Annotated in this window: 45 protein-coding genes and 1 tRNA gene (1 of these 46 cut by a window edge); 26 read left to right on the plus strand and 20 right to left on the minus strand. The window is 67.2% G+C overall.

Annotated features, from left to right (window positions below; genetic code table 11):
• On the plus strand, window positions 1–534 hold the 3' portion of the coding sequence (gene queG / locus B4K74_RS02415) for a tRNA epoxyqueuosine(34) reductase QueG (protein WP_286691606.1). Its footprint begins 510 nt before the window's first position; the window shows 534 of its 1,044 coding nt (coding positions 511–1,044); its start codon lies beyond the left edge, outside the window; the stop codon is at window positions 532–534.
• Between the two features lie 6 nt (window positions 535–540).
• Here queG and B4K74_RS02420 read toward each other — a convergent pair whose 3' ends face one another.
• On the minus strand, window positions 541–1,077 hold the full coding sequence (locus B4K74_RS02420; protein ID WP_123288226.1) for an FKBP-type peptidyl-prolyl cis-trans isomerase: 537 nt from the start codon (window positions 1,075–1,077) through the stop codon (window positions 541–543).
• Window positions 1,058–2,260, minus strand: coding sequence for a threonine ammonia-lyase (locus tag B4K74_RS02425; RefSeq protein ID WP_286691607.1), 1,203 nt, complete (start codon window positions 2,258–2,260; stop codon window positions 1,058–1,060). The genes B4K74_RS02420 and B4K74_RS02425 overlap by 20 nt, the downstream gene beginning before the upstream one ends.
• 178 nt (window positions 2,261–2,438) lie before the next feature.
• Between B4K74_RS02425 and B4K74_RS02430 the strand changes: the two genes are divergently transcribed.
• The 3 genes from B4K74_RS02430 (at window position 2,439) to B4K74_RS02440 (ending at window position 3,885) form a co-directional block, all read left to right on the plus strand.
• The gene (locus tag B4K74_RS02430) at window positions 2,439–2,963 is read left to right on the plus strand and encodes a hypothetical protein (protein WP_123288228.1); all 525 of its coding nucleotides are present in this window, start codon (window positions 2,439–2,441) and stop codon (window positions 2,961–2,963) included.
• Window positions 2,964–2,978: 15 nt separating this feature from the next.
• Entirely contained in the window at window positions 2,979–3,593 is a 615-nt protein-coding gene (locus B4K74_RS02435) for a BA14K family protein (protein ID WP_286691608.1), read from the plus strand.
• Window positions 3,594–3,693: 100 nt separating this feature from the next.
• Window positions 3,694–3,885, plus strand: a complete 192-nt coding sequence (locus B4K74_RS02440; RefSeq protein ID WP_123288230.1) for a hypothetical protein — start codon at window positions 3,694–3,696, stop codon at window positions 3,883–3,885.
• A gap of 22 nt (window positions 3,886–3,907) precedes the next feature.
• Here B4K74_RS02440 and B4K74_RS02445 read toward each other — a convergent pair whose 3' ends face one another.
• The 3 genes from B4K74_RS02445 to rplU all read right to left on the minus strand — a co-directional run bounded on the left by B4K74_RS02445 (window position 3,908) and on the right by rplU (window position 5,603).
• Window positions 3,908–4,441, minus strand: coding sequence for a GNAT family N-acetyltransferase (locus B4K74_RS02445; protein ID WP_123288231.1), 534 nt, complete (start codon window positions 4,439–4,441; stop codon window positions 3,908–3,910).
• A 159-nt stretch (window positions 4,442–4,600) separates the two neighbouring features.
• Window positions 4,601–4,891, minus strand: coding sequence for a 50S ribosomal protein L27 (gene rpmA, locus B4K74_RS02450; protein WP_286691609.1), 291 nt, complete (start codon window positions 4,889–4,891; stop codon window positions 4,601–4,603).
• A 109-nt stretch (window positions 4,892–5,000) separates the two neighbouring features.
• Window positions 5,001–5,603: a 50S ribosomal protein L21 gene (gene rplU / locus B4K74_RS02455; protein ID WP_123288233.1), complete on the minus strand. Its 603-nt coding sequence runs from the start codon at window positions 5,601–5,603 to the stop codon at window positions 5,001–5,003.
• Between the two features lie 205 nt (window positions 5,604–5,808).
• Between rplU and B4K74_RS02460 the strand changes: the two genes are divergently transcribed.
• From B4K74_RS02460 to B4K74_RS02500, 9 genes are all read left to right on the plus strand, one after another.
• Entirely contained in the window at window positions 5,809–7,179 is a 1,371-nt protein-coding gene (locus tag B4K74_RS02460; RefSeq protein WP_286691610.1) for an SAM-dependent methyltransferase, read from the plus strand.
• Window positions 7,180–7,197: 18 nt separating this feature from the next.
• Entirely contained in the window at window positions 7,198–7,857 is a 660-nt protein-coding gene (locus tag B4K74_RS02465; protein ID WP_286691611.1) for a hypothetical protein, read from the plus strand.
• A gap of 9 nt (window positions 7,858–7,866) precedes the next feature.
• Window positions 7,867–8,844 (plus strand): cation diffusion facilitator family transporter, encoded by a 978-nt coding sequence (locus B4K74_RS02470; protein WP_286691612.1) that lies wholly within the window; start codon window positions 7,867–7,869, stop codon window positions 8,842–8,844.
• Between the two features lie 40 nt (window positions 8,845–8,884).
• The gene (locus B4K74_RS02475; protein WP_286691613.1) at window positions 8,885–9,964 is read left to right on the plus strand and encodes a CobW family GTP-binding protein; all 1,080 of its coding nucleotides are present in this window, start codon (window positions 8,885–8,887) and stop codon (window positions 9,962–9,964) included.
• Window positions 9,961–10,377 carry a DUF1330 domain-containing protein gene (locus tag B4K74_RS02480; protein WP_286691614.1) on the plus strand — a complete coding sequence of 139 codons (417 nt, stop codon included), beginning with the start codon at window positions 9,961–9,963 and terminating at the stop codon, window positions 10,375–10,377. Before B4K74_RS02475 ends, B4K74_RS02480 begins: the two co-directional genes overlap by 4 nt.
• Entirely contained in the window at window positions 10,374–11,339 is a 966-nt protein-coding gene (locus B4K74_RS02485) for a WD40 repeat domain-containing protein (protein WP_286691615.1), read from the plus strand. Before B4K74_RS02480 ends, B4K74_RS02485 begins: the two co-directional genes overlap by 4 nt.
• Before the next feature lie 133 nt (window positions 11,340–11,472).
• Complete coding sequence (mtgA, locus tag B4K74_RS02490; RefSeq protein ID WP_375782303.1) at window positions 11,473–12,144, plus strand: monofunctional biosynthetic peptidoglycan transglycosylase; 672 nt, start codon at window positions 11,473–11,475, stop codon at window positions 12,142–12,144.
• Between the two features lie 80 nt (window positions 12,145–12,224).
• On the plus strand, window positions 12,225–14,135 hold the full coding sequence (locus tag B4K74_RS02495; protein WP_286691616.1) for a M2 family metallopeptidase: 1,911 nt from the start codon (window positions 12,225–12,227) through the stop codon (window positions 14,133–14,135).
• Between the two features lie 106 nt (window positions 14,136–14,241).
• A complete protein-coding gene (locus B4K74_RS02500; protein WP_286691617.1) occupies window positions 14,242–16,116 on the plus strand; it encodes a TadE/TadG family type IV pilus assembly protein in 1,875 nt (624 codons plus the stop codon).
• Window positions 16,117–16,211: 95 nt separating this feature from the next.
• Here the strand turns inward: B4K74_RS02500 and B4K74_RS02505 are convergent, their stop codons facing one another.
• Entirely contained in the window at window positions 16,212–17,123 is a 912-nt protein-coding gene (locus tag B4K74_RS02505; RefSeq protein WP_286691642.1) for an isopenicillin N synthase family dioxygenase, read from the minus strand.
• A gap of 231 nt (window positions 17,124–17,354) precedes the next feature.
• Between B4K74_RS02505 and B4K74_RS02510 the strand changes: the two genes are divergently transcribed.
• Together B4K74_RS02510 and B4K74_RS02515 are read left to right on the plus strand one after the other, a co-directional pair.
• Complete coding sequence (locus B4K74_RS02510; protein ID WP_123288241.1) at window positions 17,355–18,029, plus strand: OmpA family protein; 675 nt, start codon at window positions 17,355–17,357, stop codon at window positions 18,027–18,029.
• A gap of 136 nt (window positions 18,030–18,165) precedes the next feature.
• The gene (locus B4K74_RS02515) at window positions 18,166–18,339 is read left to right on the plus strand and encodes a hypothetical protein (RefSeq protein ID WP_164462017.1); all 174 of its coding nucleotides are present in this window, start codon (window positions 18,166–18,168) and stop codon (window positions 18,337–18,339) included.
• Window positions 18,340–18,364: 25 nt separating this feature from the next.
• Here B4K74_RS02515 and B4K74_RS02520 read toward each other — a convergent pair whose 3' ends face one another.
• The 5 genes from B4K74_RS02520 to B4K74_RS02540 form a co-directional block, all read right to left on the minus strand.
• On the minus strand, window positions 18,365–19,669 hold the full coding sequence (locus B4K74_RS02520; RefSeq protein ID WP_286691618.1) for a UDP-glucose dehydrogenase family protein: 1,305 nt from the start codon (window positions 19,667–19,669) through the stop codon (window positions 18,365–18,367).
• Between the two features lie 154 nt (window positions 19,670–19,823).
• Window positions 19,824–20,252 carry a hypothetical protein gene (locus B4K74_RS02525; RefSeq protein ID WP_286691619.1) on the minus strand — a complete coding sequence of 143 codons (429 nt, stop codon included), beginning with the start codon at window positions 20,250–20,252 and terminating at the stop codon, window positions 19,824–19,826.
• Window positions 20,252–22,426, minus strand: coding sequence for a 3-hydroxyacyl-CoA dehydrogenase NAD-binding domain-containing protein (locus tag B4K74_RS02530; protein WP_286691620.1), 2,175 nt, complete (start codon window positions 22,424–22,426; stop codon window positions 20,252–20,254). The genes B4K74_RS02525 and B4K74_RS02530 overlap by 1 nt, the downstream gene beginning before the upstream one ends.
• Window positions 22,427–22,443: 17 nt before the next feature.
• Window positions 22,444–23,649, minus strand: coding sequence for an acetyl-CoA C-acetyltransferase (locus B4K74_RS02535; protein WP_123288245.1), 1,206 nt, complete (start codon window positions 23,647–23,649; stop codon window positions 22,444–22,446).
• 187 nt (window positions 23,650–23,836) lie between these two features.
• On the minus strand, window positions 23,837–25,102 hold the full coding sequence (locus tag B4K74_RS02540; RefSeq protein WP_286691621.1) for a PQQ-dependent sugar dehydrogenase: 1,266 nt from the start codon (window positions 25,100–25,102) through the stop codon (window positions 23,837–23,839).
• A 159-nt stretch (window positions 25,103–25,261) separates the two neighbouring features.
• Between B4K74_RS02540 and B4K74_RS02545 the strand changes: the two genes are divergently transcribed.
• Window positions 25,262–25,338, plus strand: a tRNA-Met gene (locus B4K74_RS02545).
• 23 nt (window positions 25,339–25,361) lie between these two features.
• Here the strand turns inward: B4K74_RS02545 and B4K74_RS02550 are convergent.
• Window positions 25,362–25,748 (minus strand): hypothetical protein, encoded by a 387-nt coding sequence (locus B4K74_RS02550; protein WP_123288247.1) that lies wholly within the window; start codon window positions 25,746–25,748, stop codon window positions 25,362–25,364.
• A 111-nt stretch (window positions 25,749–25,859) separates the two neighbouring features.
• Between B4K74_RS02550 and B4K74_RS02555 the strand changes: the two genes are divergently transcribed.
• Complete coding sequence (locus B4K74_RS02555) at window positions 25,860–26,159, plus strand: hypothetical protein (protein ID WP_286691622.1); 300 nt, start codon at window positions 25,860–25,862, stop codon at window positions 26,157–26,159.
• A gap of 3 nt (window positions 26,160–26,162) precedes the next feature.
• On the opposite strand, the gene B4K74_RS02560 is transcribed toward B4K74_RS02555, so the two are convergent.
• Window positions 26,163–26,810: a TlpA family protein disulfide reductase gene (locus B4K74_RS02560; RefSeq protein ID WP_286691623.1), complete on the minus strand. Its 648-nt coding sequence runs from the start codon at window positions 26,808–26,810 to the stop codon at window positions 26,163–26,165.
• Here B4K74_RS02560 and argH point away from each other — a divergent pair.
• The 3 genes from argH to lysA are packed head-to-tail and all read left to right on the plus strand — an operon-like array spanning window position 26,809 to window position 29,791.
• On the plus strand, window positions 26,809–28,239 hold the full coding sequence (gene argH, locus B4K74_RS02565) for an argininosuccinate lyase (protein WP_286691624.1): 1,431 nt from the start codon (window positions 26,809–26,811) through the stop codon (window positions 28,237–28,239). The two genes, B4K74_RS02560 and argH, sit on opposite strands and share 2 nt — an antisense overlap.
• Entirely contained in the window at window positions 28,236–28,478 is a 243-nt protein-coding gene (locus B4K74_RS02570; RefSeq protein ID WP_123288251.1) for a hypothetical protein, read from the plus strand. The genes argH and B4K74_RS02570 overlap by 4 nt, the downstream gene beginning before the upstream one ends.
• Before the next feature lie 32 nt (window positions 28,479–28,510).
• Entirely contained in the window at window positions 28,511–29,791 is a 1,281-nt protein-coding gene (gene lysA / locus B4K74_RS02575) for a diaminopimelate decarboxylase (protein WP_286691625.1), read from the plus strand.
• Between the two features lie 4 nt (window positions 29,792–29,795).
• Here the strand turns inward: lysA and B4K74_RS02580 are convergent, their stop codons facing one another.
• Together B4K74_RS02580 and B4K74_RS02585 are read right to left on the minus strand one after the other, a co-directional pair.
• Complete coding sequence (locus B4K74_RS02580) at window positions 29,796–30,338, minus strand: phosphoribosyltransferase (protein WP_286691626.1); 543 nt, start codon at window positions 30,336–30,338, stop codon at window positions 29,796–29,798.
• Window positions 30,339–30,354: 16 nt separating this feature from the next.
• A complete protein-coding gene (locus B4K74_RS02585; protein ID WP_286691627.1) occupies window positions 30,355–31,302 on the minus strand; it encodes an MJ0042-type zinc finger domain-containing protein in 948 nt (315 codons plus the stop codon).
• A gap of 93 nt (window positions 31,303–31,395) precedes the next feature.
• Between B4K74_RS02585 and B4K74_RS02590 the strand changes: the two genes are divergently transcribed.
• The 4 genes from B4K74_RS02590 to B4K74_RS02605 are packed head-to-tail and all read left to right on the plus strand — an operon-like array spanning window position 31,396 to window position 34,381.
• A complete protein-coding gene (locus B4K74_RS02590; RefSeq protein WP_286691628.1) occupies window positions 31,396–32,139 on the plus strand; it encodes a cell division ATP-binding protein FtsE in 744 nt (247 codons plus the stop codon).
• Window positions 32,136–33,026, plus strand: coding sequence for an ABC transporter permease (locus B4K74_RS02595; protein WP_286691629.1), 891 nt, complete (start codon window positions 32,136–32,138; stop codon window positions 33,024–33,026). Before B4K74_RS02590 ends, B4K74_RS02595 begins: the two co-directional genes overlap by 4 nt.
• A 9-nt stretch (window positions 33,027–33,035) precedes the next feature.
• Window positions 33,036–33,680: a YdcF family protein gene (locus B4K74_RS02600; protein WP_286691643.1), complete on the plus strand. Its 645-nt coding sequence runs from the start codon at window positions 33,036–33,038 to the stop codon at window positions 33,678–33,680.
• Complete coding sequence (locus B4K74_RS02605; RefSeq protein WP_286691630.1) at window positions 33,677–34,381, plus strand: lysophospholipid acyltransferase family protein; 705 nt, start codon at window positions 33,677–33,679, stop codon at window positions 34,379–34,381. Before B4K74_RS02600 ends, B4K74_RS02605 begins: the two co-directional genes overlap by 4 nt.
• A gap of 2 nt (window positions 34,382–34,383) precedes the next feature.
• On the opposite strand, the gene B4K74_RS02610 is transcribed toward B4K74_RS02605, so the two are convergent.
• Both B4K74_RS02610 and B4K74_RS02615 read right to left on the minus strand, forming a co-directional pair.
• The gene (locus B4K74_RS02610) at window positions 34,384–34,842 is read right to left on the minus strand and encodes a YaiI/YqxD family protein (protein ID WP_286691631.1); all 459 of its coding nucleotides are present in this window, start codon (window positions 34,840–34,842) and stop codon (window positions 34,384–34,386) included.
• A gap of 431 nt (window positions 34,843–35,273) precedes the next feature.
• Window positions 35,274–35,615 (minus strand): GIY-YIG nuclease family protein, encoded by a 342-nt coding sequence (locus B4K74_RS02615; RefSeq protein WP_286691632.1) that lies wholly within the window; start codon window positions 35,613–35,615, stop codon window positions 35,274–35,276.
• A gap of 279 nt (window positions 35,616–35,894) precedes the next feature.
• Here B4K74_RS02615 and B4K74_RS02620 point away from each other — a divergent pair, with 279 nt between their 5' ends.
• The gene (locus B4K74_RS02620; RefSeq protein WP_286691633.1) at window positions 35,895–36,422 is read left to right on the plus strand and encodes a GrpB family protein; all 528 of its coding nucleotides are present in this window, start codon (window positions 35,895–35,897) and stop codon (window positions 36,420–36,422) included.
• Here the strand turns inward: B4K74_RS02620 and B4K74_RS02625 are convergent.
• The 3 genes from B4K74_RS02625 to clpB form a co-directional block, all read right to left on the minus strand.
• A complete protein-coding gene (locus B4K74_RS02625) occupies window positions 36,419–36,760 on the minus strand; it encodes a GIY-YIG nuclease family protein (RefSeq protein ID WP_286691634.1) in 342 nt (113 codons plus the stop codon). The genes B4K74_RS02620 and B4K74_RS02625 overlap by 4 nt on opposite strands.
• A 270-nt stretch (window positions 36,761–37,030) precedes the next feature.
• Entirely contained in the window at window positions 37,031–38,428 is a 1,398-nt protein-coding gene (locus B4K74_RS02630; protein ID WP_286691635.1) for a hypothetical protein, read from the minus strand.
• Between the two features lie 52 nt (window positions 38,429–38,480).
• Window positions 38,481–41,072, minus strand: a complete 2,592-nt coding sequence (gene clpB, locus B4K74_RS02635) for an ATP-dependent chaperone ClpB (protein ID WP_286691636.1) — start codon at window positions 41,070–41,072, stop codon at window positions 38,481–38,483.
• A gap of 160 nt (window positions 41,073–41,232) precedes the next feature.
• Between clpB and B4K74_RS02640 the strand changes: the two genes are divergently transcribed.
• Complete coding sequence (locus B4K74_RS02640) at window positions 41,233–41,865, plus strand: LysE family translocator (RefSeq protein WP_286691637.1); 633 nt, start codon at window positions 41,233–41,235, stop codon at window positions 41,863–41,865.
• The last annotated feature ends 16 nt before the right edge of the window (window positions 41,866–41,881 follow it).

The following is a 41,881-nucleotide window of genomic DNA, read 5'->3' on the forward strand; positions in this document are numbered from 1 at the left end:
CTGGGGGTCATCCTGTCAGCGGCGGAGCTGCCGGTCGATGAGGCCGAGGAAGAGCACTGCGGCAGCTGCACCGCCTGTCTGGACGCCTGCCCGACGCAGGCCTTCCCGGCGCCGTTCCAGCTGGATGCGCGGCGCTGCCTGTCCTATCTGACCATCGAGTTCGCGGGGCCCTGGCCGGAGGAGTTCCGGACGGCGGCGGGCAGCCGCATCTATGGCTGTGACGATTGTCTGGCGGTCTGTCCGTGGAACAAGTTCGCCGAGACATCGCGCGAGGCGCGGCTGGCGGCCCGGGATGAAGCGGTCGCCCCGCCTCTGGCCGAGCTGGCGGCGCTGGACGATGCGGCGTTCCGCGCGCGCTTCCGCAAGAGCCCGATCAAGCGGATCGGTCGCGACCGCTTCGTCCGCAATGTGCTGTACGCCATCGGCAACAGCGGCGATCCGGCGCTGCGGGACTCGGCCGAGAGGCTTGTCACAGACCCCGCGCCGGTCGTGGCGGACGCGGCACGATGGGCCGTGGCAAAGCTTGAAGCGTGACCCGGATCAGCCCGTGGCCTGGCCCACGCCGCGATGGCCGCCGGGCGCCGGAGCGACGGCCAGCAGCTTGATGCGGAACACCAGCACCGAATTGCCGGGGATGGCCGGGGGACGCCCCTCCTCGCCATAGCCGAGGGCGGGCGGGACATAGAGCATCCATTCGTCGCCGGGGCGCATCATCTGCAGGGCTTCGGTCCAGCCGGGGACGAGACCCTGAGGCGACATTACCGCCGGCGCGCCGCGCTGATACGAGCTGTCAAAGACGGTGCCGTTGGTCAGGCTGCCCTCATATTCGACGCGCACGAGGTCGTTGGAATCTGGCTGGACGCCATCGGCGGGGCCCGAGGCTATCACCTTGTACTGAAGGCCGCTTTCGGTGGTCTGGATGCCTTCCGCGCGGGCGTTGGACGTCAGGAAATACGCGGCGGCCTCGGCCCGGGCTGCGCTGTCGGCGGACGGGTCCGCGTCGCTGCCCCCGCAGGCGGACAGCAGCAGAAGGCCTGCACATGCCGCGCCTGCGGCCCTACCCCATGCGAAGTTCATAACCCTTGTCCCCCAGAGCCTTGCCGATCTCGTCGGCATGCGCCGAGTCGCGGGTTTCCACCATGATGTCGAACTCGGCCCCCTTGGCCGGCACGTCAAGCGCCAGACGGTTGTGGACCACGTCGATGATATTGCCGCCCAGCCCGCCGATTACCGCCGCCATGGCCGACAGCATGCCCGGGCGGTCGTCGCCCAGGATGCGATAGACGATCAGGCGCCGCTCGCGCACCATTTCGCGGTTCAGCACCACGGCCAGCATGCGCGCGTCGATATTGCCGCCGCACAGCACCAGCCCGACCTTTCGGCCCCTGAAGCGGTCCGGATGGGCCAGCAGGGCGGCGAGCCCCCCCGCACCCGCGCCCTCGGCGACGGTCTTTTCCAGAGTGGCGTAGAAGGCGACGGCCTTTTCGAAATCGGCCTCCTCGCAGACGAAGATTTCTTTCACCAGCGGATCGGCGAGGGCGAAGGGGATGTCGCCGACGGCCTTGATGGCGATGCCCTCGGCGATGGTTGCCCCGCCGCATCTGGGCGTTTCGCCCCGGCGGCGGGCGCTGAAGGACGGATACATGGCCGCCTCGACGCCATGAACATTCAGCTCGGGCTTGGTGGCCTTGGCGGCGATGGAACAGCCGGCGATCAGGCCGCCACCGCCGATCGGGATCAGCATGTCCTCGATCTCGGGCGCGTCCTCGAGGAACTCCATGGCGCAGACGCCCTGCCCCGCGACGATGCCTTTGTCGTCAAAGGCCGAGATGAAGACGAAGCCCTCCTCGTCCCGCAGGCGGTGGGCCTCGGCGGTCGAGCCGGTGAAGTCCGCGCCCTCGATCACGACCGTCGCACCATGGCGGCGGGTGCCGTCGATTTTCACAAAGGGCGTGCCCTCGGGCATGACAATGGTGACCGGCACGCCGAGCCGTCCACCGTGATAGGCCAGCGCCTGGGCGTGGTTGCCGGCCGAGGCGGCGACGACGCCGCGCTTGCGCTCGTCCGCATCCAGCAGCAGCAGCCGGTTGAGGGCGCCGCGCTCCTTGAAGCTGCCGGTGAAGTGCAGATTGTCGAACTTGACCCAGACCTCGGCCCCGGTCAGTTCCGACAGACGACGTGAGTGGCGTGTGGGGGTGTGGTCGACCTGGCCATGGATGCGCTCACGCGCGGCCTGGATATCGGAAAAGGTGACGGTCATCCGGGGTACGGGTCCCAAAGCGTTCCTGCCGCGTAGATCACGGTCTTCAGCCGCCGCTTGTGGACCAGAGGCGTATTGCTCGCAACCTTGACCTTATGGCTTGCGTTAGGCGTCATGGCGGTGACGTCGATCCGGGCCTATGATCGGCGACACGCGTTCCGGAGGAAGAAACCTGACCATGCCCATTTCACTGCGAACCCTGACCCTGACGTCCCTGACGGCCGCTGCTCTGGCGGCCACTGCCGCCTGCGCGCCCACCACCGGACCGGCACCGAGACCGATGGTCGAATCGACTGCGTTCAACGCCGCTGACTTTGCCTGGTCAGGCGTGAACGGAACCGGAAGCGTCAACGGCCGGATCGATTATTCGCGGAATGGCAACCGCTACACCTGCACCGGCTCGGTCGCCCTGACGCCGGTGACACCCTATACCCGCGCCCGGTTCCGCAACCTGTACGGCTCGACCGAGAAGGCCGCCTTGCCCGAATCGGTGGTGCGCGCCCGCACCGTGCCCGACCCCAATGCCGACTACCGGTCGTATGTGCGATCCTCGACCTGTGCGGACAACCGGTTCCTGTTCAGCGGCCTGCCCGCCGGGGAATGGTTCGTCATCGCGCCGGTCAGCGCCGGTGGCGAAGAGCGGGTGGTCATGATGCAACGGATCCGGACCCGCGACGGCGCGCGCGTGGACGTCACCCTCTAGAGAATGGAGTTCACCATGGCCGACCTGTCGAAGCGTGTCGTAACGATGATCGCCGCGGGGGCCGTGCTGGGCCTTGGCGCCACCGCCGCCGAGGCCCAGAGCCGCTATGACGGTCGCTACAGCTATGGCTACGAAAGCCAGACCCGTTATGAGGGCGGCTATCGCTCCGAGCACCGCAGCAGCGGATATTCCGACTGGAGTGTCGCGGCTCAGCGCGACCGGCCCGGCGACTATCGGTGCGACGCTTTCTGGGACGCCAACCGCTCCGACTGCGACGCGCGCTGGCGCGACCAGCGACACCGGACGTCCTACGGCTCGGGCGGCTATGGCTATGACCAGGGCTATCGCGACCACGACCGGCGCTATGACCGGGGCGGCTATGGTTACGGCGGGCCCCAGCCCTACTATGGCTCGAGCTATCGGCACCCGCCCGCCTATGGTCAGGGCGGCGCCACCCCCTATTACGGCGCCCATGGGCGACCCGATCTGGTCTATCCGGGGTCAGGTTCGGCCTATGGCGGCGGGCGCGATGCGCGCCGCGTTGAATGGTGCCGCCGCACCTACCGATCCTATGATCCGCGTACGGGATATTACCGCGCCTATAGCGGTCGCCTGATATATTGCGGCTGATCCCGAGATAAACCGCCGTTCGCCATGCTTTGGCCCCAGCCGGAGGGGCACAGAGGGCGCGCGTCCATCAGGATGCGGGGTTCGGTAAGGGAGCGCGTCCATGTCCCGACACAATATCACCGGTTCGGAAGCGTTTGATCGTCGTCCGTTCGTCTATATCCGCTCGGTATCGAGCGGGGGCTTGCGGCGCAGGCGCGCGCGGCTGGCGCTGGGCTTCGTGCTGGGCGTGATCGTCGCCCTGGCCATCGTCACCGTCGGCCTGCTGATGATCTTCATGCCGCCGCCGGCCTGATATCGGTCGGCCTGACACACGGTCAGGCCAGCCAGACCATCCGCCGGGTTTCGACAGGACCACCCCGCGCGCGGCTGAGCCCGGGCCGGACCTCGCCCGTGTACAGAAAGCCCGCCTTTTCCAGCACCCGGCCGGAGGCCGGATTGTCGATAAAGTGGCCCGCGACCAGCGCCCGCTTGCGCCAGCGGCTGCGCGCCCAGCTGAGCGCACCCTGCAGGGCTTCAGTGGCATAGCCCCGTCCCCAATAGGGCCGGCCGATCCAGTAGCCGGTTTCCGGAACGGGATCGGCGTCGTTGAACAGGCCGATGACGCCGACCGGACCCTGGTCCTCATGCTCGATCATGAAGGTGCTGCCGCTGCGCGGATCCTGGGCCGCGACGTTCGCCAGGAATTCCTCGGCGTGAGCTACCGAATAGGGCGAGGGCATCCGCAGGGTCATGCGGGCGATATCGGGATCATTGGCCAGGGCGACGAGGCGCGGGGCATCCTCGGGACGAGGCGCCCGCAGCGCCAGACGCCGCGTCTCTATGACAGGCAAGGGTTCAATTCCGCACATGGCCGGGCCTCGGTCTTCCTGCCGCCGCCTTTTGAGGGCTCGGGCGGCTCGAGGCGGGGAACGAAAACGGGGAGCCTGGTGATCCAGACTCCCCGCGGAATATTTCCCTTGGTCCGGATCGGCTGCTGGTTGAGCAACACGATCCGGTCAGGCTTCGTGCTACTCGGCGGCGGCGGCGGTGGCTGCCTGGTCGTCGTTGGCCGCAAGAATCGAGACGTAACAGCGGCCACCGGTCTTGGTGGTGAACTTCACCGAGCCCGGGGTAAGGGCGAACAGGGTGTGGTCGCGGCCCATACCGACGTTGTCGCCGGGGTGCCACTTGGTCCCGCGTTGACGAATGATGATGTTGCCGGCCAGCACGCGCTCGCCGCCATATTTCTTCACGCCGAGGCGTTTGGATTCGGAGTCGCGACCGTTACGCGACGAACCACCGGATTTCTTGTGAGCCATAGGTCTGCTCCGTTACTTCCTCGATGCGCTATCGCTCGGCTCGCGGAGCCTCACTGCTTGAGCGCGTGATTGTCATTCTAGCACACCGCCAGGCGGTGCGCCTAAAGCGTTATTCCTTGTCGGCCTTGGGCGCGGCCTTCTTGGCGGGGGCCTTCTTGGCCGGAGCCTTGGCCTCGGCCTTTTCAGCCTTGGGGGCCGCAGCTGCCTTGGCAGGGGCCTTTTTGGCGGGCGCCTTCTTGGCCGGAGCCGCCTTTGCTTCGGTCTTGGGGGCTTCAGCCTTGGCAACCTTGGCGGGCTTGGCTTCGACTTCGGCATCGCGCGAGGCCAGGCCACGGGCGCGCAGGTTCATCTCGGCCTTGGTCATCAGCGAGGTTTCGCCGTCCCATTTGGCCTTTTCGCCGGCACCTTCGATGCCGGTGATGCGCAGCACCGATTCCATCTGGCGATGGCCGCGCGTCCGGCGATAGCCCTGACGACGGATCTTCTTGAAGATCTTGACCTTCTCGCCCTTGCGGGTCTCGATCAGGGTCGCAGCGACAGTAGCGCCGTCGATCAGCGGCGCGCCGACCGTGATGCCCTTGTCGCCGCCCAGCATCAGGACTTCGCCGAAGCTGACGTCCGAACCGGCGTCGCCGTCCAGCTTTTCGACGACCAGCACGTCGCCCGGTTGAACCCGGTATTGCTTACCGCCGGTCTTGATTACCGCGTACATATCGAAAGCCTCAAAGCCTGAACGCATAAAGATTAGCGCCCGCGGAGGACCCCCGCAGGCGAAGAGCGGCGACATATACGGAAGGGCAGCGCCGAGTCAACGGACAAGCGCGCATTGATCCGCGCCCTGCCGGACTTTCCACACCCCCGTGCGGGCGATAAGTCAGGACAGGCGGGCGGACGGGCCCGGTCGCTTCGGGATGTTCATGACACACACCCCCACCCCGACCAGGGACCGCGCACTGGATGCGGCAACTCGGCTGGCCGGACAGATCGCAGAGGCGCTGCAGGCGGACCTGTCGCTGCGGCTCTGGGACGGATCGGTCGTCGGACTCGGCGATCCGGCGCGCGGCGACATCCAGCTGGTTATTGCGGGGCCGCAGACGTTGAGGGCGCTCATCCTGAGGCCCGGGCTTGCGACGCTGTTTCGCCTGTTCGCCTCGGGGGCGCTTGCGGTCGAGGGGGGATCGCCGCTGGAGGCGCTGGACCGGATCGACCACGGGCGGCTGATGCATCTGCGCAAGCGGCTGAACCTGTGGGCGGTGGCGCGGACCGCCCTGCCCCTGCTGCTGGCCTCCGGCGACAGGGAGGCGAACGTGCCGGACTGGCATGATGCGCGCGATGGCGAGGGACAGGGCCATGACCGGCGGCGCGACGCCGACTTCATCCGCTTCCACTATGATGTCGGCAACCAATTCTACGGCCTCTTCCTCGACCCGGCCATGATCTATTCCAGCGCCGTCTTTCCGCATGAGGGGGCGGGTCTGGACGAGGCCCAGCAGCACAAGCTGGACCTGATCTGTCGCAAGCTGAACCTGAGGCCCGGGCAGCGCCTGCTGGACATCGGCTGCGGCTGGGGTGGGCTGGCCTGTCATGCGGCGCGGCATTACGGCGTTGAGGTGCACGGGGTGACCCTGTCCCCGGCCCAGCTGGCATACGGACAGGCCGAGGTGGCGCGGCAGGGTCTGGGCGACCGGGTGACGCTTGAATTGGTCGACTATCGCGATATCGACGTAGAGGGTGTCTATGACGCCGTTTCCCAGGTCGAGATGTTCGAACACCTCGGCTTTCGCAATCACGACGCCCATTTCGCGCGGGTCCACCGGCTGCTGAAACCCGGCGGGCTGTATTTCCATCAGGCGTCTGTCAGACGCGGCCATGGCCCTGCAGACCGGAACGGCGCGCCCCGACCCACGGCGACCACCCGCACCATCACCCGCTTCATCTTCCCCGGCGGAGAGCTGGACACCCTCGGCATGACCACGACCGCCCTGGGTCGGCACGGCTTCGAGGTGCTGGATGTGCAAACCCTCCGCGAGCACTTTGAGCGGACCCTGCGGATCTGGTCGCAGCGGCTCTACGACAAGCGGGAGCGGGCCGCAGAACTGGCCGGGGCGCCCCGAACCCGGCTGTGGCTGGTCTATTTCGCCCTGTTTGCGCGGGGCTTTCAGCGCGGGGCGGTCAATGTGCACCAGACAGTGGCACGGCGGCACCGGGCGGGAGCGTCCGGACTGCCGATGGATCGGGCACATCTTTATGCAGAATCCGCAGCGCCCCTCTCGACCGTTATAAAGTAACACGCTATGGACGTCGCGATGTCGCCGTCCGACCTTCAACCTTCTCTGCTGGTGTCGCTGCTGCTCGGCGGCTTTGTCACCGCATTCCTGCATGCGGCCCTGCCGACCCACTGGTTGCCGTTCGTTCTGGTCGGGCGGGCGCAGCGGTGGAGCCTGGCCAGCACCCTGTGGTCCGTGCTGGCGGCAGGACTGGCCCATATTGCAGTGACCGCCGTCGTCGGAGGCCTGATCGTCGCCGCAGGGCTGGCGCTGGACCAGTGGGTCGCGGGGGTGCTGCCCTATGTATCGGCCGGACTGCTGTTCGTGCTGGGCCTGTTCTATCTGACGCGCGCAACCCTGATGAAGCCGGTGCCGGCCTCGGGCCCCGAGCTGGAGACGCCGGAGGCGACCGTGTCGCAGGCCGCGGCCTTCTGGGGCCTGGTGGCGGTGATGGCGGCTTCGCCTGGAGAGGTGCTGCTGCCGCTCTATCTGTCGTCGGCCGAGGAAGGCCTGATGGTGCTGGCATTGCTGACGGTTGTTCTGGCCGTCGGCACGGTGCTGGGTATGGCGGTGTTCACCACCCTCGCCCGAGCCGGTGCCTCGATCCTGCGGCTGGAGCGCTGGGCGCGCTACGAGGGTGCGATCCTCGGCCTCGCCCTGATCGCGCTCGGGCTTCTCGTCGTCATGCACCAGCACTAGGGTCCGGGGATGGCCCACGACGCGCACGACTCCACCGAAAAACCCCAGCACGAGCACGGCCACAATCACAGGCACGGGCACGGGCACGGGCACGGGCACAGCCATGGTCATGGCCATGACCACGGGCCGGTCGACACCGGCGACTGGCGCTATCTGGTCGGGCTGAGCGTCAATCTGCTGTTCGTCATCATCGAGTTCGGCGCGGGGGTCATCAGCGGCTCGACCGCCCTGATGGCCGACGCGGGGCACAATCTGTCGGATGTGCTGGGGCTGGCGATGGCCGGCGGCGCGGCATGGCTGTCGCGGCGACAGGCGCGCGGCTCGCTGACCTATGGCTATCGCAAGGGGACAGTGCTGGCCGCGCTGGCCAATGCCCTGCTGTTGATCCTGGCCTGTGGCTGGATCGGCTGGGAGGCCGTGCAGCGGTTTCTGGATCCTCAGCCGGTCGCATCCGGCATCATCATGGTCGTGGCCGGCATCGGCTTTGTCATCAACCTGGGCACCGCCCTGCTGTTCCTGAAGGACCAGCACAAGGACCTGAATGTGCGCGGCGCCTATCTGCACATGATGGCGGATGCGGCGGTGTCTATCGGGGTGGTGCTGGCCGGGGCGGTCATCTGGATGACCGGCTGGTCGATGATCGACCCGATCTTCAGCCTGGTGATTGTGGCCGTGATCCTGTGGTCGACCTGGGGATTGCTGAAGGACTCGGTCAATCTGGCGCTGGACGGGGCGCCCGCCGGGATCGCCGTCGATCAGGTGCGCGCCGGTCTGCTGGCGGTGCCGGGCGTGGTGGCCGTGCACGACCTGCACATCTGGGGCCTGTCGACCACAGACGCCGCCCTGACGGCGCATCTGGTGCATGAGCGGGCCGATGCCGCCGCCCTGTTGGCCGAGGTTCAGGCGCTGGCCCGCCACACCTTCCACATCGACCACGTCACCATCCAGCTGGAAACCGAGCCCCTGCACGACTGTCCGCAGTGCTGAGGCCCTTTTCTTTCCGGCCCGGACGCTCCATCTAGCGCCCATGGAAAAGACACCCGTGACTGTGCTGACCGGCTATCTCGGCGCCGGCAAGACCACCCTGCTGAACCGCATCCTGACCGGGGACCACGGCAAGCGCTATGCCGTGATCGTCAATGAGTTCGGCGAGATCGGCATCGACAACGATCTGGTTGTGGGCGCCGACGAAGACGTGTTCGAGATGAACAACGGCTGCGTTTGTTGCACCGTGCGCGGCGATCTGATCCGCGTGGTGCAGGGGCTGATGAAGCGCCAGCGTCCCGGCAAGCCGGCGTTCGACGCCATCATCGTCGAGACCACGGGTCTGGCCGATCCCGGCCCGGTGGCCCAGACCTTCTTCGTCGATGACGATGTGCGCGAAAAGACCGTTCTGGACAGCGTCACCACCCTGGTCGACGCCAAACACGTCATGGCGCGTCTGGATGACTCGAAAGAGGCGCGTGAACAGGTGGCCTTTGCCGACCAGATCATCCTGAACAAGACCGATCTGGTGAGCGCCGACGAGCTGGCGACGGTCGAGGCGCGGCTCCGGGCGCTGAACCCGCTGGCGCCGATCATCCGGGCCGAGCGCGCCGATGTGCCGCTGGACCAGATTCTGAACCGTCACGGGTTTGATCTGGGCCGGATCAATGAGGTGCGGCCCGACTTCCTCAACCCGCCGCACGGCGCCGAAGGTCATGTGCACGACGCGGACTGTGGCCGCGACCACCACGATCATGACCATGCGCACGACCAAGGCCATGATCACCACGACCACGATCATGGCCCCCGGGGGCACGCACACGAGGACGACATCAAGGGCATCGCCCTGTCGCTGGACCGACCGGTGAACGGCCAGGTCTTTACGCAATGGCTGGATCAGCTGCTGGCCAGCCAGGGCCAGAACATCCTGCGCGCCAAGGGCATCATCGATGTGGCGGGCGAGGACCGGCGGCTGGTGTTTCAGGCCGTGCACATGATCCTGGAAGGCGAACTGCAGAAACCGTGGGGTGAGGCCGAGCGCCGCTGGAGCCGCGCGGTCTTCATCGGCCGCGATCTGGACGAGGCCGCCCTGCGCAAGGGCTTTGAGGCCTGCGCGGCATGATCGAACACATCGACCCGGCCCGCGACGCCATCGCCGCCTTCCGCGACCTGCCGGACGACCGGCCGATCATGATGATCAATCTGGTGCGGTTCCGGCCGCAGGCGCTCTATCCGGCCGCCCATCCGATGACCGGCAAGACCATCACGGGGGCCGAGGCCTACAAGCTTTACCGGCGTGAGGCGGCAGCGCCCTTTGCCCGGGCCGGCGGCGAGCAGATCTGGACCGGGACGCCCGAGCTGACCGTGATCGGGCCGCGCGACGAGGCTTGGGACATCGCCTTCATCGCCCGCTATCCGACCGGAGCCGCCTTCCTCGAGATGCTGCGCGATCCGGAGTACCGCGAGGCCGTCGTCCACCGGCAGGCCGCCGTCAGCAACTCCCGCCTGATCCGCTGCGGCGAGGTCGGGGCGTGAGGTGCCTGTCCTTTGATGCCCAGCCGACTGCGGCCCTGTTTGACGCTTCCGGCGCCGTCCTTGCCCTGGGCGACGGGTCGATCCGGTTCGAGGACGGGTCCGTCGTCGAGGCCCACGACGGGGCGGTCTTGTGCGCGGTGCGACATCCGTCGGGTCAGGGCGTCATCACCGGCGGAGACGACGGCAAGCTGGTCTGGTCGCGACCGGACGAGGTCGTCCCGCTGGCCGATACAAAGGGCCGCTGGATTGACTCGGTCGCGGCCTCCCCCGAGAGCGGACTGCTCGCGTACTCGGCGGGCAAGGTGGCGACCGTGCTGGACGCGTCAGACGCCGCCTTCCGGCGCGAGTTCACGCATGAGCGGACCGTCTCGGGGCTGGCCTTCGACCCCAAGGGGCGGCGGCTGGTGGCCTCGACCTATGGCGGGGCGGCGCTGTGGTATGCGCGGATCGCCGACCAGCAACCCGCCCTGCTGAAATGGGCCGGCTCGCACACCGGCGTGGCGGTGTCGCCGGACGGCGCCTTTGTTGTCACCACCATGCAGGACAATCAGTTGCACGGCTGGCGCCTGAAGGATCAGCGGAACCTGCGCATGGGCGGCTATCCGGCCAAGATCCGTTCGGTGGCGTTCCTGTCCGGTGGTAAGCTGCTGGCGACGGCGGGGGCCTCGGGCGTGGTCATGTGGCCGTTCACCGGTTCGGACGGGCCGATGGGCAAGGAAGCCTCCGAGATCGGTTTCGAGGAAGGCGCGCTGGTGGTCCATGTGGCTGCGAGCCTGAAGCACGGCCGGGTGGCTGCCGGGCTGAACGACGGTCGCGTCTGGTGGGCCGATCCCGCCGGTCAGGGGCTGGCCTTCGTCAAGGCCGAGCACGGCGCACCCATCTGTGCCCTGGCGATGAGTGATGACGGCACCCGTCTGGCCTGGGGCGACGAGGACGGTCAGGCCGGGATCGCCGAACTGTAGCCTGCCCCCTGTTGGTGCTCACTGGCTTGCCATGCGCAAGCGGGACTGTTCATGATGGAGTATGGCTGAACCCCCGCATATGCCGGAATTCCCGACCGACAAGCCCAAACGGCGGATCGGCTGTCTGGGCGTGATGCTGGGCGCGCTGGCCCTCGCGATAATACTGCCGGTCGGGTCGGTGGTCACCCATGCGGTGGTGCCGCCGCTGACGACCTTGCTGATGGTCGAGCGGGGATTTGCGGGCCAGCCCGCCGACTATCGCTGGCGCAAGCTGGACGACATTTCACCCCGACTGGTCGAGGCGGTGATCGCCTCGGAAGACGCGCGGTTCTGCAGCCATTCGGGCTTTGACTTCGAGGCTATCGAAAAGGCGCTCAAGGCCAATGAGCGATCCAAACGCAGCGGGCGCGGCGGCATGCGCGGCGGCTCGACGATTTCTCAGCAGACGGCCAAGAACGTCTTCCTGTGGCCCGGTCGGGGCTGGATCCGCAAGGGTCTGGAGGCCGGCTATACGGTGCTGATCGAGGCGACCTGGTCCAAGCGGCGGATCGTCGAAGTCTATCTGAATGTCGCCGAATGGGCCCCGGGCGTTTATGGCGCGGAGGCGGCGGCCCAGCACTGGTTCGGCAAGTCGGCGGCTGATCTGTCGGCGCGCGAGGCCGCGCGTCTGGCGGCGGTGCTGCCGAGTCCGAGGCGCTACAATGCGTCCAGCCCCGGTCCCTATGTACGCGGCCGCGCACGGCGCGTGCAGGCCGCCATGGGCACGGTACGCAATGACGGACTGGCGAGTTGCGTGCTGGGCTGAGCCGGACTTGACGGACGCGGTCCGGAGGCGTCGGATGCGCGCCACGGAACGAGCCGGACTGCACAAGGCGGAGGAACACCATGAAACGCACCCTGACAATTACCGTAGCCGTGGGAGCCCTGGTGGCGGGCGCCGCCGGCTGCGCCGCCCTGTCGAACGGCATGTCCGGCAATGACGGCGCCGCGCCGCAGGTCGCCAATTCGCCCGTTCGACCCGGTGCACCGGCCCCGGCCCTGACCGAGGCTAATCTGACGGGTCAGGCGCCGACTGCGGCCGAGGCCGCCGCCTTTGTCGCCGATGCCGAACGTCAGCTGGCCGAGGCCAGCGAATATGCCGGGCGCGTGGCCTGGGTGCGCGCCACCAACATCACCTATGACACCATGTGGCTCGAGGCCAAGGCCAATGCCGAGTACACCGAACTGTCAGTGAAGCTGGCCAATGAGGCCGCCCGGTTCAATGACGTCGAGGTGCCGTTCGACGTGCGTCGCAAGCTGAACATCCTGACCCAGGGCATTGTCCTGCCCGCGCCGAACAAGCCGGGGTCTGCGACCGAACTAGCCGAGATCACCACCCGGCTGGACTCGACCTATGCGACCGGCAAGTTCGAATACAAGGGCGAGATGATCACCCTGGACGAGGCCAGCCAGATTCTGGCCGCAAGCCGTGATCCGGCCGAGACCAAGGCCCTCTACGAAGGCTGGCGCACCATTTCGCCGGTGATGGCCGACGACTATACCCGCATGGTCGACATCGCCAATGAGGGCGCGCGCGAGCTGGGCTTTGACGATGTCGGGGCCATGTGGCGCTCGGGCTATGACATGGAGCCCGACGCCTTCGCCGCCGAGACCGACCGGCTGTGGTCGCAGGTCCAGCCCTTCTACGAGAACCTGCACTGCTATGTGCGGACGCGGCTGTTCGAGACCTATGGCGCCGATGTCCAGCCGGACAGTGGGCCGATCCGCGCCGACTTGCTGGGCAATATGTGGTCGCAGCAGTGGGGCAATATCTATGATGTGGTGGCGCCCAAGACCGGCGGCACATCCAGCTACGATATGACCGAGCTGCTGGTCGAGGCGGACTATGATGCCGAGAAGATGGTCCGCACGGGCGAAGGCTTCTATACCTCGCTGGGGCTGGCGCCGCTGCCGGACACCTTCTGGCAGCGCAGCCAGATCACCCGGCCCGAGGGCCGCGAGGTCGTATGCCACGCCTCGGCCTGGGACCTCGACAACCACGAGGACGTGCGCATCAAGATGTGCACCCAGGTGAATGCCGACGACTTTTACACCGTGCACCACGAGCTGGGGCACAATGTCTATCAGCGCGCCTACAAGGATCAGCCTTTCCTGTTCAAGAATGGCGCGAACGACGGCTTCCACGAGGCGATCGGAGATTTCGTCGGACTGTCGGCGCTGACGCCCACCTATCTGAACCAGATCGGCCTGCTGGACGAGGTCCCGGGCGCCGACGAGGACATCCCCTTCCTGCTGAAGATGGCGCTGGACAAGATCGCCTTCCTGCCGTTCGGCCTGATGGTCGACCGCTGGCGCTGGGACGTGTTCTCGGGCGAGACCTCGCCGGACGAATACAACGACGCCTGGTCGGCCAATATGCTGAAATATCAGGGCCTGGTGCCGCCGGGCGACCGTCCGGACAATGCCTTTGACCCCGGCGCGAAATATCACATCCCGGGGAACACGCCCTACACCCGCTACTTCCTGGCGCACATCTACCAGTTCCAGTTCCACCGGGCGGCATGCGAGCAGATCGGCTGGACCGGACCGCTGCACCGCTGTTCGATCTACGGTAATGAGGCGGTCGGCGAGCGCTTCAACGCCATGATGGAGATGGGCCAGTCCCGCCCCTGGCCCGAGGCCATGTATGCCTTTACCGGCCAGCGGACCGGCGACGCCTCGGCGATTGCGGACTATTTCGCGCCGCTGAACACCTGGCTGACCGAGCAGAATGAGGGCAAGGACTGCGGCTGGTGACCGGCCGCCGTTAACCGGCGTCCTCGACCTTCCCTTAACCGTCCCCGGTGCATGATCCCCGGATGTGCGGGCCCGTGCCCGCGCCACGGAGCAAGCGGTCGGGATTATGGGCATTCGTCTCTGGACGGAAAGACTGAAGGCGTTCTTCGAGGACCGGCGCGGCAATGTCGCGCTGATCTTCGGCCTCAGCCTGCCGGTCATGGTGCTGATGACGGTCGGCGGGGTGGACATCCACAGGGCCTCGACCGTGCGGGTCAATCTGCAGGATGCGCTGGACGCCTCGGCGCTGGCGGCCGCGCGCTCGCCCTATACGGACCCGGCAGACATCCAGCGCGTCGGCATGGATGCGCTGCGGGCCAATCTGACCAACTATCCGAACATCATCCTGCGCGAGGACAAGACGACCTTCGTCCTGACCGAAGATCAGGTGGTGGTGGCCGACGGATCGGTCGATGTGAAGGCGCTGGTCGCCAACATCTTCCTGCCGCCCTACGGCCAGTTCATGGACGACTATCTGCCGGTCGCGGCCCATTCCGAGGTCAACCGCTCGTCCAAGAACCTGGAAGTGTCGCTGGTGCTGGATATCACCGGCTCGATGGGCGGAAGCCGGATCGTCGACCTCAAGGTAGCGGCCAAGGAACTGGTGACCATGATCGTCCAGGACCTCCAGACGCCCTACTACTCCAAGGTTGCCCTGGTGCCGTATTCGATGGGCGTCAATCTGGCCGGCTGGGTGAACACCGCCCGCGGCACCCCCGAGACCTATCTCGGCATCAGCAACGCCGAGTGGTACGAGGGCCAGATCCGCGACATCAGGAGTATCAGCCGCGCCAGTCCCGGCGTGGTCACATCGAACGGTCACGGCCTTTCGACCGGCGACTATGTCTGGATCGACGATGTCGACGGCATGCACCAGATCAACGACCGGGCCTACCGGGTCGTGCGGATCAACAACAACCGCTTCTCGCTGGAGTATTGGAACGGGTCCGGCTGGAGCACCCTGCGCACCCGATCGTCGGATGGCTTCAGCAGTTACGATGACGGCGGCCGGGTACGGAAGTGCCTGCAGTGGAACTGCTCGGTCGTCATTTCGACGACGGGCAACCACCGCCTCAGCGACGGCGATACCGTCTATATCGACAACGTCGGCGGCATGAGCCAGATCAATGATAAGGGCTACGAGATCGAGGTCGTCAATCCGGCCAAATATGCGATCGGCGTGCCCGGCGCGAACTGGAGCACCTATTCGCACGGCGGCCGGTCATGGTGTGGCCAGTACGGCTGCCAGTGGCGGGTGTTCCGCAATCCCTACGGCCAGTTGACGTGGTTCGAGGCCTCATCGTGTGTAGCCGAGCGCACAGGCTCACAGGCCTATACCGACGCCGTCACGAATGCCGCAGCCCGGGCGCAGTTCAACTATTCCGGAACATCGGGCAACCGGTGCCCGTCCGATGTCATTGTTCCGCTGTCCAGCGACCGTGAGGGACTGAAGGCCGCCATCGACGATTTCGCCGTGGCGGGATCGACGGCCGCCCAGATCGGGACGGCGTGGGGCTGGTATACGGTCTCGCCGAACTTCAATGGACTGTGGCCGTCCAGCGCGGCCGGCGCCTATGGCGACCCCGATCTGCTGAAAGCCGTGATCATCATGACCGACGGCGAGTTCAACACCCCCTATTGCTCCGGCGTCATCGCCCGCGACGCCGGCTCAGGCTCGGGCTCCTATGGCGACAAGATCGACTGCGACGCGACCAACGGCGACCCCTACGACCAAACGATTGCCCTTTGCACGGCCATGAAGGCCCAGGGCGTGATCGTGTACACGGTGGGCTTTCAGCTGAATGCGAACGGGCGCGGGGCCCAGGTCATGAACGCCTGCGCCAGCTCGGGAGAAGCCTTCCTTCCGGCCAGCGGGGCCGACCTGTCCGAAGCCTTCAAGGCTATCGGCCGCGACATCACCCGGTTGAGAATCTCGAAGTAGAGGCGCTATCGCTCGCCGCGCGGCGGCTCGCTGCCTGAGCGCAGAGTCTTCGCGCTACCGCTCGCCGCACGGCGGCTCGCTGCCTGAGCGCGAGCTCAGATCAGCCGGATTTCCTTCAGGCGTTCGGTGAGGAAATCCTCGGCCATGATGGCCTTGCCTTCATAGCGGTCCGGGTTGTCGGGCGTGATGGTCGACGGCAGGGTCTCGATCACGAAATCCGGGTTGAAATGCAGGAAGAAGGGCATGGAATAGCGGGCGAACCGGCTGCGCTCGGGTGACGGATTGATCACGCGGTGGCTGGTCGACGGCAGGACGTGGTTGGTCAGCCGCTGCAGCATGTCGCCGATATTGACGACCAGGGCGCCCGGCGGCGGGGCGATGTCCAGCCAGCTGCCGTCCTTTTCCTTGAGCTGCAGGCCCGCTTCTTCGGCACCCAGCAGCAGGGTGATGACATTGATGTCTTCATGCGCGCCGGCGCGCACACCCGCGGGCTCTCCGGTCACGGGCGGATAGTGCAACAGGCGCAGCACGCTGTTGCCCAACTGGACCTTGTCCTCGAAATAGTCGTCGCCGAGGCCGAGGTGCCGGGCGATGGCGCGCAGGATGCGGGCGCCGAGCGCATCCATGGCCTCGAACAGCCCATACAGATGGTCTCGGAAGCCCTCGACTTCGGTCGGCCACAGATTGTCGCGCATGTACTGGCGATAAGGGTGGCCCTCGGGCAGTTCACGGCCGACGTGCCAGAACTCCTTGAGATCGACCGCTGCCGCACCCTTGGCCGCCTCGACGCCGAACGGGGTCAGGCCACGGGCGCCGCCCGTACCCGGCAGGTGATAGGCACGCTTGACGTCCTCCGGCAGGGCGAAGAACGACTTGGCATCGTTGAGGGCGCCGTCGATCACGGCCTGCTCCAGCCCGTGGTCGGCGATCACGGCAAAGCCATAGCGCTCGAACGACCCGCCGAGGGCGTCGGCGAAGGCCTGGAAATCGCGGTCGTATAGCGACATCGACACGGGCGTAATGCCGCGCGCCGAGAGGTCGGTCGAGGAGGACGAGGGGGCAGGTTCGGCGGTCACGGCATCATCCGGTCAGGCAAATGGATCAGGAACAGGCTGATACGCCCTGACAGCCGTGGATGGCAAACCGATGGCGGCGCCGTTCACGTGCGATACAGATTGGAACCTTCACCGTAAGGCTCGCGTTACCCCGATCACCAAGACATCAACAGGACGACCATCATGCGCACCAAGATCATCATGACCAGTGCCGCCATCGCCACCCTCATCGGGGCTTCGGCCTGCACCACCACCGACCCCTACCGGTCGAATGGACCGCGCAACAACACCGCAACTGGCGCCATCGCCGGCGCCGTCGGCGGGGCCCTTCTGGGCTATCTGACCAACACCTCGGACGGTGAACAGGGCCGCAAGAACGCCCTGATCGGCGCCGGGGTTGGCGCACTCGCCGGCGCGGCTGTCGGCCAGTACATGGACCGCCAGCAACGCGCCATGGAAGAGCAACTGTCCGGCACAGGCGTCGGCGTTGTTCGCCAGGGCGACAATCTCGTGCTGCGCATGCCGTCGGATGTGACCTTCGGCTCTAACCAGGCCAGCCTGCAGCCCAGCTTCTACGCCGTGCTGGATGATGTGGCCGCCGTGCTGCAACAGTACGACCGCTCGGTGATCGACGTCATCGGCCACGCCGACTCTGACGGGGCCGCCGACTACAACCTCGACCTGTCGCGTCGCCGCGCCTCGACTGTAGCCGGCTACCTGGTGGACCGCGGCATCATGCCCGAGCGCTTCTATGTCGACGGCCGTGGCGAAAGCGCCCCGATCGCCTCGAACGACACGGCCGCCGGCAAGGCCCAGAATCGTCGCGTGGAAATCCTGATCCGCCCCTTCGAGGGCTGATCCCACCCGATTACTGAGACAGAAAAGGCGGGTCCCGCACCGGGATCCGCCTTTTTTATCGACTCGCGTTCGCCAAGGGGTTGCGATTCCTGCCCGGCCTGTGCTTTGGCTGGGGCAGGGTTAACCGGGGGTGGCCGTGGATCCGGACAATCGGGAATGGCTGGAAGGCGCAAGGCTGATCTCGATCGGCGTGGTCGCCGCCGTCGTATCGGCCGGTCTGGTCATCGGCTTCGGGCGGGCCGTCATCACCGATGAAGCCGATCGCCCGGTGGCCCGCGCCGAAATCCTGATCTCCGCCTCGACCCGCTGACGGATCCCGTCAACCCCGGACTTGATCAGGCCCGGCCGATCGACGTGTAGCGGAAGCCTTTGGCGCGCATGTCCTCGGGCCGATAGATGTTGCGCAGGTCGACGATCACCGGCTGGCGCACCAGCGACTTGAGGCGGTCCAGATCCAGCGCGCGGAACGGGTCCCATTCGGTGACGATCACCACGACATCGGCGTCCTTGACGGCGTCATAGGGCCCGTCGCGGAAATCGACGCCGTCCAGCAGGGCCCTGGCCTCATGCATGCCCTCGGGGTCGAAGGCCTGCACCCTGGCCCCCGCCGCGATCAGCGCCGGCACAAGGTCCAGCGCCGGGGAATCGCGCATGTCGTCGGTATTGGGCTTGAACGTCAGGCCCAGCACGGCAACCGTCTTGCCGTTGAGGTCGCCGTCAGCGGCAGCCGAGACGCGTTTGGTCATGGCCTTCTTGCGGGCATCGTTGACCTCAACCGTGGTCTCGACCAGCCGAACGGGGCTGCCCGCATCAACGGCCGTCCGCACCAGCGCGAGCGTGTCTTTCGGAAAGCACGATCCGCCATAGCCCGGCCCGGCGTGCAGGAATTTCGAGCCGATACGGTTGTCCAGACCGATGCCGCGCGCGACCTGCTGAACATCGGCGCCGACCGCCTCGCACAAATCGGCCATCTCGTTGATGAAGGTGATCTTCATGGCGAGGAAGGCATTGGCCGCATACTTGATCAGTTCCGACGTGCGACGGCCCACGAACAGCAGCGGCGACTCATTCAGGTTCAGCGGGCGGTAAAGCTCGTTCATCACCGCTACGGCGCGCTCATCGTCCGTGCCGACCACCACGCGATCCGGGCGTTTGAAGTCACCGATGGCCGCCCCCTCGCGCAAGAATTCGGGGTTGGAGACCACGGCGAACTCGGCATCGGGCCGGCGTTCGCGGATAATCCTCTCGATCTCGTCACCGGTGCCGACCGGCACGGTCGATTTGGTGACCACCACCGTGAAGCCGTCGATCAGATCGGCGATCTCCTTGGCGGCCTCATAGACATAGGTCAGGTCGGCGTGGCCGTCGCCGCGACGAGAGGGCGTGCCCACGGCAATGAAGACCGCGTCGGCCTGACGGATGGCCTCGGCGCCATCAATGGCGAAGAACAGGCGGCCTTCCTCGACATTCTTGGCGACCAGGGTCTCCAGTCCGGGCTCATAGATGGGCATGACGCCCTGCTCCAGCCGCTCGATCTTGGAGGCGTCCTTGTCGACGCAGGTCACCACATGGCCGAAGTCGGCAAAGCAGGCTCCGGACACCAGGCCCACATATCCCGTACCGATCATTGCCACGCGCATGCCGTATCCCTTCCGGTGTTTCGCGAACTGTCGCCGCCCCGATAGCCCGCCGGGGTCGGCTTGAACAGGGCGTCCGTGCACGCAGGGCTTGTTTCACCGATGCGTGTCTGCATCGTGACAATCATGATCGACTGACGGCTCAGGGACTGACCCGTCAGAACGTCAGCCAGTTGGCGATATGAGAGCCCCACAGGCCCGCGGCGAGGATCAGGAGAAACAGCCACGAAGCCGGGAAGCGCCACGGCTTGATGCCGCCCTTGAGTGCCACCCATATGCACAGCGGCGAGAAGACTGCAGCCATCACCATGAGCATCACGGCGACATCGAACACCTCTGGATGCAGCGCCGCGACCGCGAACCCACCCGCCATGAACAACAGGATCACCGTCGCCATGTGCCATGTGAAATAGTTCAGCCAGCGGCTGGCCCGATCAAAGGTCCTGGCCTCCAGAAGCGGACGGGCGGCATAGCGGCCGCCGATGAAGGTGTGCACGCCGAAGGCGACGAGGGACAGGACCGCCGCCGTCGCAAAGCCGAGGTTGACCCCCTGCTGCCCTGCGACGATCAGCGGTCCGTGGTCCATCAGGCGGCGGCCTTCTCCGGGGCGAACTTGCCGTAGAAGGTCTCGCCCTTGGCGGCCATGTCGCGCAGCAGCTGCGGCGGGCTGAAGCGGTCGCCGTATTTGGCGGCATAGGCATCGGCCTGTTCGACGAAGGCCTTCAGGCCGTACTGGTCGATGTAGGTGATCGGACCGCCGGTCCAGGGTGCGAAGCCCCAGGCCAGGATGGCGCCGACGTCGGCCTCGCGCGGGTCGTCGATGACGCCCTCTTCCCAGCAGCGGGCGACTTCGACCGCCTGACGGAACAGCAGGCGGCGCTTCTGGTCCTCGACCATTTCGGGCGTGGAGTCATCGACCTTGACCGGGGCCAGATCGGCCAGACCCGACCAGATCACCTTGGGCTTCTGGTCATAGTCATAGAAGCCCTTGCCGTTCTTGCGGCCATAGCGGCCCAGATCCTCGACCATCTTGCGGACGATCTCGGAGCCCGGCAGCGGCTGATAGGCGTCGCCCAGATCCTCAGCGGTCTGTTTGGCGATCTTGACCGACAGGTCGAGCGCCACGTCGTCGTGCATTTCCAGCGGGCCACGCGGCATGCCGGTCATGCGACCGATGTTGTCGATCAGGATCGGCGAGATGCCCTCTTCCAGCATGGCCATGCCCTCGGCGACATAGGTGCCGAAGCAGCGCGAGGTGTAGAAGCCACGGCCATCGTTGACGACGATCGGGGTCTTCCTGATCTTCATCACATAGTCGAGCGATTTGGCGATGGCCGCCTTGCCCGTCTTTTCGCCGAGGATGATCTCGACCAGCATCATCTTGTCGACCGGCGAGAAGAAGTGGATGCCGATGAAGTCCTCGGGGCGCACCGACGCTTCGGCCAGACCGGTGATCGGCAAGGTCGAGGTGTTGGAGCCGAAGATAGCACCCGGCTCCAGCTGGGCCTCGGCGCGCTTGGTCACGTCCGCCTTGATCTCGCGGTTCTCGAACACGGCCTCGATGACCAGATCGGAGCCCTTGATGTGATCATAGTCGGTCGTGGCCGTGACCGACGCCAGCAGGGCGTCGAATTTGTCCTGGGTCAGCTGGCCGCGCGACAGGCGCTTTTTCAGAAGCTCCTCGACGTGGGCCTTGCCCTTGTCGGCGGCGTCCTGGTCGCGGTCGATCAGGATGGTCTCGATCCCGGCCATGGCGTTCACATAGGCGATGCCGGCGCCCATCATGCCGGCGCCCAGGACCGTGACCTTCTTGGGGTCCGACTTCGGCACATCGGCGGGACGCAGCGCGCCCTTGTCCAGTTCCTGTTTCGACAGGAACAGGCTGCGGATCATACCTTGGGCCTGGGGGGTCATCAGGGTCTTGATGAAGTAGCGGGTCTCGACCCGCAGGGCGGCGTCCATGGGCAGCTGCACACCCTCATAGACGGCCTTCATCAGGTTCATGGCGGCGGGATAGTTGCCGTAGGTCTGCTTCTTCAGCATGGCATTGCCGACCAGGAAGTTCTGGATACCCGCCGGATGATAGGGGCCGCCGCCCGGCAGTTTGAAGCCCTTGTCGTCCCACGGCTGGGTGGCCTTGCCGCCGCCCTTGACCCAGGCCCTGGCGGCCTCGACCTCGTTGCCGACCGGCACGACCTCATGCACCATGCCGGCGCCCTTGGCGTCATTCGGGCGGAAGGACTTGCCCTCGGTCATGGCCATCATCGCCGCCTGCACGCCGATCAGGCGCGTCAGGCGCTGGGTGCCGCCACCGCCGGGGAACAGCCCGACCTTGATCTCGGGCAGGCCCAGCTGGATCTTCGGGCTGTCGCCGACCACGCGGTAGTGACAGGCCAGCGTCAGTTCCAGACCGCCGCCCAGCGCCAGACCGTTGATGGCCGCCGCCACCGGCTTGCCGCAGGTCTCAAGCGCGCGCAGGGCGCCGTTCAGACGCCAGCCGGCATCAAACGCATCCCGCAGCGAGCCGCCGGTCAGCATGCCCGCAGCCATGTCGCCGAGGTCCGCGCCGGCGCAGAAGCCCGAGCTCTTGCCCGAGGTCAGGACCGCGCCCTTGATGGCGTCGTCGGTCTTGACCCGTTCGACCCACTCGGGGATTTCCTGCATGACCTTGCCGGTCAGGGTGTTCATCGACCTCCCGGGGACGTCGAAGGTGATCAGGGCGATGCCGTCGGCATCAACGTCGATCTTGAAGTTTTCCATGGTCAATCTCTCCCGGATCAAACGCGTTCGATGACGGTGGCGGTGCCCATGCCGCCGCCGATGCACAGGGTGGCCAGCGCCGTGGTCTTGTCCGAGCGTTCCAGCTCGTCCAGCACGGTGCCGAGGATCATGGCCCCGGTGGCGCCCAGCGGGTGGCCCATGGCGATGGCACCGCCGCAGACGTTGATCTTGTCGTGATCGATATCGAGCGCCTGCATGTAGCGCAGCACCACGGCGGCAAAGGCCTCGTTCAGCTCATAGAGGTCGATGTCGGTCGACTTCATGCCCAGCTTGCCGAGCAGCTTGTTGGTCACGAACTCGGGCCCGGTCAGCATGATCGAGGGCTCCGAGCCGATCGAGGCGGCGCCGACAATGCGGGCGCGGGGCTTGAGGCCCAGCGCCTTGCCGGCTTCCAGCGTGCCGATCAGCACCCCGGCCGAGCCGTCAACGATGCCCGAGCTGTTGCCCGGGGTGTGGACGTGATTGACGCGCGCCACCTCGGGGTAGCGCTGCTGGATCACGGCGTCGAAGGCCATGTCGCCCATCATCTGGAACGAGGGGTTGAGCCCGCCCAGCGTCTGCATGTCGGTGTTGGGACGGATGGTCTCGTCGTGGTTGAGGATGGTCAGGCCAAGCTGATCCTTGACCGGCACGACCGAGCCCTTGAACCGGCCCTCGGCCCACGACCGGGCGGCGCGCTTGTGGCTCTCGACCGAATAGGCGTCGACGTCGGCGCGCGAGAAGCCCCATTTGGAGGCGATCATGTCGGCCGAAACGCCTTGCGGCACGAAATAGGTCTTGAAGGCCGAGGTCGGATCGACCGGCCAGGCCCCGCCGTCCGAGCCCATGGGCACGCGGCTCATGGCCTCGATGCCGCCGCCGACGGCCATGTCGGCCTCGCCGGACTTGACCTTGGCCGCCGCCATGTTCACGGCCTCAAGGCCCGAGGCGCAGAAGCGGTTGACCTGGACGCCCGCCGTGGTCTCGGCCCAGCCGGCGTTCATCACGGCCGTGCGGGCGATGTCGGCGCCCTGCTCGCCCACGGGCGAGACGCAGCCGAGGATGACGTCATCGACCTTGGACGTGTCGAGCCCGTTCCGGTCACGCAGGGCTTCCAGCACCTGGGTGGCCAGCGACAGGGCGGTGATTTCGTGAAGGCTGCCGTCCTTCTTGCCCTTGCCGCGCGGGGTGCGGACGGCGTCGTAGATATAGGCCTCGGTCATCGGCTGTCTCTCTTCATTTGCGCCCTAACGCTCGCCGCGCGGCGGCTCGCTGCTTGAGGGCGAGGGTAGGCATGGGTTCGGAATCGAAACGTGGGCGTCAGAAACCCTACGTTTACGTCAACGTCAAGTAACAATGCGGCGACGGCCGTCCTCCGCGAAGGGGACGACCGTCGAAACGTCTGTGCCTTCAGGGGCGGTAGAGCCGGACCAGCTTGCCGTTCGACTCATCGGTGATGGCCCAGACTGCGCCATCCGGCCCGACCGCCACATCGCGGATGCGGTCGCCCAGATCGGTCAGCAGGCGCTCCTCGCCGACCACGCGGCCGTCGTCGATCACCAGCCGGGCGATGTGCTTTTGCCCCAGGGCCGCGACCAGAAGATTGCCCTGCCAGCCAGGGAACATGGCCCCGTCGTAGAGGGTCATGCCGCCGGGCGCGATCACCGGATCCCAGTAATAGACGGGCTGTTCGATATCCTCGCGGGCGGTGACGCCCTCGCCGACCGCACCACCGCGATATTCGACCCCGTAGGTCACTTCGGGCCAACCATAGTTGAGGCCGGCACTCGCCCGATTGATTTCATCGCCGCCGCGCGGGCCGTGCTCGACCGACCAGACCGCGCCGTCTTCGGCAATCGTGATGCCCTGCGGATTGCGGTGGCCATAGGTCCAGATCTCGGGCTGAGCTCCGGCCTGGCCGACGAAGGGGTTGTCCTCGGGGACGGTGCCGTCGGCATTGATGCGGATGGTCTTGCCGTAGTGCGAGCCCAGGTCCTGGGCCTGATCCCGCACGGCAGCGTCGGACCGCTCGCCCACAGTGATGAACAGCTTGCCGTCCGGCGCAAACGCCAGCGAGGAGCCATAGTGTTTGTCGCCGTCATAGCTGGGCAGGGCCCGGAAGATCACCTGCGCATTCTCGACGCGGGTACCGTCCGCCGACAGTGCGCCGCGCGCCACCGCTGTGCCATTGCCGCCGTCGCGCGGCTCGGCATAGCTCCAGTAGATCATGCGATCACTGGCAAAGTCGGGGCCCGTCACGATATCCAGCAGACCGCCCTGCCCCCGCGCATCGACGTCGGGCAGGCCCGCGATTGGCTCACCCACTTGACCGTCGGCCGTAATGATCCGCAGGCGGCCCGGGCGTTCGGTGACCAGCCAGTTGCCATCAGGCATGAGCGCCATGCCCCAGGGTTCGACCAGACCATCCGCCACCACCGTGTGACTGAGCTGGCCTTCGGTCACGACGCCGGGCGCCCGGGTCTGGTTCTCGAAGGCCGGCTGCTGGTCCGGGGCATTTGCGGGCCGGGTCTCGACAGGGTCGCCCGGCTCGGCAGGGCTGGCGCCGACCGTGCCGGTGACATTGCAGGCGGCCATCAGAACAGCGAGCGAGGCGGCTGCCATCAAACGACCGGCGTGCGAGGCCTTGCGACGGAGGGGGGCTGCGGAAGAGGGCATGTCAAATCCTGGGTCAGAGCGGAAACGAGGCTTCACCATAATACGTTCGCGGGCAGGCGCTGTTCCGAAAAGGAGACGCTTGAACCCGGACCGTCAGGCCTATATAGCGACGCGTCTCGCGAAGGCCGATCCTATTGGCCCCGCGATCCGGTGATTCCGGGCTGGGTAGCTCAGCTGGTTAGAGCGGTGGATTCATAACCCACAGGTCGGCGGTTCAAGTCCGCCTCCAGCCACCATCATCTTCTGAAGGCAGGGCGGTTCAGAGACCGCGACAGGTCTGGCGGACGCGCATGGCCATCTGACGGTCGCCTTCCTCCAGCGCCATGGCGCGAGCTTCCCGGCAGCGGCCCAGATCGACCAGGGCGCCGACCCGATAGGCCAGATCGACCCTTTCGGCGCCGTGCCGCTCCACCAGTGACTGCTCGCTGAGGGCCGCATCCATGCGCGCGCTCTCGCTTTCGTACAGGAAAAGGTACTGGCCCTGGGTCAGTCGGCCTGTGGGCGCACCGACCCGTCCGGTCGACGGTCCCCATATCTGCGGGCGCGCACCGCTTCCGGCGCCCCCCGTGCTCTGGGCCGAGGCCGATCCGGCCATGACCAGCGCAGCCAGCCCAGCAAACCCCGCCACGAAATAACGCGTCTGCATGTCAACCTCCCGTTCCCGAGTGGGAATGAGAACACCCGAACATTGATATTTGCAACCTCTGCCATTGGCCCGACGTTCTGGACGCATCATCCATCCGGAAGGGACTCCCTCATGATCAAACGCACTCTGACGATCGTCGCCGCCGCTTCGGCCCTCGCCCTCGGCATGGCCGCCTGTACCGAGGCCGAGCAGCAAGAGACCGAAGCCAACGCCGAACAGGCCGGTGACGCCATCGGTGACGCCGCAGCCGAAGCCGGTGAGGTGATCGAGTCCGGCGCCATGAGCGCGGCCAATGCGATCGAGGAAGGCGCCGGCAACCTCGCCAACGAGCTTGAGGAAAATCAGGCTGAAGCCGCTGCTGAGGGTCGCGAAGGCGCGGTCAATCCTGCCACCGGCGAACGCGTCGAATAGGCCTCAGGACTCTGCCAGAAGGGCGTCGACCAGGGCCCGGGCTTCGGCACTGGCCCAGTCGGCCTCGCCCGCAAAGGTCGCACGGATACGCCCCTGACGGTCCAACAGGATCGTCTGGGGCATCTTGCCCGATTCCGGAAACAGGAACGGCAGGCGGAAGCTCTTGTCCGAATAGAAGGGCAGCGGCTCATGCACATCGAGGAAGCTCTTGGCATCGGCGATGGCATCGTCGCCGGAATCGACATTGATCGGCAGGACCAGCAGGTCCGTGCCCTCATAGGCCGAGGCCAGGGTCGCGAGGGTCGGCATCTCCGTGCGACACGGGGCGCACCACATGGCCCACAGATTGACCACCACCACCTTGCCCCGGAAGTCGGCAAAGCTGGCGGCCTCGCCCTCGCGGTCGACAAAGCCGTAGTCCGGGGCGGGCACGAGGTCGGCCGGCGCAGACAGGCGCGTCAGGGGGCCCTTGGCATAGACCGACAGTTCGCTTTGCGCGGGACCGGCCGCGTCGGCAGCGGTCGCGCCTTTGGACCCCGGGACAATATGCGGATATAGCAACACGCCACCGGCGATCAGGGCGACCAGAACCGCCGCGCCGATGGCCAGAGCCGTCTTTACAGAACCCTTGATATCCGAGCCTAACGCCATGTCCCGGCCTACATCTCCTGACGCCGCTGTCCCTGCATCCGGAGCGACTTCGGAAAAGACCCTATGGGGTGGACGCTTTTCCGCCAAGCCTGATGCGGTGATGCAGGCCATCAATGTGTCAATTGGCGTCGATCAGCGCCTCTGGCCGCAGGATCTGGCGGGGTCGCGCGCCCATTGTCGCATGCTGGCGGAGCGCAGGATCATTTCGGCCGAGGCGGCAGAAGCCATCCTGGGCGGGCTGGACACCATCGAGGCCGAGATCCGGGACGGCCGCTTTCCCTTCCGGGACCAGTACGAAGACATCCACATGAACGTCGAGGCGCGGCTGGCCGAGCTGATCGGCGAGGCCTCCGGCCGGCTGCACACGGCGCGCAGCCGCAATGATCAGGTGGCGACCGACTTCCGCCTGTGGGTGCGCGACGCCTGCGATCATACGGTCGATCAGCTGAAGGCGCTGCAATCGGCCCTGCTGGACAAGGCCGAAGCCCATGCCGGGGACCTGATGCCCGGCTTTACCCATCTGCAGCCGGCCCAGCCGGTGACCTTTGGCCATCATCTGATGGCCTATGTCGAGATGTTCGGACGGGACGCCTCGCGCTTTGCCGATGCCCGGGCACGCATGAATGAGAGCCCGCTGGGCGCCGCAGCCCTTGCAGGGTCGCCCTTTCCCATCGACCGCCAGATGACGGCCTCGGCGCTCGGCTTTGACCGGCCCATGGCCAATTCGCTGGACGCCGTGTCCGACCGGGACTTTGCGCTGGAGAGCCTGGCCGCCGCCAGCATCTGCGCCGGACACCTGTCGCGTCTGGCCGAAGAGATCGTCATCTGGATGACGCCCCAGTTCGGCTTCGTCACCCTGCCGGACCATCTGACGACCGGCTCGTCGATCATGCCGCAGAAGCGCAACCCGGACGCCGCCGAACTGGTGCGCGCCAAGACGGGCCGGATCATGGGCTCGCTGGTCGCGCTGTCGACCGTCATGAAGGGCCTGCCACTGGCCTATTCCAAGGACATGCAGGAGGACAAGCCGCCGGTGTTCGAGGCGTTCGACGCGCTGGATCTGGCGTTGGTGGCCATGACCGCCATGGTCGCGGCCCTGAAGCCGGACACCGGACGCATGCGGGCCGCGGCCGGTTCAGGCTTTTCCACCGCGACCGATCTGGCCGACTGGGTGGTGCGCGAACTGGACCTGCCCTTCCGTCAGGCGCACCACATCACCGGCGCGGCGGTCAAGCGGGCCGAGGCCCTGGGCGTGGACCTGGCGCAACTGCCGCTGGACGAACTGACCGCAATCGAGCCCGGAATCACCTCCGAGGTTTACAAGGTGCTGTCGCCTGAGGCTTCCTGTGACAGTCGCCGCAGCTATGGTGGCACGGCGCCGGAGCAGGTCCGCGCGCGCATCGCCGAATGGAAGACGCGACTGTCATGACCGTTTCGAACCGCATTGCCATTCTGGGGCTGGCCAGCCTGATGCTGGCCGGGACCGCCGCCTGTGGCCGGATGGCCGATCTGGAAGCCCCGCCCGAGCGTCGCACCGAGCGCGGCATGCGCGATGCTGGCGCCCCCAATCTGGACGAACCGGCGACGGTCAACCGGCCCTCAACCCAGCAGCCGATCGACGGCGGTCCGAGCAATCCCTATTCGGGCGGCGGCAGCCCGCTTTCCTGACCATCTGAGGTCGCCCTCCTCCCCGAGACGACGTGGACCATTTTCGCTACATCGACGGCGCTCTCCATGCGGAAGGCGTGCCGCTGGCCGCCCTTGCAGATGAGGTCGGCACGCCGGCCTATGTCTATTCGACCGCGACGCTGAGCCGGCACTATCAGGTGTTCCGCGAGGCCTTGCAGGCGCAGGGACCCGCCCTTGGCCGGTCGCTGATCGCCTTTGCGGTCAAGGCCAACAGCAATCTGTCGGTGCTGGCGACGCTGGGGCGGCTGGGCGCGGGGGCCGATACCGTCTCGGAGGGCGAAATCCGACGCGCGCTGGCAGCGGGCATTCCGGCCGATCGCATCATCTTCTCGGGCGTGGGCAAGACCGACGCGGAGCTGGCCTTTGCCCTTGAGACCGGCGTGCGTCAGATCAATGTCGAGTCCGGCCCGGAGCTGGAGCGGCTGGAGCGGATTGCTGAGGCCGTCGGCATTCGGCCTGACATCGCCATCCGGGTGAACCCGGGCGTCGGCGCAGGCGGGCATGCCAAGATCACGACAGGCGGCGGGGGCGACAAGTTCGGCGTGCCGGTCGAGGAGGCGCTGTCCCTCTATGCCCGCGCGGCCGCGAACGGACGGGTGCGGCCCGTGGGCCTGGCCTGTCATATCGGGAGCCAGATTCTGGACCTTGCCCCCCTGCGAGATGCCTTCGGCGTGCTGGCGGACATGACCCGTCGGCTACGCGCGGACGTCCATTCCGTCCGGGTTCTGGACCTCGGCGGAGGCCTGGGCGTGCCCTATGAGCCGGGGCTGACACCGCCCGACCCCGCGACCTATGCGGCCATGGTCGGCGAGGCGATGGCGGGGCTGGACGTGGACACCGTCTTCGAGCCCGGGCGTCTGCTGGTCGCCAATGCCGGGGTGCTGCTGGCCCGGGTCATTCATGTGAATGTGCGGCCGGACGGGCGGCGCTTTCTGGTGCTGGATGCCGCCATGAACGACCTGATGCGGCCGGCGCTGTACGACGCCTTCCACCCGCTTTTGCCGGTGACGGATGAGGGCCGGGCCGAGGGCCTGTATGACGTCGTCGGACCGGTCTGCGAAACCGGGGACACCTTTGCCCGCGACCGGCTCCTGCCCGAGCTCAGGGCTGGAGACCTTGTCGCCTTCAAGGGCGCCGGGGCCTATGGGGCCGCCATGGCCAGTGAATACAACAGCCGCCCGCTGGTGCCCGAAGTGCTGGTGGACGGTGACCGCTTCGCCGTGGTCCGGCCCCGGCCGGATTACGAGGCCATGCTGGCGCGCGAGACCGTCGCGCCCTGGCTGGCGGACTGACGCCTCAGTCCAGGGTGCAGATGTCGGGCAGGCCACGCCAGGCGCCGCCGTGGTCGAGGCCATAGCCGACCAGAAAGCGGTTGGGGGCCTCCCAGCCGACGAAGTCCGGTTCCGGCGCGCGCGGCAGGGGCCAGGGTTTACGCGCAAAGACAGCGGTCAGCACCCCGGCGGCGCCGGCCTCGCGGACCAGCCGCACCGATTCCGCCAGCGACAGGCCGGTGTCGAACACATCATCGAGGATCAGCACCTTGCGGCCCTCGACCGAACGCTGCAGCGGCGCGCGCACCTCGATCCGCCCCTTGCTCTCCTTGCCGTCGCCGTACGAGGCCAGCCACAGGGCATCGAAGCGCAGATGGCGGCCGTGCCGGGCCAGCGCCCGGGTCAGATCGGCGGCGAACCAAAGCCCCCCGGTCAACAACACCACGGCCACGGTCTCGTCATCTACATGGGGGGCGATGCGCTGCGCCAGATCCTCGACCACGGCGGCCACGCCGGCCTGATCGAGCAGGACAGACGGGGCGGGACGGTCGGAGGAGGGATCGGCCATGCGGGGCCGATAACGCCTAATGGGTGGCGCTGTCGAGCGGTACGGCCGCGACGGGCGTCAGTTCTGCCGGCATGTCCGAGGTCAAGGCCCGGGCGGGCCGTAGCGACGGGGCCGCCTCGGACGCCGCTCCGGGGGCCGTCTCGTGAGCGGTCGAGACGGGGTGGGCGGACGCCTCCGCTTCATGACCTGCGGGCGCCGCATGGTCTGCGGGCGTTTCCTCGCGAGCGGGGGGTCGCTGGACCGGAACCGGGGCGGGCGGGGCGTCCAGCACAAAGTCGACGCCGACGCCGGTGGCCTTTCCGCCCGGATCCGCGAGAACGACGGCAAAGCCTGACACCTGGCCCGGCAGGACGGGCGCGCCATCCGTGCGGACCACCGCATGGGCGATCTCGGCACCGTGGTCGTCCAGCAGGGCGACCCGTATGGCAGGCGCGACGATCTCGCGGTCACGGACATTGCGCAGCGCCCCCGACACCATGACCTTGTCCGGGGTTTCCGGCAGGGCACGGGCGCCGACGGCCTCGAATTCCAGCCCGGTGACATTCACGGGCATGCCGACGGCGGCATAGGCCACAGCCGTGCGCGGCAGGATATCGACCACCTCGACCCGGAACAGCCAGGCCCCGGCGAGGAGGCCGAGGAAGATGCTGGCGACCCCGGCCCAGACCGCGCCGTGCATGGCGGCGCGGCGGGTTCGGCGGGCAGTTTCAGCGCGCGCGCGGTAGGCCTTGGGAAGTTCGGGGGCCGGGGTTTCCGCCAGGCTCTCCCGCGCCGGGGCCGGGGTCTCAACCGGTGCAGGGGCGGTCGCCACCGGAACTGCCTCGGCCTCGAGCTCGAGCGGTTCGTCTGGCATGGCGTGCCAGCTGTGGGCACAGGACTGGCAGCGCACGGTGCGCCCGCGTGAGCCGAGCGCCGTATCGGGCACGAAATAGCTGGTGGCGCAGGCAGGGCAGGTCAGTATCATGGGCGATGACCGCAAGGCATGCCGCGTTGCGCCCCCCGGAGCGACCCCGCGCCCCGTTGACCCCTATCCCGGCTTCCCTGACCTGTATTCGATGTGACCCGCACGATCGCCGCCTCTGACATGTCCAGCCCGACCGATGGCCCCCGAGGCGAAGCCGGCTGGCCGGTGCGCCTGAGAGGCGTGACGTTCGGCCACGCCGGACGCCCCGACCTGTTGCGGGGTATCGATCTCACTGTGACGACGGGCTCTTTCAACTTCCTTACCGGGCGGTCCGGAGCGGGCAAGAGTCTGCTGATCGGGATGATGGCCGGACTGGTCCGTCCGGATGCGGGCCAGGTGGTGCTGTTCGGACAGGACCGGGCCGAGCTGCGCGGTCGCGAGGCCCGGGGGCTGCGACGCCGGATCGGCCTGATCGCCCAGGACGACCCGCTGCTGGCGCACATGAGCGTCGCCGACAGCCTGGCCGTGACCCTGCGCGTGACCGCCGAAGTCCCCCGGGGGCGCGCGGCGGATCTGGCGGCTATGCTGGACTTCGTTGGCCTGTCCGACATGGCCGACCGCCCTGCGGGCACGCTGTCGCGCGCCGAGCGGCGACTGGTGGCGCTGGCGCGAGCGATGATGACGGGCCCCGAGCTGATCCTGGCGGATGAACCGCTGGCCGGGCTGGACGCGGCCTCGGCCAAACGCATGCTGGGCCTGCTGCGGACCCTGAACCGGCAGGGCGCGACCGTAATCATGACCCGCGACGGCGACGGGCCGGGCGCGGAGGTCCGCAAGGGCGACCGGCGGCTGCACCTCGAGGCCGGTCGCCTGGTCGAGCCGGAGCGGACGCGATGAGGCGCCCTGCCCTGTTGATCGGGCCGGAGCTTTGGCCGAACGGCGGCGCGACCCGGCGGCTGGGTCTGGTCGTGCTGACCGTGCTGAGCCTGCTGACGGCGCTGGCCCTGCTGGCCCATGTGGGCGCCAGCCGCGCGGCCGGCGACTGGGCCAGCGCGGTGAGCCGTGAGGCCACCGCCCTGATTCGCCCCCGGGCCGACGAGAGCGGGGCGACCGCCGCTGCCCGCGCCGCCGAAGCGCTCGCCGGGGTGCGCGGCGTGCAAGAGGCCGTGGCGCTGGAGCGGGCCGAGGCCGAGGCCCTGTTGCGCCCCTGGCTGGGCGAGGCGGATCTGGCGACCCTGCCCCTGCCCCAGCTGGTGCGGCTGAGGCTGGACCCGGCCGAGCCCGCCAGCGCCATCAGCCTGAACCGGGCGCTGGCCGAGGCCGGGGTCGACGGGACGGTCGACGACCACAGCCTGTGGCGCGAGGACTTCACCGCCGCCGCGCGCGGGGTGCGCGACCTGACGCTGCTGGCCGTGCTGGTCGCCGGCCTGCTGACCGCCACCGCCATCGTGCTGAGCGCGCGGCAGGCCGTTGAGAGCCGGTCGGGTGCGCTGCAGGCCCTGCGACTGGCGGGCGCGGACGACCCGGCCCTGACCTTCCTCGCCCAGTGGCATCTGGGGCGGGACGCAGCCCTGGCCGGGGCGGTCGGGGCGGGGCTGGCCCTGCTGGCCGGGCTGGGGCTGGCGCTGGCGCCCTTGACGGGCACGCTGGGCCGGGTGTTTCCGCTGATCCTCACCGATCCGGTGTGGCTGGCGCCCTGGCCGCTGGTGACGGCGGTCGTGGCCGTGGTGGCCGCGCGGGTGTCGATCCGACTGTGGCTTGGCAGGCAGCGGGGCGGGGGCTAGTTAAGGATGATGCGCTTTCTGGCCCTCTTCGGCATTCTCGCTCTCGTCTGGCTGGTCGGGCTGTTCGCCTTCGCCGACCGGGTGCGGAGTTATAGCCCGGCGGATGATCCCGCCCGGGCGGACGGAATCGTCGTCCTGACCGGCCCGTCATCGACCCGGGTCGATGCCGCCGTGCGCCTGCTGGAGAACGGCAAGGGCGACCGGTTGCTGATCTCGGGCGTCAACCGCCAGGTGCAGAAGGCCGAGCTGAAGGCCGTGACGCCCGGCTCAAACCGGCTGTTCGCCTGCTGCGTCGACCTGGGGTTCGAGGCCGAGAACACCATGGGCAATGCCCGCGAGATCGGCCGCTGGGCCCGGTCGAACGGCTATGACAGCCTGATCGTGGTGACCTCGGACTATCACATGCCGCGCAGCCTGGTGGAGATCCGCAGCGCCCTGCCCGGCGTCGAGCTGACCCCCTATGCCGTCAAGACGCCCGAGCTGGACGACCGGGGCTGGTGGCGGGCGGCGGTCACAGCCCGGCGTATGACACTGGAATATATGAAGTATCTGACCGTCATGGTGCGCGAGGGCGTGCGGCGCATCAGCGGCGACCGCTCGGCCGACGCGGTCCAGGGCGTGGCCGAGGAAGCCGCGAAGAAGGCCCGCGAGTGACCACGCTGCGGTCCCTGATCTTTGTCGCCTGGCTGTATCTGTCGATGGCGATCTTTGCCCTGTTCATGTCGCCCGTGCTGCTGTTCGGGCGCGACCCCTCGATGGTCGTGATCCGCATGTGGGGCGCCTTTGTGCTGTTCGGCCTGCGCTGGATCTGTGGCGTGCGGGTCGAGGTCAGGGGTCTTGAGCACCGGCCCTCGGGCCCCGCCCTGATCGCCGGCAAGCACCAGGGCATGCTGGATGTGATTGCCCCCTTCACCTTCCTTACGGACCCCTGTTACATCATGAAGAAGGAGCTGATCGTGCTGCCCTTCTTCGGCTGGTTCGCGGCCCGGACCAATATGATCGCCATCGACCGCTCGGCCCATTCGGCGGCCCTCAAGGGCATGGTCCGTCAGGCCCGGATCCGCCACGCCGAGGGACGCCAGATCCTGATCTTCCCCGAGGGCACCCGCACCGCCCCCGGCGCGCCGCCTGACTACAAGCCCGGCATCGCCGCCCTGTACCGCGACCTCGACTGCGCCTGCGTGCCCATGGCCACCAATGCGGGCCAGCACTGGCCGGCCCACGGCTTCAGACGCACCCCCGGCACCGTGGTCTATGAGTTCCTGCCCGCCATCCCCGCCGGGCTGAAGCGCGACGCCTTCATGGCGCGGCTGGAGGCCGAACTGGAAGCGGCCTCGACGAAGCTGCTGGGGTAGGCTCACCCGCCCCCCGCCCGCTTCGCCACGACCACGGCGCGGTCCAGCGCCTGCAGGAAGGCCGAACGGTCGCGCGGGCCGAACGGCGGCGGGCCCGACGTCGCCACCCCCATGCCGCGCAGATGCTCGCCCACCATCCGCCCGGCCAGGGCCGAGCCGATCGAGTCGGGCGTGAAGGCCGAGCCATTGGGCCTGAGCGCCTGGGCCCCGGCCTTGAGACAGCGGTCGGCCAGCGGGATGTCGCTGGTCACCACAATATCGCCCGGCCCCGCCCGCTCGGCGATCCAGTCATCGGCGACATCCGGCCCGGCCTCGACCACCACCTGTTCGATGAAGGGCGCGCGGCGTGTGTTGATCCAGCCGTTCGAGACGACAAAGGCCTTGAACCCCACCCGCTCGGCCACGCGGAAACACTCCTCCTTCACGGGGCAGGCGTCGGCGTCGATGAAGAGGGTGTGCATGGGGGGTGACTAGTGAGTGGTGAGTGGCGAGTGGCGAGTGGCGAGTGGCGAGAAAGACCGTCTGAACCGTCTGAATAGTCTGGAATGGGGTTCGGGGTGGGGAAATCAGACGGTGAAAAAAACCGTCTGAACCGTCTGAATGGTCTGAACCGTCTGAATGGTCTGGATGGGCTCCGGGGTCTGCGGCTGGGACGGGGAGTCTACCACGGCGTGGGGGTGTGCTGATAAGATTGGAGTAAGCCTCCACCCTGCTTTCGTCATCCTCCGGCGAGCGAAGCGAGACCGGGGGACCCAGCGGCACGCGATAGCGTGAATCTGTTCAACACGCAGCGCGCGGCGCCTTTCGCCTCCGCTTCGCTACGGCGCCGCTGGGTCCCCCGATCTGCGCCGCTACGCGGCTTGTCGGAGGATGACGAAAGCAAGGGAGGGGGTCAGTCGGGCTCTTCGGGCGGGGTCCAGTCCGGGTCGTGCACCGGGAACCAGTCGGCGGCTAGATCGCGCCAGTTGGGATTGTCCGTCTCGATGAGGGCCAGCTTCCAGTCGCGCATCCACTTCTTGATGCGGCGCTCGCGCTTGATGGCATCGGTGACCCAGGTGTGCCGCTCGAACCAGACCAGTTGGTGGCAGTCGTTCTCGTCGGTAAAGCCCGGAAAGGCGCGGGTTTTGTGCTTCCAGACCCGGCTTTCGAGGTTGGACGTCGAACCCGTGTAGATCGTCCCGTTGCGCCCACTCGCCATGATGTAGGTGGCGATGAAGGTGCGGTGCGTTCCCATGCGCTGAAACTAACGCCGTCTTTTGCGATCGTCACCAGCCCCGATCCGCGCTCGCTCTTCTACTTTCGTCATGGCCCGGCTTGACCGGGCCACCCAGCGGCGCCGAAGGCGATCTGTTCGGGTAGCGCGGCCCGCGTCCTGCCTGTGAAAGCTTCGCGCTCCCGCGCGCCGCTGGGTCCCCCGGTCTGCGCCGCCTGCGGCGGCTTGCCGGAGGATGACGAAAGAGGGGGAGAGGGAGTCACGACTTGACCCCTCCCTCGCCCGTCGGGATCATGGCCCATGCCCAGACCGGTTGTCCTTGTTCGCCATGATCCCGCGTGGGCCGCGCGGGCGGAGGGGCTGATCGCAGAGCTCGTCGCGGCCGTGCCGGGGGTGTTCGGGGCGGTGCATCATATGGGCTCGACGGCCATTCCGGGGCTGCCCGCCAAGCCGGTGATCGATCTGCTGGCCGAGGTCGAGGGTCTGGAGGTGCTCGAGGGCGCGCGCGGGACGCTGGCCGGGCTGGGCTGGCGCTGGCGGGGCGAGAACGGGCTGGCGGGGCGGCGCTATTTCACCCGCGACGATCCGGAGACCGGCACCCGCGCCGCCCACCTGCATGTCTATGCGTGCGGAGACCCGGCGATTGCCTGGCATCTGGCCTTCCGCGACCGCCTGCGCGCCGAGCCCGCCACGGCGGACGCCTATGCGCAGGAAAAGGCCCGCTGCGCCGCCCTCCACCCCGACGACAGCGCGGCCTACACCGCCTGCAAACAGGCCTGGACGGATGCCGTGGCGGCGGAGGCGGTGCGGGGGTGGATGGGGCGTTAGTCTTCTTCAGGCGGCGGGGTCCAGTCCAGGTCGTTCTCGGGGAACCAGTCGGCAGCCAGATCGCGCCATTCGGGGTTGTGCGCCTCGATCAAAGCCAGCTTCCAGTCACGCATCCACTTTTTGAGACGGCGCTCGCGCTTGATGGCATCGGTGACCGAGGTGTGCCGCTCGAACCAGACCAGTTGATCGCAATCATTCTCGTCGGTGAAGCCCGGAAAGGCGCGGGTTTTGTGCTTCCACACCCGGCTTTCGAGGTTGGAGGTCGAGCCCGTGTAGATCGTCCCGTTGCGCCCGCTCGCCATGATGTAGGTGGCGATAAAGGTGCGGTGGGTTCCCATACGCCAAAGCTAACGCCGTTTTTTGGGAACGTCACCAGCCCCGATCCGCGCTCGCCCTTCTACTTTCGTCATGGCCCGGCTTGACCGGGCCACCCAGCGGCGCCGAAGGCGATCTGTTCGGGTAGCGCGGCCCGCGTCCTGCCTGTGAAAGCTTCGCGCTCCCGCGCGCCGCTGGGTCCCCCGGTCTGCGCCGCCTGCGGCGGCTTGCCGGAGGATGACGAAAGGGGGGATGGCCGTGTGTCCTCGTTTCTATATCCCCGTTTCTGACACTCAGTGCGGGCCCGGTGCTTCGTAGAACTCCTCGTCAAACTCAGTCGCCACATGGGCCTTGTGGCTCAATTTGAAATCGCGGGAATAGCCGCCGTATTGAGGTGTGCCCCACCCGTGCCACGCCATCGCAAAACGCCAGCCGTCCTCGCGGATCACGACGTCCTCTTGATCCAAGAGGCGCGCCAGCATTACTTCCGCTTGATCCGACGGCATGGCCCGCTCAAGCAGCGCGCGCACCATGGCATAGAAGCGCACGTCGGACTGGGCCGTGTCGTTTCGATTGCTGGCGTGCAGGATGAGCACCAGCCGCGTTACCGCGAACTCGGTTCCGGACAAATAGTAGGAGACGTTGTCCGGCAGGAAACCATCGCCGAGCTTCACGACTGTCGCTTCCGCCCGCCATTCGCCGAAGCTGGGATGCCAGTCCTTCGCAAGGACGCCATCTTCTTTCAGAAAGCAAATCGCATCGTGCGGGGACCAACCTAACTCCGCAGACGTAACGGGTGGGTTCTTTTCACGGCGCTTGAGGCGTTTGATGAGGGAGATCGCCTCTTCGACGCCTCTGCGATCCTCAATGTCGTTCATCTTTAGATCGCGGGCGAGCCGCTTCATGCCGTCCAAGTCATATCCGAACGCCCAAAGTGCTCGCCGCTGCGCGTAGGCCGCGAGATCGGGTCTTTTCCACATGATCTTGAGCGACGTGAAGATCGTCTCGTGCGTCATCAGGACGGCGAGGGCGAACAGGAAAGGAATAAAGGCGATCGACAAGATGATCGGGGCCGCGAACTCGCGCAGCGTGTTCCAACTCAGGAAGGTGAACGGAGCGGCGAGAATCTCACGCGTTCCCCAAGCGAGGTAACCAAGGCCAGCGATCGCCAGGATCCACAACAGTGGTTTCACAAGAATCTCGCCGCCCTTCAGGGTCGGTGCCATCGCCACTATCAAGGCGATAAAGGTGAGCGGCACTGGCAGGATCAGCTCGGCCCATAACGGGAAGCTGCCGAATTCGGCGATGAACGTGATTGCGGCAGTCAGACTGAGAGCGTCCAGAAGCAACCTGCGAACCGGGTGCTTTTCCTCGCCGATTCGCTGGGCTTCCCACAGCGAAGCAAAGCCTACCGTCAACCACCACAGAACCGTGGTTTTGAGGTTGGACCATTCCCACGCATTCAGTTTCGCCAGCAGCGTGACGATGAGGATCGTGTAGGCCGTCATGGCGAGAAAAACCCGCTGCAATGGCCATGCGAAGAACATCCGGATCACGCTCAATCCACCTAAGCGCGTTCGCTTCCAGAGCAGAAGTCCAGACCCGATGACGCCCAACCAGATAAGCGCCGCGAGCTCTCTGGTGTTTAAGTCGAAGCCGAAACCGGCAGGATCGAATTCGCTGAGATTCATCAGGCGCGACTACCTTCTCTCATAGAGCGCCATTAGTGCCGGATAGAAGGCCCTAATGCACCCGCGCCTTCCCGATCTCCAGCCCGCCATCCGCCCCCGCTGACACGGCGATCACGCTCCCGTCCTCGATCTCGCCGGCCAGCAGTTTCCTTGCGATCGGGTCGACCAGCTCCTTCTGGATGACGCGTTTGAGGGGGCGGGCGCCGTAGACGGGGTCGTAGCCCTTGTCGGCGAGCCAGGCGGCGGCGGTGTCGTCGAGGGCCAGGGTCAGGCGGCGGTCGGCCAGCAGTTTTTCGAAGCGGGCCAGCTGGATGCGGACGATGCCGCCCATCTGGGCGCGGCCGAGGCGCTGGAACAGGACGATTTCGTCGATGCGGTTGACGAACTCGGGCCGGAAGTGGGCGCGGACGGCCTCCATCACCATGGGGCGGACGGCATCCACGGTGTCGCCTTCGCCCTGATAGGCCAGGGCGTCGGAGCCGAGGTTGGAGGTCATGATGATCAGGGTGTTCTTGAAGTCGATGGTGCGGCCCTGGCTGTCGGTCAGGCGGCCGTCGTCGAGCACCTGGAGGAGCACGTTGAAGACGTCGGGGTGGGCCTTTTCCACCTCGTCGAACAGCACGACCTGATAGGGGCGCCTGCGGACCGCCTCGGTCAGGGCCCCGCCCTCGTCATAGCCGACATAGCCGGGAGGGGCGCCGATCAGGCGGCTGACGGCGTGCTTTTCCATATATTCCGACATGTCGATGCGGGTGATGGCGGCCTCGTCATCGAACAGGAATTCGGCCAGCGCCTTGGTCAGCTCGGTCTTGCCGACGCCGGTGGGGCCGAGGAACAGGAAGGAGCCGAGCGGGCGGTTGGGGTCGTTGAGGCCCGCGCGGGCCCGGCGGACGGCATCGGAGACGGCGGTCAGGGCCTCGTCCTGGCCGACCACGCGGCGGGCCAGGGCGTCTTCCATGGTCAGCAGTTTTTCGCGTTCGCCCTCGAGCATCTTGTCGACGGGCACGCCGGTCCAGCGGGAGACGACGGCGGCGATCTGTTCGGCGTCGACGACTTCGGGGGTCAGGGGGCCAGCCTTGTCGGCCTCATTGGCCTCGGCCTCGTCCAGCTGGCGCTCGATCTGGGGGATCTGGCCATAGGCGATTTCGGAGGCGCGGCCGAGGTCGCCAGTCCGCTGGGCGGTGACCAGTTCGGCGCGCAGGCGGTCCAGCGTCTCGCGCAGCTGGGCGCCCTGGCCGACCTTGTCCTTTTCCGCCTTCCAGCGGGCGGTGAGGGCGTCGGACTCGGACTGGAGGTCGTCGATTTCAGACTCCAGTTTCTCCAGCCGGGATTTTGAGCCGGCGTCGGATTCCTTTTTCAGGGCCTCGCGCTCGATCTTGAGCTGGACCAGACGGCGGTCGATTTCGTCCAGCGCCTCGGGCTTGGAGTCGACCGCCATGCGGACGCGCGACGCGGCCTCGTCGATCAGATCGATGGCCTTGTCCGGCAGGAAGCGGTCGGTGATGTAGCGGTTCGACAGGGTCGCGGCCGCGACGATGGCGCTGTCGGAAATGCGCACGCCGTGGTGGACCTCATACTTCTCCTTGAGGCCGCGCAGGATGGAGACGGTGTCCTCGACCGAGGGCTCCTCGACGAAGACGGGCTGGAATCGGCGGGCGAGGGCCGCGTCCTTTTCCACGTGCTTGCGGTATTCATCCAGCGTGGTGGCGCCGACGCAGTGCAGCTCGCCCCGGGCAAGCGCAGGCTTGAGCAGGTTGGAGGCGTCCATGGCGCCGTCGCCCTTTCCGGCGCCGACCAGGGTGTGCATTTCGTCGATGAACAGGACGATCTGGCCCTCGGCGGCCGAGACCTCGTTCAGCACCGCCTTGAGCCGTTCCTCGAACTCGCCGCGGTATTTGGCGCCGGCGATCAGGGCGCCCATGTCGAGCGACAGGACCTTCTTGTCCTTGAGCGACTCCGGCACGTCGCCATTGACGATGCGCAGCGCCAGACCCTCGACGATGGCGGTCTTGCCGACGCCGGGCTCGCCGATCAGGACGGGGTTGTTCTTGGTGCGGCGGGCGAGGACCTGAATGGTGCGGCGGATTTCCTCATCGCGACCGATGACCGGATCGACCTTGCCGTCGCGGGCGGCCTGGGTCAGGTCCCGGGCATAGCGTTTGAGGGCATCATAAGCGTCTTCGGCCCCGGCGCTGTCGGCGGTCTGGCCCTTGCGCAGTTCGGTGATGGCGGCCTCGAGGGCATCCGGCGTGGCGCCGACCGAGGCGAGCACCGTGGCTGCGACGCCGCCGTCCTTGGCGATGGCGCTGAGCAGGCGCTCGGTGGTGACGAACTGGTCGCCGGCCTTTTTGGCGGAGGCCTCGGCCGTGGCAAAGACGCGGGCGGTGTCGCCGTCGAGGTACAGCTGGCCCGAGCCGCCGGACACCTGGGCGCGCTTGGACAGGGCCGTTTCGACGGCGCGCTCGGCCTTGGCCGCGTCGCCGCCGGCGGCCGTGATCAGATTGCGGGCCAGGCCGTCGCGTTCCTCCAGCAGCACCTTGAGCAGGTGTTCGGGCGCGAACTGCTGATGCCGGCGGGCCAGCGCCAGCGACTGGGCGGCCTGGACGGCGGATTTGGCGCGGTCGGAGTAGAGGTCGAGGTTCATCTGTGGTCATCCCCTGGATCAGGCAGATCCGGCCCGCTGCCCTTGATGCAAGCGACACGCCAGCCGGTCACCCCCGAAATGGGTGTGGCCGATCCGCAACGCAAGAGGTGGGGACGCCGGTCTGCGCAGCCGCTATGCAGGCGACCGGAGATCCCCGCCCATGCCCCTGCTGTCCCTGTTCGAGCCGACCGTGATCCTGCCGTTTCTGGTGGCGGTGGCGCTGGTCGAGCTGACGCCGGGGCCGAACATGGGCTGGCTGGCGCTGATCGCGGCGGGCCGGGGACGGACGGCGGCGCTGGCGGCCGTGGCCGGGGTGACGCTGGGGCTGGCGATCTGGATGCTGGCCGCCGTGGTCGGGGTGGCGACGCTGGTGATCCAGTGGCCCTGGCTGTTCCAGATCATCCGCTGGGCCGGGGTCGGTTGGCTGCTCTGGCTGGCGTGGGAAGCCTGGCGGGGGGCGGACACCATGGCGGGAGAGGCCGTCGAGGGACGGCGCCGCGACCTGTTCCTGAAGGGGCTGGCGGCCAATCTGCTCAATCCCAAGGCGGCGGTCTTCTATTCGGCGCTGCTGCCGACCTTCATCCGGCCCGGGGCGGGGTTGCCGGTGGCGCAGGCGCTGACGCTGGGCGGGCTGCATCTGGCGGTGGCGACCACCATCCACGGCCTGATCGTGGTGACGGCGGCGGGCGCCGGCGGTCCCCTGCTGCGACGGCTGGAAGGGCCGCTGGCGCGCGGCGTGATGGGCGGCGGTATCCTGCTGGTCGCCCTGTGGATGGCGTGGGAGACGCGCTAGGTTCTGGACTCATAAG

It is taken from the genome of Brevundimonas sp. UBA2503, assembly GCF_002341485.1.
Lineage (GTDB): Bacteria > Pseudomonadota > Alphaproteobacteria > Caulobacterales > Caulobacteraceae > Brevundimonas > Brevundimonas halotolerans.

Excerpts from the sequence above, each read along its gene's own strand:
- B4K74_RS02630 (WP_286691635.1), bottom strand. The coding sequence starts at position 38,428 with ATGAATCTCAGCGAATTCGATCCTGCCGGTTTCGGCTTCGACTTAAAC.
- B4K74_RS02470 (WP_286691612.1), top strand. The coding sequence starts at position 7,867 with ATGGCCCACGACGCGCACGACTCCACCGAAAAACCCCAGCACGAGCAC.
- B4K74_RS02480 (WP_286691614.1), top strand. The coding sequence starts at position 9,961 with ATGATCGAACACATCGACCCGGCCCGCGACGCCATCGCCGCCTTCCGC.
- B4K74_RS02495 (WP_286691616.1), top strand. The coding sequence starts at position 12,225 with ATGAAACGCACCCTGACAATTACCGTAGCCGTGGGAGCCCTGGTGGCG.
- B4K74_RS02510 (WP_123288241.1), top strand. The coding sequence starts at position 17,355 with ATGCGCACCAAGATCATCATGACCAGTGCCGCCATCGCCACCCTCATC.
- B4K74_RS02505 (WP_286691642.1), bottom strand. The coding sequence starts at position 17,123 with ATGTCGCTATACGACCGCGATTTCCAGGCCTTCGCCGACGCCCTCGGC.
- B4K74_RS02430 (WP_123288228.1), top strand. The coding sequence starts at position 2,439 with ATGCCCATTTCACTGCGAACCCTGACCCTGACGTCCCTGACGGCCGCT.
- B4K74_RS02520 (WP_286691618.1), bottom strand. The coding sequence starts at position 19,669 with ATGCGCGTGGCAATGATCGGTACGGGATATGTGGGCCTGGTGTCCGGA.
- B4K74_RS02530 (WP_286691620.1), bottom strand. The coding sequence starts at position 22,426 with ATGGAAAACTTCAAGATCGACGTTGATGCCGACGGCATCGCCCTGATC.
- B4K74_RS02465 (WP_286691611.1), top strand. The coding sequence starts at position 7,198 with ATGTCGCCGTCCGACCTTCAACCTTCTCTGCTGGTGTCGCTGCTGCTC.
- B4K74_RS02610 (WP_286691631.1), bottom strand. The coding sequence starts at position 34,842 with ATGCACACCCTCTTCATCGACGCCGACGCCTGCCCCGTGAAGGAGGAG.
- B4K74_RS02570 (WP_123288251.1), top strand. The coding sequence starts at position 28,236 with ATGACCGTTTCGAACCGCATTGCCATTCTGGGGCTGGCCAGCCTGATG.
- argH (WP_286691624.1), top strand. The coding sequence starts at position 26,809 with ATGTCCCGGCCTACATCTCCTGACGCCGCTGTCCCTGCATCCGGAGCG.
- B4K74_RS02525 (WP_286691619.1), bottom strand. The coding sequence starts at position 20,252 with ATGGACCACGGACCGCTGATCGTCGCAGGGCAGCAGGGGGTCAACCTC.
- B4K74_RS02475 (WP_286691613.1), top strand. The coding sequence starts at position 8,885 with ATGGAAAAGACACCCGTGACTGTGCTGACCGGCTATCTCGGCGCCGGC.
- B4K74_RS02640 (WP_286691637.1), top strand. The coding sequence starts at position 41,233 with ATGCCCCTGCTGTCCCTGTTCGAGCCGACCGTGATCCTGCCGTTTCTG.
- B4K74_RS02620 (WP_286691633.1), top strand. The coding sequence starts at position 35,895 with ATGCCCAGACCGGTTGTCCTTGTTCGCCATGATCCCGCGTGGGCCGCG.
- rplU (WP_123288233.1), bottom strand. The coding sequence starts at position 5,603 with ATGTACGCGGTAATCAAGACCGGCGGTAAGCAATACCGGGTTCAACCG.
- B4K74_RS02460 (WP_286691610.1), top strand. The coding sequence starts at position 5,809 with ATGACACACACCCCCACCCCGACCAGGGACCGCGCACTGGATGCGGCA.
- B4K74_RS02595 (WP_286691629.1), top strand. The coding sequence starts at position 32,136 with ATGAGGCGCCCTGCCCTGTTGATCGGGCCGGAGCTTTGGCCGAACGGC.
- rpmA (WP_286691609.1), bottom strand. The coding sequence starts at position 4,891 with ATGGCTCACAAGAAATCCGGTGGTTCGTCGCGTAACGGTCGCGACTCC.
- B4K74_RS02550 (WP_123288247.1), bottom strand. The coding sequence starts at position 25,748 with ATGCAGACGCGTTATTTCGTGGCGGGGTTTGCTGGGCTGGCTGCGCTG.
- B4K74_RS02585 (WP_286691627.1), bottom strand. The coding sequence starts at position 31,302 with ATGATACTGACCTGCCCTGCCTGCGCCACCAGCTATTTCGTGCCCGAT.
- B4K74_RS02600 (WP_286691643.1), top strand. The coding sequence starts at position 33,036 with ATGCGCTTTCTGGCCCTCTTCGGCATTCTCGCTCTCGTCTGGCTGGTC.
- B4K74_RS02535 (WP_123288245.1), bottom strand. The coding sequence starts at position 23,649 with ATGACCGAGGCCTATATCTACGACGCCGTCCGCACCCCGCGCGGCAAG.
- B4K74_RS02615 (WP_286691632.1), bottom strand. The coding sequence starts at position 35,615 with ATGGGAACGCACCGCACCTTCATCGCCACCTACATCATGGCGAGTGGG.
- B4K74_RS02435 (WP_286691608.1), top strand. The coding sequence starts at position 2,979 with ATGGCCGACCTGTCGAAGCGTGTCGTAACGATGATCGCCGCGGGGGCC.
- clpB (WP_286691636.1), bottom strand. The coding sequence starts at position 41,072 with ATGAACCTCGACCTCTACTCCGACCGCGCCAAATCCGCCGTCCAGGCC.
- B4K74_RS02425 (WP_286691607.1), bottom strand. The coding sequence starts at position 2,260 with ATGACCGTCACCTTTTCCGATATCCAGGCCGCGCGTGAGCGCATCCAT.
- B4K74_RS02420 (WP_123288226.1), bottom strand. The coding sequence starts at position 1,077 with ATGAACTTCGCATGGGGTAGGGCCGCAGGCGCGGCATGTGCAGGCCTT.
- B4K74_RS02500 (WP_286691617.1), top strand. The coding sequence starts at position 14,242 with ATGGGCATTCGTCTCTGGACGGAAAGACTGAAGGCGTTCTTCGAGGAC.
- B4K74_RS02555 (WP_286691622.1), top strand. The coding sequence starts at position 25,860 with ATGATCAAACGCACTCTGACGATCGTCGCCGCCGCTTCGGCCCTCGCC.
- B4K74_RS02625 (WP_286691634.1), bottom strand. The coding sequence starts at position 36,760 with ATGGGAACCCACCGCACCTTTATCGCCACCTACATCATGGCGAGCGGG.
- B4K74_RS02580 (WP_286691626.1), bottom strand. The coding sequence starts at position 30,338 with ATGGCCGATCCCTCCTCCGACCGTCCCGCCCCGTCTGTCCTGCTCGAT.
- B4K74_RS02560 (WP_286691623.1), bottom strand. The coding sequence starts at position 26,810 with ATGGCGTTAGGCTCGGATATCAAGGGTTCTGTAAAGACGGCTCTGGCC.
- B4K74_RS02440 (WP_123288230.1), top strand. The coding sequence starts at position 3,694 with ATGTCCCGACACAATATCACCGGTTCGGAAGCGTTTGATCGTCGTCCG.
- mtgA (WP_375782303.1), top strand. The coding sequence starts at position 11,473 with ATGCTGGGCGCGCTGGCCCTCGCGATAATACTGCCGGTCGGGTCGGTG.
- B4K74_RS02540 (WP_286691621.1), bottom strand. The coding sequence starts at position 25,102 with ATGCCCTCTTCCGCAGCCCCCCTCCGTCGCAAGGCCTCGCACGCCGGT.
- B4K74_RS02445 (WP_123288231.1), bottom strand. The coding sequence starts at position 4,441 with ATGTGCGGAATTGAACCCTTGCCTGTCATAGAGACGCGGCGTCTGGCG.